Genomic DNA, 50,402 nt, shown 5'->3' with positions numbered 1-50,402 from the left:
CATCGGGGTTGGCCTCCAGGCGGCAGACCCACGGCTGGCTGGTTTTAAGCAGAGTGGCCATGTCCCTTTGGGTCAGCCCGCCTGTGTCCGTAGGTGAGCGAGCTGGGTCGACTTGTTCATCGGAAATGTCCCTTCCATCGCCTAGAGCGTGGTGATGTCCCGGAAATGGGGCCCAGCCTCTCGATCGAGGATGAATTGGGGAGATCCGATGCTGCCGATATCGAGTTCGTCGGTGATATTGCTCACGATCGTTTCCATCCACGCCTCGGAAGCATCTTTGTCCCGGTGGAGGATGAGGAAGAGGTTCGAGGCGGTTAGCGCGGCCGAACTGTCACGGCTCCGGCCATTATCGCTGAGTTGGCTGGTCATAAAGATCGGAATATCGGCATCGACACTGGTAGCCTGGAGTCGCTGGGCGACCCTGGTCAGGTGGGCATCGAGGGACTCGCCCTTCTCCTTCCCTTGGATCAGTTGCCAGAAGTCGATGAGGGCCGCCGCAATGCCGTGGCGGCGTCTGTGATACAGGATTTCGTGTCGGAGGTCGTCGACAGTCATGGCTGTATCGTGGACATAGTGGCAGCAGCGCTTGGCTGGCGCGAGAGCTGCGATCTTGTCCTTGTACTTACCGAGGTCGAAACCCTTGCAGCCGAGCCGCCTGGCCGTTTTGAGCTCCTCGACTTCGGTTCCGCCCCGCTCCAGACACGCCATCAGGTGAGGGATATTGGCGGCCTCCATGTTGTAGCTGATGGTGGCGCAAAGTGTGGTTTTCCCGGTCTTGCCAAAGGCGCCAAGCATCGTGAGGGTACCTGGGTGGAGACCGCCCCCCAGCCGCGCATCCAACGCTCGAAGACCCGTCGGGATTCGGGTGGAGACTTGCCGGTCTAGGCGCCGGAGAAGCTGCTTCTGAACTTCGTTGGCACTCATAGAGCGCCCGGTTGGTGTTTCGCTCACCAGGTTGTCAGAAAGGCTTTTCGTTACATCGCGCCATTGTGGATTTGATCTGTCCTCAAGCTTTTTCAGGGCCTCACGGGTTAAGGTGATGGCTCGACCTCTACTCCGCTCCTCGGAGATCAGATGGGCCTGACGGATCAGGGCATCGACGTTGGCCGATGCTCGGTGGATCAGCCGGCGGGGAAGATCCTGGTCATCTAGGAAAGTGGAAGCGGCAATGCGTTCTGGCGTCGGATCGTACCCTTCGGAGACGCTTTCACGAATCGCACCCCAGATCTGGATATGGTCGTCTTGGACAAAGTCACCCGGACTGAGAAATCGCACCTTCTCGTATAGGCTGGGCTCGCGCAGCACTGCGCCGATAATTTCGTCATACGCGTTCATGTTTGGACTGCCGTCTGGAACTGTGGCTGGATGAGGTCAGCGGACGAGGAAGCCGATATCTTCTTGAATCGAAGGGATCGGCATATCAGGGGGAGGGAGCTCCAACCGGATATGGCCCGTCCGCTGCCGGTAGATGCGTCTACGGGCTCCCTGTGGCCATTTGAATTCGGGGTTCGATGGATCCACTCCATCTGGCGGAGCCTCCCACCCAATGAATTCGGTTTTCGCGGCTTCGGGATTGGACGGCTTGACGAATTTGAACACGACGTTGGGCTTCGGTACCCGCAGGGTAGATGCGGGCGTTCCGGCGGTGCGCCGCAGCCAGTTAAGCAACATCCCGACTGGCTCCGCCGGATTGAGTGGCTTGCAGTAATCGATTGCCTGTACCAACCGATCATGGCCGTGGGCTTGGGCGAGCCAGTGATAGGTCTTCGGTGCCTGTTGCTCCGCAATTCCGAGAGCGATGAGATAACGGATCGCACGAGCCTTCGGGGTATCGGCGTTGAGTTGTTCGTGACGCTTCACCAAGCTTTCGAGATGTTTAGCGACCCTCTGGTCAGCCTTACTGTCATCGATCTCCCACGGCGCTGGCTGGCTGTCTTTATCCTTGAACGTGATCCGACCTGCGTGAATCGTGAAGAATTCCTCGAGGTCTTTACGAACCTCTTCAAAAACGAGCTCCGATACTCGACAAAGGGCTGCCGCCTCGTGGCGGCTGATAGAGCGCCCCTTCTCAGCCAAGGCCGCAGCAAGCCGGATCGCCACGACGATCTGCTTTTGACCCTTCTTGGAGAGATCCACCAGCGATTGCGCGTCGAACATGCGCGTCGATTCCTGAATCGGGGAGGTTGATACCTGTTAAAGTATCAAACCTCCTCCGAATTACAAGAACAAAACAGGAATTGAACTGCAATCTATCGGCCTTCGCCACGTGTGCGCCGTCTTTGGGCGAGGATTGCGCGGCGACGGGTTTCCGTGTCTGCGGCAGCAGGCTTCTGCTCCTGGGTCTCTTCAACGCCGGTCTTCCGCGGCTTCCGCTTCTTCCGCGGGAGTTCTTCGGCCACTGGCGCCGGGATGGGAGCAACCTCTGGGATCGTGCGCTTGGGTTCAACGATCGCGGAAGCCGGGGCTTTGGCTGGCGGTTTCTGATCAACCTGGCCCGGCAATGCACGCTCGACCACATCGGCTTGCGCGTGACTTGGGGTTGGTGTTGGTCGCTGCGGTGGAGCGAGCGGAGCCTTTTGTGTCGGTGGAGGCTTCACTTCTACGGTAGGCGCCTGCGGGTTCCCGGTTTTCTCGACAGATGTAGCGGGAGCCTGAGGCTTACTGGTTGCCTCCGTCACCTGGGCCGACTTGGGAGCTGAGGCCGGCTTGGCTCCGCGCTCGGGCATTTTGCCCGCGTTCTTCGGATTGAAGAAGTTCTTGCCGAGGTAACGATCGACGGCCGACCCCTGAGGAGGCTGCGGTGCAGGTTTGGATGGGGAATCCGACAAGCTGGTGTGCTTCGGAAACCATCCTGCGGTCATTTCCCTGATCTCCTGGAGCGACATCCCGCGGCGGCGCGGCTTCGGGCCAGGCGCCGGGTTGCTGGGAGCCAACATATCGAGGAACTGACCGAAAAGTTGCTTTTGAAAAGATCTGGCGAAGTCGGCCCGGATATGGGCAATCTGCGAGGCCTTCTCCCGGTATTCAGCCGCGAAGCGATCGGCAAGTGCGCCAAACTGTTTACCTTCGGTGGCTCTGATTTCCGCGGCCACCTCTATCAGAATCCTATCGATCTTGGTCCTCTGCGCGGGTTTCTTGAGACGCGCTCGGGACACCATCTTGTCAGCCACAAAGTTTGCTGCCGTTTGGGAGGCCACGGCCGACATCACAAGGCCGTAAAGATCGGCCGACCTACGGATCAATCCTTGGAAGCGCTCGGAATCCGGGTGACCGGCTGAGTGGAGGGCCGTGAAGAAGGCTCGGTTCTTATAGCTCGCATTGACCGCCGTGGTCGCGGCCTGCCTGGACTGCTGGTCAAGTTCGTCCGCTGCAGCTGCCCACTGCTGCCGGGCGGCCTCGATACCCTGTTCCGTGATCTGGCCTTTGCGTTCCTTTGCATAGATTTTCGGATCGATGCGCTTCTTAGCTTTCTGGGTGACTCCCATGGCTTTGTAGGAGCGATGGTCGTAGCGCTTGGAACTCCCTGCAGATTCTAAGGCCTTGTTCAGGATGTTCTTGTAACGGCGGCGCTCGACACCTACCCACGCGAGACTATTCATCTCTCGAATGCGCTCCTGGGCAAACGGATATCGCGTGCGTACATGCCGCCACTTGTTCTGGTACGTCTCGATTACCTCAAAATCCCATACCTCCTTCCCCGTTGTCGGGTGTATCATCCTCTTGGCAGGGCGCTCGCTGAGAGCGATGTGGATATGAAAGTTCCGCCGGTCGTTGTGCTTGTCGGGAGCGTGAATCACAGCCCAATAAGGTAGACCGAGCCGATCGAACTCTGCGCAATACTCCTTTGCGAGCTTAAGCCGCTGAGCCGGAGTGATTTCATGGGGGAGTTCGGCGATAATTCTAGTCTGAACACGGCCGCCCCGACCGAGGGATACTTTGATCGCGGCATCAGTTTCGAAATCTCCCATTGTACGGGCGAACTTGAGCAGCTCGATCGCCTGCTCGTCTTTGAGGGTGATTTCGAGCGGGGTCACATCACTCAGGCAATGCTTCATGGCACGGGTGAGCGGATCCGGAACTTCATTCCCTGAATCCGCATGCTTCTTAACTGCGTCCCAAAAGTCAGCCCCCCGAAAGGGATTGATAATGAACTTGTGCCCCCTGGGGCTCTGCTCGATGGCTTCGAGTTTCTTCCAAAACTCGAGACGCTCCTCCTTCGTATCAGCGATATTCCCGAAGGAAGAGATGATGATGCCGTCGTCCTCATGAAGTTCCTCAGAGGCGCCTGGCCTTTCAATGTAGTCCTGACCCTCGGCCGCTTGTTCCTGGTCAAACCGCTTCGACTCCGGGTCGATGAAGGTCTCCGCAGCACCGTCCCGCTCAATGTAGCTTTCGTGCTGCTCCGCACTCCCGGATGGCGAGCGGCCAGCGTAGGCGGCGACTGTGCGGTTGGTTTTAGAGACCGAAGTCACAGAAAAGTGAAACGTGACCCCACCTGTATCGGGGGCCTGGGGCCTCGGTGCGGTCTTGAAGGCCATAGAGCGATTGAAGTCTCTGGCGGATCTAAGCCCAGGTGACTTCATCGCATCAAGCATAGCTTTCAAATTCTTTGGCGACGTGCTGTGGCGCCTTACCCGCTCCTGCGCTCTACGCTCCGCGTCTGCAATTCGGCCGGAGATCGCGAGTGCGCGAGCGGTATCGCGGCGAACCATTTCTTCAGCTTCTTGCTCAGTCATCGTTTGATTTGCAAATTGAACTTCCTACCTGATGTACCACAAAACGGCGAGTTAAAGCACGTTATGACCACTTCATACCTCGGAATTAACCTGCTCTGAGACGCTTTGGGTCAGGCGGAAACTGAGCCGAAATGGTGCAGTTTTCTGATCGAAGCGTGAGCGAACGAATGTTGTGCTAATCCTGCGAAAACATTGCGTTTTTTACATTTCCGAAAGTCCTGTCCACAATTGCTAAAATTGATGGTTCAGATGTTTACCATCCTAGGGATTCAGCTTTGTTTATGTCCGAGTTACCGAGTATAAGAATCCTGTCCAAAAAGGACTTTAACAAACACCCAAAAGGGGCAACCAGGAAATGGATGGATCAACTGATGGAAGTATAAGGGAATCGATTTTCCACCCAATTGCGATTAGTGGAAATCTCTCCCGGCTTACTGAAGCCGTCGCGGCCGCAACAAACGTTGTGTGCCGGGACAAGCGCTTTGTGGACCGAATGGGCGAAGTTTTCGCTGATCTGCCAAAGTTCAGAGCAGGCTTCAATGTCTCGGGCCGTGTTCTGGGGATGCGCCAGAGGAAATATCTGGAGATCGCCCTTGCAACATCCGAGAGTTTGAACGAGATCCCGGAAGACGGCGCGTGTGAGCTGACGATTGTCGTGCGCAAGCCGGCAAAGTGTGAGGATATGAGGTCCTCACTGAACATAGGTGATTTGATCGAGGTGCGTGGAATGATTGTTCCGTTCGCGTACTCGGAAGATGACGGCGAGCGGGTTGTTTCGCTGACTCTTGTCGCAAGCAATGTCAACGTCATCGATAATGCGTAGAGATGAACTCTGACGCACCAAGCCCTTCGACGATTTCGTAAGGGTGTTCGCAGGGGGCCGCCATTTGGCGGCCTTTTTGCGTTATATCACTGAAGAAACTGGACGGATGAGAACTGAAGCGATGCAAGTTTCAGTGGCGTGAAGGTCGGAATTGATTCATCCGTCGTCGCGCCCCTGGTGTAGAAGGCGTTGCCGCCGGCCACTACCAAATATTGAGCATCCTTGTACGGGATCCGGAATCCAGCAGTGTGGAAATACATCGATCGCCCGACGGCTTTGTGCCTGGCGCCGGTGAGAACCTCAGACGCGACCACCTTTGCGCGCGAGTATCCTGGATCGGGCGTTGGCTTAGTCAGAACGCCTTTGGCAAACTGCCCTTTTTGACCGACAACTTCGCAGATCGTGTCTGGGTACTTGGGGGACTCGACCCGGTTCATAACGACAGTTCCAACGGCAAGCATTCCGTCATCACTGTTTCGATTGCTCTCGAAGTACATAGCGCGAGCTAGACACTCATGAGCGCTGCTGCTCACCAGCGTTGTCTGCTTTGGCGTCTCCTTCCGCAGGGGTGCGTGGAATTGGGCATTTGTCTGGAAGGAGGGTACTGGCTGCGCCGATTTGAATAGAGCGCTCTGGCATCCACCAAGCGCTAGGCAGATAATGCTGGCAGTCCAGATCGGCGACGTTGATTTATGATTTGCGTTTCGGGTCATGCTCCTTTTTAGCGCAGAGCTGGTCTGGAACGCAAATTCGGGAAACCTCTTTCTATTTCGCCCCATTGAAGAGGGCCGTCTGGCAATTGGCTTTGTGGGGTCTTTAAGTTCCTGGCACGGACTGTTGGTCGTGTCGGTCGCTAACCTGGGGTGGTGGGTTTCTGTGACTTTCGACCTTGGTTGCCAAGGCCCCGGCAGTAACGAACCAGAAAGGGACCTTTGCTAAGCAGTTTCTCGATGTGCTGAACGTTCCGGCTGGATGATTTGGCTCGGATGGTTCAGTTGGTGGGAATGAGTAGGACCGGCGATATTTGACGTTTGGGATGTTTAAGCGCCGATGGGGCTTAGGCACTCGTCGATAATTGTCGGAATGATCACAGCCGAAGGTACGGTTTGCGGTTGGGGGAAGTGAGCGTGTTGGAAGCAGGCATGATCTGCAGTTGCCGGCCGCTCGCGGAGTCTGCAGGGGATACGGCGAATTGGCTGCCTGTGTCTTCGAAGGGCAAATTTGAATTTGAAACGACCCTGCACATGGGCGTCTCCTGTTACGCAACTAAACTTCGTCACCTTGTATACGAAGGACCGCCGGAGTCCAGACACATTTATGCCACAACCGCCAAGAAGTGGCGGGATCGTCCTTTATCTGACGTTATAAAGTGAGAATGGCTACAATGGCTACGCTTCTATGAGCGACATCCTCTCTCTTCGCAGCATTGTCGCGGAAAAGATCGCTGCCTCAATCCTCAGTGGTGAGTTCGAGCCTGGGGCACAGCTTAAGGAGGCTGCGCTGGCCGAGCGCCTTGGGGTGAGCCGGGCACCAGTGCGTGAGGCGCTACGCTTGCTTGAGGAGAGGCGTCTTGTTGAGAGCCACCCTTATTCAGGCGCTAGGGTTACGGTATTCACACCCGAGGATGTGGCCGATCTGTATGAATTGCGAGAGGTCTTGGAGGCTAGAGCCGCTTACAAAGCGGCAATGAGAGCGACAGAGGAAGATATTGCGGAGCTGAAGGCAATCATCGATCAGGAGGCCACCCAGATTTCAGGAGAGGCTGTCGAAGCAACTGGTGATGAGCCTAACATCGACTTCCACCAGAAGATCATTCAGATCTCAGGGAACCGAGAATTCGCACGCCTGATGAATAATGACTTTTGGCGGTACAACCGGATCCTCTACCGGATGCACTGGGGACGGAAGGAGGGGAGGGATGAGGAGCGTCACATCGAGCACGTCCGGATATTTGAGGCAATTCAGTCCGGAGACGGGCCGTTGGCCGAGCTTCTGATGCGCCGCCATGTGCAGAGCACTCGAGTAGTGATTGGGGAGGCCCGACAGGTCAGATACGGACGTAGGGCCTCCGATAAGGTTTGAAGTAAACCATGGATAGGCAGGAAGGAGGGCCGTAAGACCCTCCAGCTCACCGCTCGGTCTTTTGAGGGTCCAGATTCCCAGTGTAATCCTTTACCTCCGTCCAGACCTTTTCTCCCTTTTTGCGTTCCCAAGCACGATCGACTTTCTGAATGGTATCAGTGCCGTGAGGGTCGGAACTTGCGGCAGTGTCCGAGCCAATGCTCTGGCCATTAGCGTGCTTATTCCAGATGTCATTGAGTTGCTTTTGATCCATGAGGAGCTCCTTGTCAGGCGGCAAACGCGAATGGGTCGAAACGGATCCACGCGGGCAAACCGCTTTGCTCTGAGCTACACCGACATCCTCACGATCTGCGAGCCGCCGGCCGGCTCTCTAGGAAGGCCGGCTGGGATCCTGGCCCGGTTGTAAAAGGGCAAGCAGAGCGTCGGGAACTGGTTCCTTGATCACAGAGGCATACTCGCTCCGTAGCACCTGCCCGAGCCGGGTCATGGTGGACCGCTTGAGTTTCGGGTCAGGAGGTCTGCGGCCGCCACCGGTGCCGCCTGGTGCCGATGCCAAGGCAAGCGCGCCTTGGGTCTCTGGTGCGTCCTCACCCATGGGCGTCTCATTCCTTTGTTGGCAATACGACTTGGGCTTGGCCTAGTAAGGGAGCCGCAATCAGCCGAAAATTGGGCGGGTTCCGGTGTGCCCCACCTGCAATTTTGCACGCAGCAGCGCTCTCCCTCGCCGTGGCCACGTTCGTCCAGACATACCTCCGGGCCCAGGTCGGAGGCTTCGGCGGAGCAGTCGGTGGTGCGCCGCAACTGTGAGCGCGCTCCTAACGAGGCTCAACCGATGTGCTTCTGTGAGGGACCGAAGATCAGTCTTGAGAGGAGCCGCATGGCTCCGTGAACCAGCGGGAAATCGTGCCGGCGGCTCTCGCCGGGACGATCAGGAAACCTGCGGCGGCTGCCTGTCAGCCGGGCCGAGCCGCTCTTGAGAGCGGCAGAGGCCGAGAGAGCATGCGGACGCTTGTCGTCCGCCCGCAGCCGGAGCGTTCTGCGGCGGCAAGTATTCACATAGTATTCACGATAGACGCGCTTTTCGCGTCCGGATTGCGAGGCAGGGATGCGTTCAGCAGCCTGAAGCCTCGCTCCTACCCGGCCACGATCCACCTGGATCGTGCGCTTTGGCCTCAGCCAAAGCGCGCCGGGGCAGCCTCGCAGAGCCCAATGTAAGAGACATCAGTTTTAGGCGAAACGATAGTTGCGCCAAAACTGAGGTATTGGGCCTAAAAAATATCCTGCCCCTAAACCTCCCTCTGGACCCCTCCTGTTGGGGGTCTGTGAGCCTCAGAGGTGTTCCGACAGCCGCAGGCTATGCCCGTCGGCGGGGTAGGGTCATGCGGGACGTGAAACGGGGCCTGTGGCCCCTCCCGAGCCGATCGAGGGCCTTTGAGCCTGCCCTGCCTCGACCGGCCTCCAGGCCGCTCCTGGCGGGTTTGGGGACGCGCACACAGTGAGAGCGCGTCTCAGTCTGCCGTGAAAACGTATTCCGGCAGTACAAACTGTTGTGAATACGCTCTAGTTGGATCGCGGGGGTACACCCGCTGTTATGCGTTACGCTGAAGCGTCAAGCTAAGGTTATGTATTCAGGCCAAGCAAAAGACCCATGGCGTTCTGTGAACGCTCCGAACAGGGGTTTTACTTTGCACGAATGGAGTCTGGCGGGCGAGATGGCGAGTCCGGCCGGTGCACGTGGGAGATCCGGGAGCTGCAGCGACCAGGATCGACTGCGATCTAACGGGAGAAAGGGTGACAGGTCCGTTGTGACATGACCTGTCACTGTTCTGACAGGCCGAAGGTTTCTTGACCTGCCATGTCGTCTGGTTCGCTGGTGTGCCTCGACCAGGCGGGGAGGGTGCCCTCGGCCTCGATGGCACTGGCGGGGCGGGGCGGGCGGCCGCTCGGCGTGCCAGGCCGCTTTGCTCCAGACCTGTCACTTGCTCTGGCAGACCTGTGGTCGATCCGGCCCGTCTGATGGAGCGTGTCGAGCGGAGGCTCCTGGCAGGAGGCGAGCTTGGTTTCCTCCCGCATCTGTAGTCGCAAGGGAGTGTCAGAGAAGCCAAGCCTTTGCGTCGTAAGGGTTTGGCTGAGGTTATGACAGGTGCTCGCATGTATGACCTGTCGCCCAAATGAAAGGTGTCTCGAAACTGGACCTGACGGATTGGGCCGGAACTGATGACAGGTGGTGTCGAAACCGACCTTTCACATTTGAGCTGAAGTGACAGGCGGCTCCATTGAGCAGGGATCCCGTCGGAGCGCGATCGGACCAAGCGGCGGGTGTCGCATGGGTATATGGAGCAAGCGAGGACTGAGTGCTGTCGACCATCGCTCGATCGCGGACGGACTGCCTCTCAGAGAGCAGAAAGAGTAGACGGAGGGCTGCTGGGGTGTCCGCCAGGCCGGAGAAGATGTGGCAGGCCTCCAATCTTCGCACCTGTCGCTCGCCCGAAGTGTGAAAGGTGAGCCGGAAGTTGACCTGTCAGGCCGTTTTACTTTGGGCTGTCAGGTAAGAATTTTCGGACCTGCCGTTGCTGCGACAGGTCAGTTTTCCGGCCATCTGCCTTTCCGGCGGCCCGGACTGGCAGGAGGTTTCTGGTGATAACTGCCATTTGAGTGTCAGTTGAATTCGGCCTTCCGGGTTTCACTTCGTTGAATCTTGGCCGTAAGGCTGCTACCTTCCGGTTTAATTCGGAGGTGTGAGTCCAGCTGCACGCCTCCTGTTTTTGACGAAGTGAGAGGCTTTGTGATGGGCGCTGCTGCGACCGGATCAGTATCAGTCAACACGGCCCGCAAGGACGGGAAGCGCTACTCCTGGGGCGCTGAGCGTCCCGGTGTGATCGAGAAGCGTGTGCAATCGCGCAAAGAACAGATCGATGCTGAGATGGCCAAGATCCGTGAGGAAGGCGAGCAGTGGATCGCGCGTCGGCTCGCGGCCAAAGAGGCTGAGAAGAAAAAACTGGACGATCAGGAGGTGCTTGTAGCGGAGCACCGGAAGGCTCTGAGGGAGCGCAGGCGCGCCTTCCGGGTGACCAATAGCTACATCGTGCCCAAGGGCACTTTCACCGATGAGCAGGTTGCGGCCATCAAGGCGCAGTATCCTGGCATTGATGATGAAGAGGCCCATCTGCTGCTGTCCAAGAGAGCAAGACAGACAATGGAGCCGGATGTGTCCGGTCCCGAGCCTGTCTCTCCTCAGGAGACGGATGCTGCTGTACCGTCAGCGTCAACAAGGCCTGGCCCTGTCGTCGAGCAGAGGGCGAAGCCTGTCGAGGCGCCGAAGGTTGTTGCTTCTGAGAAGCCGAAACCTGCAGCTGTTCATAATGAAGCGTCAGTGACGTTCTCTCCTGGGGCTGGTGAGGCCGAGCGCGATTGGTCGGATTTCGACCCCGAGGCGTGGGAAGAAGGTCAGCTTTATCCAGAGCATCTATATCGCGCCGTCCAAAATCAGGACCGCGACTATTATCTCGTGCCGAATACGGAAATGGATGAAGTCGTTGAGCCAGTTGCTACGTCCGAGATCCAGGCATTGCGAGATCGGCAGCGCAAACTCGAAAAGGCTCAGGACGACATTTTCGAGAGGTTCGGGCGCAATTCGATGCTATGGACACCTGAGGTGAATGCTGAGGTAGGACGCCTTGATCAGGAGGCGACTGACGTTTCCATTCAGCTTCGTAAGACACTGGCCGCCCAATAGCTGGGGTTTGAAGACGCGAGCATGAAAAAAGGCCCCTCTGTTTTGGGGCCTTCTTGCGTCCTGTTCGGATCAGGCTTTCTTACGGCGGTAGAAGCTCTCGCCCCACCAGGTGCTCAGGTCACGGTAGCAGTCCCGTTTGAGCAGCATGCCTTTCCAAGGGAAGCGTTTTCTCGGACGTTTCACGGTGATCGACATCGAGGCCATCCTTTCTGTTTGTCGTGAGCGAATCGAGAGGGAAAGTTCTCAGGCGGCGATGGCCAATTGGCTGTCCTTCCAGATGTCGCAGTGAGGACCGCAGGCCCGGCAGGGCTGTTTCGGCTGGGCGGTGACTCGGGCGACTTCCGCCTCGGCGGCTTCGACTGCGGCCCAGAGGGTCGGATGGTACCGGTTCTCCGGAAGTCGACGCGGATAGCAACCGGTGTTCCAAGAGACTTCCCAGCGCTCCTGCGTGCCCTTGTCCAGGATGAGATCGCTCCGCAGGACGTAGACGAGCTGCTCACCTGGCGCCCGGCCGCCGAAGTAGGTGTAGTGACTCATGCCAGTGGACATCCGGTCGGTCCAAATAAGTGGGGCCGGTTTGTTCAGCGATGCGGCGGTCATGCTGTTTCTCCGAAGCTGTGAGATCGTCGCGATGGGAAGCGAAACCCTTAGGCCGCGATCTGCTCGTCGCAGGGGATGAAAACGTAGTTGGCGGTGACGAGGACGCCGTATTGGGCGAGTTCCTCAATGAACCGACCCAGCCCTTCGATCTGCTCGGCAGTCGAGGGCGAGGCGATCGGCTCGCCGTCGCCATCGAGGGAGTACCAGTTCTCGCCGTTGATCTGGTACTCGCGGGTCCCGTGATCGATGTAGAGGCTGTCGATCAGGTGGATCTCGTCCGGACCTACCCAACCGAAGGCGCCCTCGTCTTCGTCCCCGAAGCGGGCCGCGACTGCGATTTCCAGTCGAAGCTTTTTGCAGATGTAGGCGAGCTGCTGCGCTAGGCGCTCATGGAGGTCACGGGCGAAGGCTGTCTTGCAGGCGGTAGCCTGGGCGAGAACCTGGATGCGAATGCCGGACAGAACCGTGAATTGCTCGAGGGTGTCCATCGCCTTGCTCCTTTTTGGGGATTTTTCGATCATCTCTTCACAATCCCAATCGGGAATTGAGATGAGCGGGGATTAGGGCGATGGGGTTTGGAAGCAGGAGCAAAAGAAAACCCGCCCCTTGTGAGGGCGGGTTGGCGGGTCAGGCGACCTCCCCAACCGGGAAGGCGGGGCGCTGAACCACCCCGCTGGCGTAAGCCGTCTCCAGGTCAGCGAGAAACTTGTCGCCATACTGGAGGCAACCGACCGCATGGATGTAGCGGGCGTAACGCTGACGGCCGAGCTCGTTGGAGAACTCGTGGTCAGTGGCAGTGCTGACGTCGAGGAACTCGCTGACCAGCGTGTCGCGGTCGGACCCGATGGTTTTGTCGAAGCTGCTGAAGCGCCGGATCCGCATGTCCGATCTCCTTTTCGGGGTTTTGCCCAATCATTGGTTCATGGATATGTCCCGAAAAGAATGATGCTGCGATCAGTGCGTCGGAGCCGAGGAAAGCCCAGGTAACTCGACGTGGTAGGGAGCCGGGTCGACAAAGGCGAAGCTGCCGTCGGGTTGGAGTTCGTCCTTCAGCATCTTTCGGTGCCGCGCCTTGCATCGGTTTCTCAAGGTGCCGACATAGCCCACCGCCTCGAAAAATACTTTGGGCGAGTCATGATCGACGACAGTCCCGTTCGCATCCAGAAAGGCGTTCTGGACTTCGTGCTTGATCGTGCCGCCCGGGAAGATCTGCTCGTGAATCTTCTTTTCCAGGGCATCGGCGACCTCGGCCTCGCCTTTGGCGGTGTAGCCGTGGACTAGACAATGACGGCGGAAGCTGTCGAGAGCCCGTAGGTCTCCTATGGTCTCGGTTCTGATCCGATGCACGACCCCTTTGGGGTCGAGCACGTAGTAGGTCGTCTTGAAGTGATCGGCCATAAAATGTCCTCTCACTGTAAAATGACGGAAAACCCCTGAGTTTCCAGTGCCTCAATGACGCGGATCACCCCATCAAGGATGGCCGATTGGTCGCTGGTCCAGAATTCGAACATCAGCCAGTCGGAGCTTTCGCCCTGCAGGAACCAGCGGGTGTCGATGAAGCGTTTGCCGTCGTCGTGGCGGGTGAACCCATGAGGTGCTGCGCCAAGGTAGCGGAAGGCGGTGGCGCGGAATGTCTCGACAAAGGCGACATCCTCTTCGTCGCTATCCTTCATGTGGAGCTCGAGGAGCCAGCCCTTGCCGGGGAAGTCCTTGTGGAGCTTCAGGGTGTAGCGGCTCGCGTCCATTGCAGGATCCTTTCGGGGATTTGTCCGATCATTTCTTCATGGTTATGATCGAGAAACGAATCCGAAAGAGGAGGCTATTGCCCGCGACCCTGACTGGCGGAGCGGGCCCAATAAGCTTCGGTCCCGACCATCGGATGAAGAATCCATCGGTCTCCACCAATGATGGGGACGAGAATGCTAAGCCGGGACAGTATGGCAGCCCATGAGCGAATTGCCTCCTCAGGAAGCCCGAACTTCGGGTTTGTGCTGCGGAGTTGTGTCGCTTCTGCTTCAGAGATGTTGCTGAAACGACGGTTGATCCACCGGCGTTCCCGGAGCTTCCAGAGCGCACCCTTTACGGTAATCGGAGATTGGCGGCCTGACACAACCATGTCGACGACATCGGCGAGGATCGTGGCCAGCCAGTCGCGCGGGGGTACCGTGAAACATCCGGAGCCCGGAACGTCATGGCCGATGGCTCTCTCCAGACTATCAGCCTGTATTCGTCGTACGGCGAGACATTCATTGTGGACCAGGCGAAGATCATTGAGTGCGGCATCGTACGAGCGCGACATAGCGGCGATCTTCCGAGAGAACGCATTGGCCCTTTTCCTTCTCCTCGCCTCGAGCTCAGCTTCGCCTTCCCGAAGCCGTGGATTGTGGAGCCATTTCCTGGGAGCCTCATAGAGGATTGCGGTTTCCAGGCGCCCGAGTGAATGGGCCTCATGAGTGAGCATCGATAGGTCGATCTCGATCGCGCTCAGATCGAGTTCTTTGATGTGGGCGATCTTCTCGGGCCCACATTCGTGGTTGACAGCGAATTCGATGATCAGATCTCGGTGCGCCTTGCGTGCGATGACATCGGGGACGATACCACCCATCCGGTTTTCAAGGACGGCGGAATCGAAGCTGTACTTCCTGCCTTCGAAGCCAATCCATCGATCGTCGGCGTCAGTGAGTTCGAGAGTGGGGAGGAAGATCTGCAAATTGCGAGCGAGGACCTCCTTGGCGAACTTGTGTAACGCGGTTTCAGGCCCGGTCGCGCATGGTCGCCCATCAGCAGACCCGTGATGACCGAAGTGGTGTTCGGTCTGGTCACCTTTCCTGGCGACTAGGGGGGTACCGCATTCCGGACAATTGCATGCGCAGACCAGCCCGCTTGGGACTTCCGAGATATGGGCGATGGAGCCGTCTGCCCGTTCTCCGAAGACGAGGCTCCTCCGGCCGTCGCGACATATAAAGCCGCTGAGGGGGGACCGAGAGGTCATTGAGACAAGCGATTTCGGTTCAGGCAAGCCATAGTCTGGAGCCTGAAACCGATCGGCTCGACTTGCAATACCGCTTTATGCCGCTTTCAGAACCTTACCCTCTGCTTCGGCGATCCGGGCCCAGAGATCGATATCGGGCTTCGGAGCCTCGGTCGCTGTGATGGCGGCGGTACCGTCCTGCAGGGCCTCGAAGGTAGTGCCGAGCTTTTCGAGCAGGGGAGGGGTTCTCCAGATGACGGAGATCTCATCGACGGTCATGTCGCACATGCCGCCGCGGCCGCAGTTGTCGTAGAGCATCGTGATCTTCGGCGTCATCAGGATCGAGTAGTAGAAGCACGACCTGATGATCACATCCGGCTGCTCCGTGCGGCTCGGGTGTCCTATGACCATGAAGGGATCGAACTGGTCGCCATTGTAGGCGCGGATCAGGAGGTGGCCGACATCCGTCATCGGATCGTTTTCGAGGCCCTGGGGCTGGGATGCGGGAACGTCGGTCATTTCGAACCTTTCGGGGTTTCTCAAATCATCGGATCGCAGAGATGATTTTAGCGGAATAGGAGAAACCCTGGGCCGTGCTCGGCCAGGCGGGTTTTCGATTTCCAGAGGCTTGGCAAACGCCCATAGAAAAAGAGGCCCCGGAAAGGAGCCTCTTTGCGTCTGTTCGGAAACGGGCCGATCAGTAGGTGCAGACGTAGCGATAGCCGTTGCTTGCCATAAACGTACCCGTGACCGGATCGTATGAACGATACTTGCGGGCGCAGTATGCGGCGAGCTGCGGATCCTGCGTGCCGGGAGGCGGCGGGGGCGCGGTCTGTGCCTGGCTAGCAATCGCCCCTGCAATCAGGGCGCCGGCGGCAAGACCGGCCACACCGGCTGCGACGGCAGCGCCGTTTCCGCCGCGGCGATAGTACCGAGGTCCGTGATAGTAGCGCGGACCTCCATAGTACCTGCGGTACTGGGTGTAGCCCTCACCCGGGTATTCCTTCGTGATGTCGGGAGTCTGGGGGCGGGGAGCAGCGACAGCCTGAGACATCGGAGCCGCCAGCATCGAAGCGGCGATAACCAGAGAAGCGAACTTACGCATCGTCTTTCCTTGTGGCCTTTCCGTAGACCATTAACCGAGGGGAGTGGCCCGAGGGCCTGTCGGACCTCAGCCAGAACTTGTCCCCTATCATAGCTTTGGCCAATTGGCTTGAATATGTGGACTTAGGTCCATGAATGCAGACTTAACGTTCGCCTCGGTACCGCCGGCAATCGCGAATAGCTTCGTCCGTCGTCAGAACAGATACAGGACCGGCCTTCATAGCCTGTAGAAGTTCGGGAAGTGCTTTCGTGAACTCCGGCATGACCTTGAAGATAACCCTAACCTCCTGGTGCCCGAAACGAGCTTGAAACTCGCTCGCTCTGATGACCTCGTCGAAATCTTCTGCCGTATCAGGCGTACGGTCAAAGAAGAGCTCCGTCTTGATGAACTCTCCAGGGAGCGTGAAGCTATGTCGGCCGTCGACTAGGAAACGGGCATTAAAGTTTTCAAACTCGGAATTGAACACCTTATCGATTGGTCCGACACGCCGCATTTCGAGACTGAAATGGACGTGCTTCCCTGGGTCTTTCGGACATTGGAGAAGCATCACATTCGGCATCTCTATATCCTTTGTGAAGGAATAGCGCCGATAGATCCGTTTGTTGGGATAGGTATCCGCTTTGCGGACCACCCAAGATCCATTGATGTAGACAGGTTGCGGTCCTTCGCTTGCTGCTTTTGTCTCCTCAGGCATGGAAACAATGACGGACAGAGCGGAAATTGCGAGGGCCAGATTTCTAAAGTGGCGGAGTTTGAGTGCTGAGGCGTGTTTAAGCATGATTGTTGATTATTGTGAGGAGTACGCTGGACCGCGTAGACCGAACATTGCACCAGATAGGGATTGGAAAGAAAGAGATTCCGAGCTTTCTTCGAGGCAAGAATAATGGTTCGGTTAAAACTGGTGGTTCTAGGCGTTATGGTTTCGACTGCGGCAACTGCCGCAGAGATCTCCCAGGCCGAGAAAGGTGTTGTCTGTCGCGCGGCGGTCGGGTCTGTGACGGGACGTGACCCGAGCATCATGATGGCGCGGCCGGACGGTGACGTGACGCACGTGAGTTACAGCCGGCCGTCTGACGGCTCGGTTTGGAGCTATCGCTGCCGGCTGGAAGGCAATCGCGTCATCTGGGCAAGTGCGGAAGGTCGCTGGCGTACCCATCCGGACAATGGTGTCCTGACCTATGAAATGGTGGAAGGCGGCAAGATCAGGATCGTTGAGGCACACTCCAATGGATCCAAGAGCGAGGACACCTACGATCGGAAGGATCTTCGCTAGGGGTTTGAAACGTCCGACACAAAAAAAGAGGCTCGGTCGAGCCTCTTTCGTGCCGTCCGGGAGAGCGGCTTAGTAGGTGCATACCATGCGTTCGCCTGCTCCCGTCAGGTACGTCCCGGTCATGGGATCGTAGGAACGGAACCGGCGCGCGCAGTAGGCCGCCAACTGGGGGTCGGTCGTGGCAGGAGGAGGCGGAGCCGCCTGGGCTTGGTTGGCGAGTGCGCCCACCACGGCAGCGCCGAGGGCCAAGGCGAGGATCCCTGCTCCGATGGCGCCGCTATTGTCGCGACGGTAGTGTCGCGGACGGCCGTAATGGCGTGGCTCGTCGTACCGAGGCCGATACCCACGCCCGTAGTCGGCGTATCGATCCCGGCTGTACCGGCTCTCGCCATAGGCTCCGGGATACCGAGACTGTGCTGCGGCCTCTGCGAATGAGAAGCCGAGGGTCAGCAGGGCGAGAAACAGGGTGGCGAACTTGCGCATCGAGGCTGCTTTCGATTTCGAGGAGGGAGGGCGAAGGATGCGGCCGGCTCAGTAGTCGTCGCGGCGCTTGGCTGCAGCGCGGTTGTAGGGGACGCCCTTGCCCTTCCGGCGGGTGTCGACGACCTTGTGGGTGCTGCGACCCTGGCTGCGTGCGTTGGCGAGAGCTGCCTGAACCGGGTTGAAGCGAGCCATTGTCCTGATCCTTTCTGGGGATTTTTCCGAATTCATCTTCACGCTCATGATCCGAAATAAGCTTCCGAACGATGCAAGAGCCGTGGCTTGGACGAGTTCATTCCCCAGAATGCCGTCGCTGGTGTCCCTATTGTCCGGGCCTCATTTCTCCGTCCTGCGCGATCCAACAGTGCGATGCCTGATCGATCCCGAGATGAGCCGCATATTCCACAACCGAGAATGTCAGGGCGGAAAACTCGCCGGAGAGGTTCAGGAGAGTAGGACGCGGGTCCAGGTCACCGCCTGATAAGGTGACGATGATTTCTTCCGAGCTGTCTTTCCTGATGACGGGAAAGGAATCCAAAAACTGGGTTCTGAATTCGCCGAGGGTCGCCTGCGGCCCTGTGATCGTCGCCTCAATGATGAATCCGGACACGATCGGTCCTCCTCTTCCTTTGACGGCCTAGTGTCTCCTCGGGGTTTTTACCAAGGCAGCACCCGTTACGGGTTAGTCGAAGGTGCGAGACGTTGTGCTGCCGGCGGCGGCTGTTTTCTTGGCCGGCGCTCCTTGAAGGTTGGGGTATTTCGCCTCTGAGTATCCGCTGGCGTAGACGCCGCCTGTCGCGATGGCTACCCCGACAAGAACCACGAGGCCGAGCCCAGTGGCCCATCCCTGCCTGTGAGCCTTCCAGAGAGCCAGCACTGCCGGAGCCAGGCACATGCAGAGCAGAATGAGGCCGAACATGAAAAAGGCATGGAGGTTCGGGGAGTGGTAGATCGCCCCGATGTCGAAGTCCCGCGGCTGCGGCGGCTCTCCCAGGAAGAATTGCGACAGGAACGAGAACATCGTTTTCCCCCAATGATTTCGGGGAGCGTTGTCCTCCCCTTTCCCTGTTTTAAACCAAATCAGACGAACTTCGACCGAACTGGTCAACTTTCCCCAGGCTTGGCGGCCGACCGGGGGCCATTCTCATTACCCCTGGCGTAATCGACCCGATGCCGTGGGTCGGCCATTGTTCACATGCCGGTGAGGAGCCGGCGCAATAACGAATTCGTAATCAGGGCCTCAATAGAAACCGCCGAATGCCATTCCTACTTTGGTGTGGCGGTTGGGCTGGGGCTATTCCGCCGCATCGTCGGCATACGTGGAGATCACGCATGACACTGGAACAGGGGCCCAGAAATAGTCAGGGGGCGATGGTTTCTTCCTTAGACCTCAATCAGGTCAGGGATGCAGTCAGAGAGGTCCGGGCCTCTCATCCGAGCAGCGTCTTGGCTGACTTGGTGGAAGAGAAGATCCGGGCGCTGGAAAGCGCCTCACACCATTTTGTGAGCGGCTTCTTCGAGGACTTTCGTATCAGCCGCCCACTCAATTCTTAGTGACCGGACGCATTCTCCAGGCACCGGCCTGAGCAGGCTCCGTCACCCCGACAGTCGCGGCACGGATCATCGTCCTTGGCGATGCCCGTGCCTTCGCACTCGTAACAGCGGGCTCCGCTGAGCCAATCCCGCTCCCCTGTTCCCTCGCAGTGGGGACAATCGTCGATTGTGCCCCTCCCGGTCAGTGGAGGGGACCAAGGCGTTCGGTGATTTTCCCGATGCGCCCCGAAATGGAAAGGCAGGCATTCAATTCGGCGATCACCGGCGGCGTGAGGGAAGCGACCGGAATCTCGACGAACCTCATCTGGTTGGCGCGCTCGTACCAGCCGGCCGCCCGGAAGGCGTCGCGATGTTTGACGAATTGTTCCTCGACCAGATCGGCCGGGCCATGCTTGTGGAGTGTTCCGCCCAGGGCGGTGTCGGTGTCGTAGAAGAGACCGAGTTTCCCACCTGGGGGAAGGTTGTAGACGATGTCCGGCCCACTCATCAGATAGAGGTTGCCGTCGGTGCCCATTCCATACTGGGGTGTGTGCCAGATCTTCTGCAGGACCTCGAGGGCGTTGCCGACGTCGTAGAAGGCGTTCCCGATCTTCTGCTTTACCAGGATTTCGGGACCGAGATTGCCGGTGTCGTCGAGCAGGGACACGAAGGCATCACCGAAGGGCTCACTAACCAGGATCGTCTTGGTCGGCGGGTCGATGTAGAGACCCATGTAGTCGGTTTCGCTGCGGAGCATGAGCTCGGTGTAGACCGCTCCGGCAGTCTCGGCGTCCGGGAACACGAAGCAGCGGTGAGTGGCGATCAGGTCGGTGGCAGCCGTCATCGGCGCTATCCTTCTCTTGATGTGGGGGAGGGTGTCGGCTTAGGAGCGGAGGAAAGCCACGTCCTTCTGGAACTTGAGGCGGCGACCCTGCTCCTCGGTCAGACCGACGAATTCGGACGAGGAGAAGCTGATTTCGTCCGGATAGTAGTCGAACAGCTTTACTTCATTGCCGTCCTCAAGGGTGGCGTGGACCTCCGGCAGCGGGCCGAACGGCGAGCGTGAAATCGGAGTGATGCGAGCGGACACGATCTTCTGGTCGGACATAACGGCGTCTCCTGCTGTTCGGATAGGACGGATCGGTGGCTTCAGCCCTGCTTGGGCTCGACGAATTGGATCTGGAATTCCCAGGACTCGACCTCCTGGTTCTGCTGGTTGCGCCAGGTGCGCTTCTTCCAGTAGCCGCGGACCACGACGTTGGTGCCCTGATCCATGGGGGCGAGCATCGCGTCGATCTCGGAGCGGTCCCGGAAGTAGGGGACGAAGTAGGTCCCGGAGAAGCGGCGGCCCCGTTCATCGGCTCCGTGGAAGGCGACGATCTTGTCTCCCGATGTCGTGAACCGGTGCATTGGGAACTCACTCAGGGTCACGGTGATCGTGTGCTTGGACAACTCCTCACGCTTCTTGGCGTCCTCGGCGATCTGGGCCTGAAAGTCGGCCGCCTCCCGCGCTGCCCGCTCCTCCGGGGTGAGAACCTTGATCTTCGAGAAGTCGAACGCCATGGCCATTCCTTTCGGGGATTTTCATCTCGGTTTGTCTGCCCATCTCAGAAGGACAGAAAATCCCGATGGTTTAGCGGCGCTTCCGGCCCGGATGCCGGATAGCCAGACGGGCTTCCTCGGCTCGAAGGCGTAGGAAGGTTTCTCGAGGGCCGGATGGCTTATCCCGCAGAGTCACGAATGCTGCGGCCATTCGCGATGCGAGGGTCTCCCTGTGAATCCGGATGACGAGGGCCCGACGGGGCCGATTGAGGCGAGGGTGCATTGTGAGCCCTCCCTCAGGCGGCTTCGAGCATGTAGCGCTTGTGCGCCGGCATGACCCGAAGAAGGGCTTGCCGCGCCAACTTCTGCATCGCAGTAGCGATGACGATTGGCTTTTCCTCGCCGGCCAGAACACGATTGAGGGTGTCGATCGTCTCATGGTCGAGATGCTCGACGGTCACAAAGGCCTTGCTCGCCCGAGGCGCCTCCGCACCGAGCTCGGTATAGAATGCATTGAATGAGGCTTCCCGCTCGAGGATCATCTCGACCCGCCCGTGGCGGAGGATCTCGACCTGGGTGTCGTCAATGTGCTCCCAAAGGATGCCGAAGGACGCCTTGCGGTCAGACCAGTAGGTCGGCTCGCCATTGACCGACATCATCAAGCCCTGCGGAACGATGTGGTAGCGAAGATCGGGCACGGCGGATTTCCTTTCTGGGGATTTCATCTCGGATGTTTCATTGATCCCGAGCTGGCAGAAACGATTTGTCTGGTGGTGGGCCGCACTTAGGCCGCACAGCGGAAGAGGCCGTGTTCCTCGTCGACATAATCCTCAAAGGCGTAGTCGAGAGTGTCGAACGCTCCAGCGACCCAAACATCCTGAAGGGGAAGGCTGACTGTCTCACCCTCGACGTTGATACCGGCGGCCCGGAGCATCTCCTGAACCGTGTTCCCGTCCACTTCGGAGACCTGAACAAGGTTGTTGATCACGTCATGGCTGACCGGGATGATCCCGGCAGGATCAGCATTCGTGACCGCTGTGAAGGCGTCCATCGCCGTATGGAAGCTCAGAAATGAGAATTGCCGGAACATGCCCATTTCGGTTGCGGGAGCCACTGCTGCCATCGTTTTTCTCCGGGGATTTTGATCTTGATGAACTCACGATCTTGGATCGGAGAATGATGCGAGGTCCCCGGGCAGAACCAGGGTTTGTGTGACCGAGCATGAAAAAAGCCCGCGATAGCGGGCTTGATCTCAGGCGTACCACCAACCCTTCGGCTGCCCCTGTTCGTCGGTCCAGATCCGATAGTGTGGCCAGGACCGGGCAAGCTCGATGAAGGCCTCTTTGGGCTTCATGTTGAACTTCTCGGCGTACTGTGCGGTCGAGAAGACTTCAGAGAATGCGAAGGCTCGGCGCTTCTCATAGGAGAGGTGGAGGTTCTGGCCCCCGTGCTCCTCGGCAAGTGCGCGGATTTCAGCATTGGCCTTTTCGGCAAGCGCACGGACCTGTTTTGCGCGCTTGGCAGCTTCGATGTTCTTTACCTGGGTTTCCCGCTTGCCATCGCCGTCACAGGCGAAGCAGAGGCCAGGGACGGCGTAGTGGACACGGATGTGGGTGGTCATTCCCGTGCCGCCGCAACGGGTGCATTCGTGGGGAGCCGCCTTTGCCATCGCTCAATCCTTTTCGGGGATTTGAATCAAATCGAATTCGATCCCTCAGGCAGGAAAGCGACAGGACATCCGTCCACAATTTCGAAGGAACTGAGTAGCTTGAAAACTATTGAATCAGTAGGACGGGCGCTTATGTAGGTGCTTGTCAGGCACGCTGAATGAGCGTGAGACGCACCTCAGGAACGAACGAGAGACGTTCCTGAGAGCCCGTACCGGCCGGATGGGAAGCTGTTAGAGCTTCAAAGCCGCGACGTTCTCAAACCAGAGCTAGCTCTGCCTTAGGTTTAGCGACCTGTGGCCATGGGTCATTTCATGGATAATTCCGATGGAAGTGACCATAGTGATTGACGTCGCGCAGATTATTTCGGCTATCGCCGCATTGATCCTTGCGCTCAAGAAGTGAACCTTGCTCTCGGCCTCAGGGCCGGGAGCAATCCTCGTTGGCAATACCGGCCTTCCGCAGCATGGAGTCGTACGAGCAATCCCCTGCAAGGGACGCTTCACCCTGGGGCGGAACATCCTCAGCGATGGGCCTGATATCGCGAGAGCGGACATACATCCAGGCGGGCAGGCACTTGCCTGGCAGTTCCGGCTCAAAAACCCAAAGGGTTTGCTCGGTCTCAGTGTATTTGGACTGGAACACGTGCTCTCGAGTGATCCGCCCCGTGACGCCGATGCAGGGCTTGTTCCAAGTGGTCATCTCTGGATGACCAACATAGCGAGCCCGCTTGCCGACGGCGATGGCGCCGTCGGCTCCCTCAGAAAGATCGGACATGGGGCGATCTTAGGCCGCCTGCTGACGCTTGCGGGCAAAATAGCCACCAATCGCCCGAAGCTCGGCCTCAGAACGAACCCGCTTGGTGGGCTTCTCAGCGGGCTTCTTGGTGCGAGGGACATATTGGCCGGTCTCGCGCAGCATCTTGAAATACTCCTTCGGCAGCAGATACGGCCGATCGTACTTCTTCTTCTCGGGAGCACCTGCCGCAACCGCCGGCTCTGTCGGCGCCTCAGCGGGAGCCGGGAGTTCCGAACCGGGGACCTCCGTGTCCTCGACGAGTTCCTCTTCGACACCGTTGTCGTTGGCCGAGACGTTCAGCATCTCGAGATGCGCCGGCGGAGCCTTGTAGCCCTCAACCTGCATCCAGCAGTCACCGGCCACGTCGAGATACTCGAGTTCGGAAGCCGGGATGGTGAACGGCTCGGTCGAGTAGGCCATCTCCCGGATGCCGTGGTGCTCGACGCCGCCGGTAAGCGGCATGATGTCGACGATCTCGGAAATCGAGTCGGCGTTGAAGCCAATGATCGTGAAGGGGGCACTCTCGGCGTTGACGAGGTCCGAGACGCGGATTGCGTTGAGATCGCGGCCGAACAGGAAGCCGTCGATCAGTTCCTCATTGTCCATGCGGAAGAGCTGGCTCTTCAGACCGGCCTCAGCGATCGAAGCCAGGCGCTGGGTCTCGACGACGGTGTAAATGATGCCAACTGCGTCCATGATCTTCTTCCTTTCGGGGATTTAAAATCATCTTCCTTCGCGAACGGCCCTCGAAAGAGGTTACCGTTGGGCCTTGTTCTCAGTAGCCGAGCGCCTTGGCGGTCTCGGCAATATCCGTGAGCCGTGCGGTGCTCACGTACTGGTACACGGCTTCAAGCTGCTCGGCCGTTGCGTCCGGGTGGGAGGTGACGGCGCCAATCCAGCGGGCGATGGACTCAAGTTGAGCGCGGGAAAGCTTTTCCATGGGAAGGCCCTCATCATTCCGAAGCGGTGGGATCGTTTGATCTGTCATGGGCCGAATTCCTTCTGGGGATTTCAGCAATCCGATGATCGCTTGTCCCGATTGAGGCAAGACGACAAAACCGCCCCGATGGCCGAGCCTTAGGAGAGAGGATTGGTCCTCTCCCCAGAGCAAAAGGGTTAGGAAGCGGCTTCCCTTCAGCTTTGGTAGAGCGCCTCGATCAGTTCCGAGGGCATGCGGAAGATCTCCCGTAGCTTCCTGAGGTCGCCATTGGCACGCTCCCACTCGGTTTTCAGGCGATCAAGCGGGGCCAAGAGCCCGAAGGCGAACTGCACGGCCTCGCGTTGGCACTGCTCCTCTGGTTTGGACTTCGGATAGTGCCGGACGATCAATCCGGCGTCGGCGCCGTGCCTCTCCCGGACCTTCGGAGTGTGGAGCACGTAGTGGCCGATGGCCTTGGCGACCTCGAGGTTGGCGCGGGGGAGGTCTGGGTTATCGGACGGCTTGAGCAGAACCAGGAAATCCCGATCCCCGTAGACAACCAGGCTGTCGCTGTCTTCGCTGGGCATCGCACCGATGACCACGTCGGCAAGACCATTCATGATTCCGGTTTTGCCGCCCATCGGGCCGAGCAGGGTCACGGTCGGCGTACCGATCGTAAAGCCGACCTCCTTTGCGAATTTGGCTGCCTCGACGAAGATCTGATCCCTTGAGAGACCGCAGGGTATGGGATCGTGTGCGTTGCGGGGAAGGCGCATTCTTACTGCCTCATGCCAGTGTGGCACTCTTGGTTGCGAAAGTAGCTCCCAAGAGGCCGATTATGTTTTCTGCAGGCATCCCGAGTACCGCCCGCAATTTGACCAAGCTGCCCTTGGCCCTATTCCATTCGAAGGCCAATCGGTCTGGCGGAGCTAGCAGCCGAGTGGCAAACAACTGGGCCTCTGTCTGGCAAAGGGCCTCATTGTCGGTAGTGGGCCGTGATCGAACCAATATTCTGGCGGCGTGCCCGTACCTTTCCTTGACTGTAGGGACATGAAGAATGAAGTGCCCCACACACTGCGCCACAATAAAGCTGGCTCGCGGTGTACCGGCCATGTGCGACTGAGATAGACGTACGGTGAAATGGTCTTCCCCAATGACAAGTTCGCAGTTGTCGGAATCAGACAAAGGGCCGCCCATGGTCATGCCGGCGCGTTGATCAATCTGCTCGACTTTTCCGCCGAGGCTTCCAGCAATAAGAGCCCCAGACATCGTTCCCTTGAACCTTTCTTCCACTGAGAAGGCATCAGCTTTGGCGAATATCTCCGCCGGGGAAAGGCCGCATGGAACGGTTTCGTATGTGTCGCGAGAGAGGGGCATTACTTGGCCTCCGGGAGTTTTAACGCGAAATCGAGCATGCCGATGAAGGACATCCTTAAGCGATCGGTATTGTAAGGGCGGGGTGTAGGGATGGCGTAGAACCCAGCCTCGAGCATCCCTTCGGTCGGATCCTTCAGGGTTTCTAAGACGACGCGGACGGTTCGAACCGACTTTGCTCGGCGTTCGGCGAATTCCCGAGAGAGCCGCGGATCGGTCAGCTTCAGGGTCTCTGGTGTCCAGGCTGCCGGGTCGAGCCGCTTGGCGGCAGTGAGAACGATGCTTTTGTCGGTCATGCTGGCCCTCTCAGTTCCCGACTCAAAGGGGATTTGCCAATATCGATGTGCGCCATGGAACGTGCCGGGCAGTTATTCCTCCATGTCTCCGCAGGTCTAGAAGTCGGCGTAGGCAGCGTTCCAAGCTGCGCTTTCGGTCGGCCAAGGGCCATTGTCGGCATCGTTGCCGTCAGGGTCGTTGAATACAAAGGCCCCTGGCGCACGTTCACGGACGGTATAGCCGGCAGTGTGGGCCCGTAGCATCTTGGTTTCAGAGGAAAGATTTTCCTCTTCATGGCGAGCCACATCGTTGAGATGCTGCAGGAGGGCAGAAGCCTGTCCGGTCCTTTCAGCCCACTGGCCGATCAGAACAAGCGTCGTACTGTCTTTCCATCCGGCTTCTTGTGACAGGGCCTGGATGCTGGATGCGGTGGCGTTCATTGGCGGTTTCCCATGCTTGTGTTCCGCATAGAAAAAGCGCCGAAGGTTTCCCTCCGGCGCTGCTCCGACTGTCTATTTTGCGACGCCCAGCTTGATCACTCTGGGACAGATCCCAACGAGCGAATTCCAGTCGTGCCGTCCCTGGCTAATGATGTCCTTGGGATCAAAGAACTTGTCACCCGCATAGCTCACCCACACGTCGAGCGCCCGCGCGATTGGGGCAGAGGCCGATTTCTCGTCCACTGGGAACCCGGGGAAGAGGTCTTGCACGACCAACAACTCCGTAGCCCACCTCGAACTGTATAATTGCTGGCGCAGGGCACAGCAGTTTACGTCCAGAGTGGAGGCCTCAGGTGCTGAGGTGCCCTGTTCGAATTGGTCGTACCAACGGTCGAAGTGATACTCGTATTTGCCCAGTGGCTTGCTAAAGAGCCGATCGCAACCGGCAGAAATAGCATGATAGGTGTGCCGGGCCTTCCATACGAGAGGTGCTGCCTTTGCGACCTCGAGAGCCTTCTTGCCCTTGTCGAACAGGCCGTACTGTTTGTGAAGGCGCTCGGTCCCATCGACGCTCTGGGCATGGAGGCCGCTGCTCATGAGCAGCAGAACGGTGAGGCTGATGAGCATGTGCAAGAACTTCATGGGGATTTTCCCTTCCTTTCTCTCGAAGCTGGCACGTCGAAACATGCTTGTTAGTCAGCTTCCAGAACCCTAGGAAACCCACAAGTCCCGTTTGATCTCGTTAGCTGAGGGAGGTGAGCTTTTCGATCTCGTCGGGCCGCACCCACATCAGGATTTGCGTCTCCTGATGAATGAGGTCGACGGTGTTGTCATAGACTTGCTCGATCTCCATCTGGGCCCCGGATTGGAAGGTTGTTCCCTCGGCGCTCACCGCCTTTGTGAGTCTGACGGTTTCACCAGGACGAAACCCATGGGAGAAGATGTCTCCTGTTAGCGTCATCTGCATGATCGCGTGCTCAATGTTTTTGAGCACGATGGCCCGGGCGATATGGGGGAGTACACCAGCCCTGTCGGGATGCGCCGGCTTTTCCAGATCACGGGCCGCTCCCCGCAGGATCGACGCTGCGTCTGGGTCTTCGAAGGTGGAGAGGGCGGCATCGACTGAGCTCGTGAAGTGTTTAATGCCCTTGAAGTCATCACGGCCCGCAATCTGCTGATCGATCCATATAGGCTAGGGAAGCACTCGTGCCTCGGGATCGAAAGACTGGAAGATCCTGGCATCAAGAGCGCGATCGGGGCCGCGGCTGGCCTTCAGATCCCCATGGAGAGCTTTGAGAGCAGAAAGCTTATCGGCCACGGGATTTCCTTTCCGGTCAGGCGGTTTGGGGCAGATCGGACCAGGTGCTGGTCGCATGGGCTGGTTTGTAGAGGACGGCAGATGCCTGACCGACGTTGTCGCGGATCCAGACCTGCCAGAGCTTCTGGGCTGCCTTGGCGATGAAATTTGAAAGTGCGGCCTCGGTCGGCGCTTTCACCTCCATGATGTCCCAACCCGGGCGCCGATCCCACGGGTGTCCGGCGTTCCGGTGGACAATGAATCCATTAACCATCGTTATTGGCCGACCCCCTGGAGGCGGGGGCCGTCGAAGCCCCAATCGTCGAGGTTCTCGGCGAGGCGGGTTCGACCGTGGAGCAGGTAGAGTTCTTGCATGGGTGTTCTCCCTTAAGGATGCGCCCATGCAAAAAGCCGACCCTGAGTAGGGCCGGCTTTGAATTTCTATCGGGGTCTGCGGAGCTTAGTCGGTGAACCTCGCCCCATAGAAATAACCGTCGGTCCAGACGAGGCGCACCTGCGCGATGGCGGCGTGGCTCGGGATCTTGAGCTCGAATGTGACTGGAACATCGGCAGGTTCAGGGAAAACCAGCCGAACACCTTTCTCTGAAAGGTCCCATACGGTGCACCGCTGCGGCTCGTGGGGCGGATCGGCTGTGATCCACCCTTCAAGGTCAGTACGATAGCGCTCACAGGATCGGCGTTCAGGTAGGCCAACGCGCATGCAGGCATCCTAGGATTGTGGAAGGCACCACATAGAATGGCTGGCTTGTGCGAGGGTTCCGCCAGTTTCCAGGCTCAATCGGCTATGGGCAGCCTCGGGCAAGCCCGGAATTCCTTGAGGTCCCCTTGGATTTGCATGACAGTCTCCTCCCACATAAGCCGACGGACCCGAGTGTAAAACTCCTTCATCATGTCGGCTTCAGGATCCTTGGGCGCATCCTTGACCTCAGAAGGTTCCGTCGGCGCCGCCGCGAGGTCCTTGAAATCGGCTCCAAGGACGGTACCGCCGTCGCTGTAGCCATAACCCTGATTTGCGACCCTCCGGAGGTCGTCGTAGGAGAAGAACGTCATCGTGAAGTCCGGCGCCAGGTGTTCCGGCCGGTCATTCTCGTGGAAGATTGCGATGCCGTGGTCGCCGATATGGAGATGACGGGCGTCCCAGAAGCCGGAGACGCAGCGACCGATGGTGTGAAACAGGCTCTCGCCCGGACCGCTGACCTCGAGGGCGAAAGCCTCGAAGACCATGGGATCGAAGGGAAAGGTCTCTTCGGTCACGAAGAGATGGGCGGGAAGGTCTCGGACAGTGATGGTATCTTCGCCCATCCGGACGAGCGCTAGGTCGGCGCCATCCTTCTGGACAACCACGCCGCGATCGTTGCCGAGGAACGGCAGGACCGTTTTCAGGAGGTTCGGATAGAGGGTGGCGGAGAGGCTCGATGCGAATTTCACCGTCAGCATATGCGAAGCTCCTTTTGGGGAATTTTGGATATCCAGATCTCCGAGCTCATCTTGAATAGCCAGGAAGGAGCCTGCGCGACGTTGGATTGTAGATCCAGAATAACGAAAGCCCGTCATCAGGACGGGCTTTCGCGGCTGGCTTAGAGCCCGTTATGCTTCTTTGCTCGGCGGTCCTATCGACAGAAGAGCAATAACGTCCTCATCATCCGGAAATTGAGCATCCTCGGGGATGGATGGCCCATATTGGCTCCATGTATGGTGCTCGTCAGACCAGAGCTCGACGTCAGTGATATACGGCCCCGAACCTTCCCAATCCGCCTTAATCCTCGCAAGCTGTTGGGAGAAGCAGTGCTCAATCTCCCAGTATCGTCCCTTTCGGTGATCCTCATCTGGAGGAAGGCTGTCGCTGTCCAAGCAGACGATTACTGCATCAATCTCCCGCCTAATGTGTTTGGCTAACTTGGACATCAAGGGAGCGTCGGGATCGGTTATTGATGCGGCCCTCATTGTCTTGATCTTGGATCATGCGGCGTAGCGGACTGGTTTATGGCGGAAGTAGCTTCTGACGCGCGCGGGCAATTTGGACAGCCTGCGCATGTGGCTGACGGTCGCCCGCTTGAGCTGCTGTTTGCTGCGCACGGGCGCCTTGCGGGTGACGGCCTGCTTCAGGTCGGCGTTCAGGCTCTCATCCGGGTTCAGTTCCGGACTGTAGGCAGGCAGGTAGAAGACCTCGATCTTGGTTCTATGCGCGGCCAACCAGTCGCGGATCTGGCCGGCCCGGTGCACCTGCAGCCGATCCAGAATCAAGAACACCTTGCGCCGGACGTCCCGGATCAGGCGCTGGAGGAAGCGGATCAAGGCCGCGGCATTCACCGCCCCATCGAGAACCATCCACCGCAGAGCGCCGCGGTTGCTCACCGCAGAGATCAGGCTCAGCCCGGCCCGCCGGTGGCAGACCCGGACCACCGGCGTCCGGCCCCGCGGCGCGTAGCCGCGACCGCGCACGTCATCCGAGCGCAGACCGGTTTCGTCGCCCCAGAAGATGGTGCCGCGCACCCGGCGGGCCGCCGCCACGAGCGCCGGGTAATCCCGTCGCAACCAGCGCCGCACCGCGGCCGGGTTCTGTTCGTAAGCGCGCCGCAACGGCTTCTGTGCGGTGAAACCCCAGCGCGCCAGGTATTTGCCCACAGTCCGTACGGCCAGCACGACCCTGCAGCGCTGCCGGATCACCTCGCGCACCGCCGCCCGGCTCCACAAGGCAAACGGCAGTTCCAGCTCGTCCGGCGTATGCCGGCAGATCAGCCACCGCACCTCAGCCTCTTGGGCCGCATCCAGCAGCCGCTGCTCATCCGGCTTGCGCCCGCGCGGCTTGTTCACCAGTCCCTTCGCGCCCTCCGCCGCGAACCGCTTGCAGATGTCGAACACTCCGGTCGGCGAGAGCCCGACCTGCGTCGCGATCGCTCCGTAGGTCAGCCCGCGCTGCCGCAGCCCAATCACTTGCCGCCGGCGCTCCTCTTGGGCCGCCGCAGGCAGCTTGCGCATGTCCACGTGCTTCATACCAATCAAGCTGGAGCTACCTGAGGCTCCTTCAAGACAATGAGGGCCGGATCAATAGTATGTAGACATCCGGTGTACGAGCCGAACTGCCTGGCTTTCCAAGCCTAGTATCAAGGAGATCTAGACTGAGATCTGCGGGCAGTTCGGTGGCATCACGTGAAAGGGACATCAGGGCCAAAACTCCATTTACAATTGAATGGTGCGCCTGTTTAGGTCCTTCGACGATGATTACCTGTCCTTGTCTCGCGAGCCATACGATCTGATGATGAATTGATCCCACATCAGCGATTCCCCAAGCCGCGAGATAAGATGTATGTAAAGGGATCTCAGCGAGCGAACCATTGTAAAAGAATGCCTCAGTGTTCGATGGAAGAAAGCTGTCAGGCGTACCAGACCTCCACATTTCCATCTCAGCAGCAAAGACCTCTTCGGTCATAGGTTGATCTAGCGTGATCTCCTTGCTTTCACACTCATTCTTCGAGCGGGAGTAAGCTGCGATGTGGTGAGCAACCTTCGTGAAAGCATCCAACAGAACATAGTCTGGGAGAATGAGCATCCTTCGGATTGTGAACGAGTCGACTGTAGTTAACTTCCAGCTACGCATCATGTGCAGAAGAAGTGCTCGTGGGTCCTTCAGAGGTGGAGTGGTAGGGGTGCCTGTAATCAGGTCGAAGATCACCCGCCCTGGCTTCACGTCCTTACGCTTAACCGTGACCGGCTCTGGATTATTGAACGACAGAAGATGAATAGGGTCGCAATAGAGTATTGATAGTAAGACACCTGCTATCGTGTCCTCAGCAGCGATGTCAGGGGGCACAACATTGCGGGCACCATCTAGCCTCCAGGCATACGAGTACACATCTTCAATACTCTTGTTTGTGCCGGGAGGTGCTGAACCCTCTGTAGGCCATTCAAGCGAGCCAGCTTTTTCTCTCGCGAATAACACATTGGTATCCGGAAGGCTAAATCCGGCCGTTATGGCATCGTATAGATGAGATCTCTTGATGTTATAGCCATGTGCCTTGAGTTTGTCGGCGGCTCTGTCGGCAAAGCCATGAAGTCTGGTTTTCATTTCCGTTTCTCCGGGAGGGCGCGGTATGGAGAATGGCTGGCTGCATTGTCCGGACCGCACCCTTAGAAGAAAAGGGTTCTGAGATTTGCCACATAGACTGGGCACCTGGGTCAGACGATCAAACAATTCGGGTTCAGCGTCACGGTTGTCCGTGGCAGCCGCCGGGCTTTCCGATGGCCCAGCACCGATTTAGCCCAACCTCCCTGTCCCATTCAATATTTATTTCTGCCTTCCGAGTTAAAATGTGAACGAGCCCTCATTTATGGCTCGGCAGGCGAGGAGAATACCTCGCAAATGGCTCTTGCTTTGCTCGGCCCGATCCCTTCGACGGCTCGGAGTTGCGCTTCGGTGGCGGTGGCGACCGCCTGTACCGATCCAAAATGCTGGAGCAGCCTATAGGCTAGGTTAGCGGAGACGCCTGGTAGTCCCTCGAGAACAAAGGCTGCGGCCTTTGCGGTGTGCTTCGGTGCCGTGCCCCGTAGAGGAATATCGTAGCCAAGCCCGTAGACCCGATGTCGGACTAACTTGGCGATCATGTAAACCGAATGGGGAAGGGAGAGCGTCGGGAGGACAGAGACGCCCTGGATGACGGCCAGGTACGAGAGCGTGCCTGCGATGTTCGGCAGGGTCAGCCGCTGCTGGCCGTAGACATCTCCCTCCAAGAGGAGAACCGAGGATCCAGGGACCATTGTCATGGCGTCCGTCTGATGGAACAGCCGGCGAGCATCCTCGGTGATCGATACCACCAGATCGTTGATGGTCTTTCGTTCGATCGTGAGGAGGCCTGGAATGACGTAGTCGCCGACTTCGAGCTGCTCTTCCTGGACGATCAGGTTATGGATTACCCGAAGCCGATCCTTCAGCTCGGCTGGCTCGCGGTGATCGACCAAGAGTGTGGTCGGCTCGGGGATTGGGTGAGCCATCGTGTCGGCATCAAGCGCTTCGGCATCCTCCGAGGTCCAGTGCCCGGCATTCATTCCAAAGGGGACGGTTGCCACGATAGGAGCACCAGTTTGTGGCTTGCCTCTGGGAACAGGTGTCCTGGCGATTTCAATGAGTTCGTCCCAGTCGAGACGCTGAAGGCCATAAGCGTCGAGCAGGGCACGTTCCACGACGGCAGATGGTAAACCGCCGGACGTAATCTTGATCTGCTCTCTTGCTCCCTTCTGGAGCCACACCTTATCCGTCGTATTGAGCCCACTGATGTAAATTCGCTCGAACCCGTTGGGCGCCGTCCAGAGGTTTAATCGAATGGGCATAGAAAAAGGCTCCGATTCCTAAGGATCGGAACCTTACTTTCGCTCTCCGTCAACAGAGAATACGCGTCAAATGTGCGGGACGGGGAAGGCCCGGTCCAGCGCCGGGTTCTCAATTCGCCACTGGGTAGAGCGATGGCGAGCCCCTTCCTCATCGTTGACAGCGGCCAACGCCATCAGGACATCGCCGGCAAACCGGGGTTCATTGGACTGGGACAGAGCCGTAACGGCATCTTTCAGGGTGCATTTCGCCAGGGAGCGAAGCTCACGAACCCTAGCAAACAGGGACGATCCCTGGACGCCTTCAGAGAAGTTCGGGAACTTCCCTGTCAGCTCGTAACACATCAGGGCCGATTGAGCCTTGTTGCGGGCTTCATGCTCGCTTGTGTAGGCCGGAGGCACCTCGATCTCGGCCAGGACGGTCTCTGAGCCTTCGTGCGGGAGCATCTGGATGTTGAACCCGAACAGCTCTGCGGACTGGGTGATACCGGACATGCGGGCAGAGAGGCTCGCCATTTCAATCATCCTTTCTTCTGGGGATTTCCAGAATTGTTGCTCACATCCTGCTCGCAACGAATTAGGCGACAGCCAAACCGCATTATAATTCGGTTTTCAGCAAATCTCCACCGCACCTGCCGGTTGGTTAACAACGACACCGCGGATGAACGCGGGGCGCGCCTGACGCACGCCGCGATCAGGGATCGAAGGCTGAACGGCCACAGGCCGGTTGGGAGGGCACTCCGGATGAGGCATCATTGCAAGGGGCGCTGCAGTCAGGACCGGCATCCCATCGGGACCAGGCTTCACGGTCTTCTGCAGAACGACGAAACCTCCGGGGACCCGCCCCTGAAGGATGATACGAGCATCCATTCGAACCGGAGCGACGCAAGGCGTTGGCTTCACGCCGGTCTCGAATTCATCATAGGTGAGATTGTCGTTTTCGGCGCGCAGCATCATTCGTCCGATCCTTGGATGGGCGGTGAAACGGAATGGCGGAAGAGAGGGGAGGCCGTTTAGGCGGCCAGGACCTGTGCGTCTGGGCCAGCCTGGCTGATCGCGTATTCGGCGATCTCAAGGAGACGGGCGGAGTCCATATCAGACACCTTGTCGAGCCGCTGCTCGCAGGCCGCTACGAGTTCCTTCGCGGAGAGCGGGTGCGGCTTGTCGGTGTCATAGTCAATCCCGAGGTCCCGGAGCGCCTCAACGGCGTGACTTCCTGTCCACTGGACCTGCGGATCATCGAACCGATCGGATTCGAGCCGCAAGAGCGGTTTCGCGTCGACATGGGACCGGTCATCTCTGGTCTCAACCGAGATGCCGAGATTGTTTTTCTGGGCGAAAGCCAGGTGAGCGCTGATCTTAGCGTGAAGGGCAGGGGGAAGAAGAAGTCCCTTCACAAAGCGCTGGGGCTCGACACGGATGGCATAGTAGCCGAATTGGAAGTCATTGAGACCGATGTAGCGTGCAGCGTCGGGAGCCCGACGGTGAACCGAGGTCACCAGCTCGATGGCTTCCTCACGCGTGAGCTCTACCTCTTGGGTCGGAGCGCCCTCGACGTCGAAAACATTCGGGAGCAGCGCGGACACGATCACGGACATTGCTCAATCCTTTTCGGGGATTTCTTCAACAGCGGGTTCGTCCCCAAAGGGCGAAACTTGCCCATTCGGTCAGAGCCCAGCACCTTCCGCAGGATCAAATTGATGGACCAGCTGCCGGTAGCTGACCGCTTCCCCCTCCCGGCACACCTCCTCAACGGACGGCAAGCCGTGGTTTGTATGGGAGTAGGTCTGCCGTACGACGCTGTTTCCCTCTTTGTAGACGTGGATCGAGTCTGCAAAGAACCGCGTCTGACCCTTCAGTGCGGCGTGCTGCTGGGCGATGGTGTTGTACTGGTCGGCCGTAATGACGATGCGGATTGTACGTCCCAAGGCAATGCCCTTTCCGAATTGGCGATTGAGGAAGAGTGGGCGGGCCGATCAGACTCAGTAACGGGCGCGGTGGGGGTAGCGGCCTTCCTGAATCATTACGTCGGGGGACTCGGGCTCAGCGCCGACCTCGGCGATGAATTCGTGACCATAGAGGAAGCTGCCCATCGTATAGACCGCCCTCGCGTAGCGATCCCGGTCCAGGTTCGACGGGAACTCATGGTCGTCGGCAATCCGGACATTTCGGTATTCAGCGACCAGATCCGCCTGGGTGGCCTTGGCGGCGTCTTGCAAGGAGTTGAAGCGCATGACTCTCATGGGACAAGCCTTTCGGGGATTTAAGCTTTCATCTGTTCGCGGGCATGAGCCGAGGGAATGAAAGGGGTTTGCGCGCAAACCCAAACAAAAAGGCTCCCCTATAGGGAGCCTCTTTGGGGTCGGTGCGAGAACCGGCTTAGTTCAGTTCGAGGAAGACAGTGGCTCTCTCGCTGGCGCGAAGATCCTCCTGGACCTTGAGGAGTCCGGAGAGTTCCCATTCAAGGTTCGAGTCAAACCCGAGCTGCTGGCCGTTGATCCTCTGCTTCTTGGGATCGATGGAAGCACTAAGGAGCTTCTGGGCGTCCACCTGGACACAGGTGATGTCTTCGTCGGCGTTGATAAACTCGAGATCGTCTGCGAGGCCGAGGCTTGAAAGGATCTCGATCGCCGTCCCCTGCGTGACAGCAAATCCGTAGCTTACACCTGCAAAGGCCTTGCGAGTGCCGACGGTGCGCTTGCCGATAACGTTGAGAGCGTAGGTGAAGGCCATCTCGATTTTCCTTCCGGGGTTTTCTCAAATCATTGGATCGCAACTCTGTTCGGATCAAAATCGATTGGGTTTGCCAGCAATCGAAAAGAAAAGGAGGCCCGAAAGGCCTCCTGATGTCGCCTAGTGGGCGGTGCGGGTCGCAAACAGGTGGAAAGCGGCCGTTTCCCGAATCGCCTGGTCGACGGCGGTCGCTCCGTCCGTTGGCGCCATATCCATGAGCTCGGTCTGGCGGGTGTCGGGAACGAAGATTTCCGGATTGATGAAATCCTCGTCGGCTTGGCGGCCCAGAAGTGAAGCGGCGGTGGCCCGGATCGCTTGTCGGATCGCATTCGCCGGGAAGGATGTGGACAGACCGATCAGATCGCTCCGGCGGTCAGCCGGTAGGAACTGCTGCGGGTCGAGGGAACTGGCAATGCCTTGGATGGTCGAATGGCCATTCTGGTTCATGTCTTTTCCTTCCGGGGATTTCAAATCGATCTTGAACGCATCTTCGCCAAGCAATCAATCGTCGATGACCTCGACATAGGTCTGAGTGACACCATGCTCATGCGGGTCGCCTAATCCGGCGAGGGTCACCCGATGGCCTTCAAAGGCCCCATCGGAATGGTACCGGCTGGTAGCGTAAACTTCATGACGACGGCCGGCGATGTTGCCTCTCTCGTCGTGATAATTGTGCTCATGATCCGCTCGGATGGTCACACCGCCGTAGGGATCGAAATTGGAGATGAGGGCTCCCGTGTCCGAAAACGTGTTGATGTAGTATGACGGCAGGACGAACTTAACCCGGCATCCGGGGGTGAACGGCCTTCCGTTACAATCCACGATCGGGGCATTTCCCGGATTAAACGGGGTTCGGGTCTGAAGGCTGTTGACCTCGTCGCTCGTATCATCCTGACGCGGTTTCTGATCGCCCATCGTCCTCATCTCCTGGGGTTTGCAGTCGGTGTGAGCTGCTCACGGCTTGAACAGCTTCAGGAGAGCGGCATGGGTCCGAACTCCGTCTCGCTTGATCAGATCGACGATTTCAGGCGCACAGGTCGCAAAGGGGCTCCAGCCGTCATAGCCCTCAGCACGCTGATAGAGGATGCAGTAGTCGGCATTGACCCCGAGCTGACGACAGTGCCGCCATACGGTGGTGTCGGTGAGCGGCCTGTACTCGACATCAGTCTCTGGGCCGTTCAGAACCGATCCAGTCGCGCCTTCATACGCCAGGCGCGCTTTGACAATCGGATGTTCCGGGTCGGTAATCCAGTGGGAGGAGGTCATTGTCCTTCCGCAGCGGGATGGTCGCCTTGCTCCACATGTTGCCGGGATTGTGGCGGTCCGAGGGATCGACCTCTGGATCGTTTTCGTAGCCTTCGCACTCAGGTCCATAGAACTGGACGCAGTTCCCCCATTCCTGAAGATTTCCACCTGTCATTTTGGCTGCGTCCAAGGGTGTCAGCCGAATGTCGAGAATGCAGCTTTCGTTATCGAGATCGTTCCCTACGACGACGAACCGGGCTCCCGGCTCGATGAAGTGAGTGGGATATGTTTCCAGAATCTTCGTGTTTGTGACGACGTCACCGACCTTCAGATCGGTTGCGGCCGCGAGATAGGTCATTCCATCGCCGGCCAGGAGGACTATGGAGCCGTCGTTTGCTGCCGTCCGGAATGAGTCCTCCAAGGCGAGCCATGCCCGAAGCTGTCTCTCTCGGTCCGAAGGCGAGATCAGGGGCCAAGCATGTTCCCAGTCGAGCGGGTCGCCTGTCTCCGGATGTTCCGGGTTGGGGCATCTCCCACTGAAGTGGTGAGCGGCAACTCCGCCGTCTGTAATCCCAACCGCTTTCTGCAGCAGGGCGCAAGACGCATCAAGGTCGCAAAGGTTTGCGGCCTGGCGGATGAGGTTGTCGCCCAACTGGGCGGCATAGGACAGAGCATCGGTCATGGTAGATCCAGGTGGGGAGGGGCGAAGCGCAAAACAGAAAAGCCCGCCGGGGAGGGCGGGCTGGGATCTGCGTCGGGCGCGAGGAACGGGTTAGGCTGCGTCAGGTATGTATGCGGGGATATCCATCCCGATATCTAACGGATGGAAATTCAGCGGGGTGTCGTGGCCGAGCAGGGCGACCCGGACATGGTTAGCTGAGCGACCCGCGTAGAGGACATTTCCGACTTTGCCGTAATGCGAGCTATTTGGATCCTTGACCCAGCAACCCCGATGAACTCGAACTTCGACGCCATACTGGCTCCGAATGTACCCATAGCCGTCATCGGCTAACGGCTCCTTGAGCATGTAGGCCGTTACGATCTGACGGAACTGTGCGAAGGACATCGAGCCAAAGGCTTCGCAGTTCTTGGCCTCGCGCAGGGCGGCCTGCTTCGAGAGTGCGTGAATGATCTCACGTCCAAAGCCCGGAACTGAGACGGAGTAGAGCTTCCATATCCTTGCGGGCGGACGGCGCTTTGAAGAGGTTGCGGTGTTCTGTCTCATGCGCAGACTACCTTCCCTTTTGCCGCCTTACATTCGAGACAGGTACAGGGTTTAACGCGTGCTTTCACTGCGGCCAGACACTCTTCCGGAGTATCCTCGCCGAACACATGTTCGCCGTCGTCATTGAAGCGCCACCCGCGGTTTAAGGTAACGATCACGGAGTTCCCCATCTCGCGTTCGTCATCGACGATCTCAACTCGGGGGTGGGCCTGTAGTTCTGCCAGCGCATCGGTTTTTATTTTTTCGTATCGCCGTCCGCCGGCGGGGCTTGATCTTCTGTGCGGTGACCGACCGTTTATTTCCCATCGTATCTCCGGCGGGGTGTCATAGAAGAAAAATTTCGAATTGCAATGGGGTTATTGCCCAATGAAGGCAGCAAATCCCTTTTCGAAGGCGGCATAGCTTTCGGCGGTTGGCATGACGAAGTTTCCTTCATCGTCCTGGCTTGCCATCATGCATTGCCCTTTTACCGACGTATCCTGATTGGCCTTGCACCGCTTGTCGGCCTGGGCCGCGGTCTTAGCCCCGCAGACAGGGCAATCGACTGGTGCCATGACAAGAGAAGGAAGTTCTGAGTTGGAAGCCATTGTCTTCACCTTTGATCGTTGAGCAGGGCTGCCATAGCCTCTGCGGGAGCGTTCGCACGCATCTGAATGGTGACGGGGCCGTTTCTCATGTCGCCCGTCAGTTCTCCGTGAAGTGCCTCGCGCTCGCGAGGGCGGAGGTTGCGCCACTTTTGAATGTCGAAGGCGCCAAATAGAATGCCTCGAGGCGCATGAGCTTGGTTCCGTCCTACTGAAAAGCCGCGACTTTCCAGAAAGCTGACTGCCTTACGGGAGGCGCCAAACTCCTCGTCGTCCTGAAAGACGATCGGATCAATCATCGTAACATCCCGTTCTGCGAACTCGAATCGTCGCAAAAGTTGAAGCGCATTAGATCGATATAATACCGCTTTTTAATTCGGCGGCCTACGGGCTATCGGGCCGAGAATGTGGAAGGTTGTGAACCCGATAGCCTTGAAACGGCTGGTGGGAGCCTACTTGTGAGGGCCTATTTCGCTTCGCCTGGGAGGCGGGAATGGACGGACCGATCATCGATCTTGGGAAGGCCGCCAATTGGAAGGTGATCCGGAAGGCGAAGAAGCGGGGCTATATCACGTCGGAGGAGTTGGATCGTCTCCTCCCGCCCGAGACGGCCACGCCTCAGCAGGTTGACGATGTGGTCAACCAATTAACGGAGGCCGGGATTGCCCTTGTTGAGGTAGAAGAACACCTAGGAAGCCACATAGATCCTCCGGCGAATTCCAATGAGCCACCCGATTGACCTCAGTGATTTCGAGGCGTCAGCAGCGGGTCAGGACCTCCATTCCCCGCTGTGAACCTTCAAGGCGCGCTCCTGGGCGGCTTCAAGGGTGTCGAAGGACCTGCAGTGCTCCGAGTAGAAGTCGAGTTCCTTCAGCGGCGAGTCCGACCGCTCTTGGCCGTAGCGGTTAACGCCGTAGCCGCCGCCATACGAACTGGCATCCTGGATGCTGATCCCGGTCCATTGGTCACCGTTCATCAGCATGAACTCGTCATCTTCGGCCTCGTCGAATTCGGCGGGGCTGTGCTTGAAATGTAATTGCATGAGAAACTCTGAGTTTGGAAGGGGAGGGCAGGCACACGCGGCCAAGCGGGCGGCGTGCTGGCGTCTAGCACCTGGCCATGAGCGAGGAGTTCCAAGGCAGCGAAAGGTGCGGCTGATGCCAACCCATGGCCTCAAGATACCGCCAATTGTTCCCGACCCACTCGGGAAGGGGCATTCCGGCGCGGATCAGGACCCGGATGGCGTCCTGCCCTGTGCTGGCCGTGCGCTCGGAGCGAAGGTACGCGTTGGCGCGTCCCTTGCCCTCCTGGGCCCGAAGCTCCTCCATGTTCTCCCGAATCCGATCGATCCTCTTCTGAGCTTCGCGGATAATGGACTGAGGGATGCGTTTTCTGCGCATAGGGGCAATCCTTTCAAGCCAGAGGGAGTTGATCGTCAGAAGCGGGGCGTGCCGAGGGCCTGGCGCTGGACGCTCATGTCCGCACCATTAGCCTCCAGGTAGTCGAGGGCGCGCTTAATGCTTTCAAACTCGGATCTGGCCTCGTTTCTGGCGAGGCCATCGCGCCGGTCGACAGAGAGGTCGATGGTTTCGGTGAGGATCCAGGCGAAGTCCCTCTTCTCCTCGTCGGACAGTGCGCCCTTGCGAGGCGTGTCTGAGCCTGGGAAGAGGAGGGTTGCGGTCCGTTTGCCGCTGAGGTGCTTCTTGATCGCTTCCAGCAGGGCCTCGCCGTCGTCCCCAGCATCTTCAAGGGCGAACCGGGCTAAGGGCTCGTTATTGACGACAGTCGACAGGCCGAGTGCGATGCCGTTCCGGCTCACAAGGTTCCAGTAGCCGCCTGTCGTGCGGGAGAGATAGCTGATATTACCCAGATCATCGCTGATCTGGATCCGGACTGCGCTCATGAACGGATATCCCTTCGGATTGTTGGAGAGGATGATGGCGGCCGATCACGCGAACCGAACGGCAATTTGCTCAGGGCGTTCGATGCCCCAAGGCGCCTTTTCCCATCCTGGCAGCTTCTTGATCAGGCGCCGGGCCAAGCGCGAAGCGAAGTCATAGGCGACGGTTTCCGGATAATCCGGGCATTCGCAGGCTTGGTGCTCATAGGAGACGAGGGCTTTTGAGACCACTGTCGGGCACAAGTTCGGCCGATATTCGAACCCATAGAAGCCGACGATCTCGTCGAGGGCCGGGTTGGAGCCGTGACCAAGCAGGGCGTCGAGATAGTTCACCGAACGGGCGTTTTCCGCCCAGAGTATCTTGCCGAGCTGCTCACCGTTTTCTGGAAGGATGTCGAGGAGAGCGCCGCCCTTAACCAGGCGTGCCGTACAGGCGAGGTCTATCGCGCCTGAGACGAGAACATCAATGTGCAGCTTGTCGATAAAGTTGGCGGACACGTTTTTCTCCGGCACGGCGAACAGCTTTTTGGGGATTTGGAATGCCCCGGTCGCTCGGATCCAATGGGGCGATTTACTCTGCGCGTGGGGGAGCGGAAATGCTTAACTATCATCCGCAATGGGCCTCGCCACAGGCGGCCGAATGGCTAAAGTGCCCACGGAATAAGCAAGAAGCACAAGAAGGCTCATGCTATGAGGAATTTTATCCCGAATTAAAATCATAAAGCGTGACATTTTAACTCGGAAGTGGTAACACCTTTTTAAGACATCAATTTCGCCTTTTACCGGGTGCCTTGTGCTGCAGCAGGATCTGGCCGACACAGAGACTGATTTTAGCCGCCTCGAGAGCAAGCTCTCCGAGGTTTACTCCTATTTGGGCGGCATTCCAGCACGGGAACTCTATAAGACCCTTCAGTCCGGCCAGGGCATGTCGGTGGTTTATCAGCCCCAGGTCAATGTGGCCGATGACCAAGTTTCGACCGTAGAAGCGCTGGTGCGCTGGCATCATCCGACAGTCGGGTCTGTTTCGCCGCGCGTCTTCATCCCTATCGCGGAAGAGACTGGCTTGATCCTTCAGGTCACGGAATTCGTAATCCGCGAGGCCTGCAGTGTGGCAAAGCGTCGACCTGATCTGACTGTCGCGGTCAATCTGTCTCCGCTGCTCTTCGCTCATTCGGCTTTGATTGAGCGATTTGTAAAGACCGTCGAGGAGTGCGGGGTGACCCCGCATCAGATCGAGTTCGAAATCACCGAAAATCAGCCGCTCGCTGGCGACGGCTCGGCCAGGGAGTCCATCGCATTCCTGCGTGATTGTGGGTTTCGGATTGCGCTCGACGACTTCGGGATTGGGTACTCGGGCGTGCAACGCCTAAATCATATCGGCGTCGACAAGCTCAAGATCGACCAGTCGTTTGTGCGGAGACTGGACTGCTTGAAGTCAGAGCCGTCGCACGAGACGATCCAGCAAATGATCGAGGTCGGCCGGACGATGGACCTCGTCGTCACTGCCGAGGGCGTCGAGACCGACGAGCAGCGACGGTTCCTGGCGTCAGCCGGCTGCGATGCCCTTCAGGGCTATCTCTTCGCCCGGCCGATGGCCGCAAGGGATCTAGACGCTTTCCTTGGAAACCGTGCCCGCGTGCCCGTCGCGGCTTGAAGCCTTCGTTCAACGGAACATTGATCGCCGGGGGAGCTGCGTGCGCTGCTCTGGCTTCTTGTCTGCCTGCGTGACGGGATCTGGCTTAGGCGCTAGGTGCCCTGCTGCAGACAGAATTGCGTCGGGCGGTATTCCCAGATCCTTATGGATCAGTTTTAGCAACTCATCGTCCTTCGACACGTAGTCGAGAACACCAAGGAGGAAGTGAGGGGTGTTGGCTGATTCACGAAGGGTCTCCGGCTGAAGGCCGGTGACGTTCAGGAATTGGATAATTCTGTCAACGTCCGCGACAATAAACTCGAAGATCCGGATGGCGAGGCCTTCAGAATCGCCCCGTCCTGGTGTTCCCAGACCAGAAATCGCTTCGCTCATGGTTACCTTCCTTGGTCGCGTACCGTGCTGGGCCGGATATCACATCACGATGGAGGGTGAGATTCGGCACTCTCGGCCCAGATATGGGAATAACGCTGACAGGCGGCTTTGATCGCCTCCTCGTCGCCGCGGTTCATCGCCTGGATCAACTCTGCGACCTCCTCGGGGGGTCTCCAGCCCTTCTTGACCTTGGCAGCGGCATAGGAGGTCCGGCAGAGGTGTTCGTTGATCTTGCCGGCGCGTGCGTAGCAGACATCGGCTCCAGGCCAAACAGGGAGGTTGGACATAAGAGGTCTCCGATTTGGATGTTAGATGCCGTGTTCGGCATTTCGCAGCATAATAACGCCCATCGCCCAGAAGCCTTTCTGGAGTACGGCTGTGGAGGCGCTGACCACGAACCACCGCCCCTGGGTGCCTGAAGCCAGCATGGCTTTTTTGATGCTCTCCTTGCTCTTCGGAGCGCATTGGGAACTGCCACTGCGATCGGTCCAGAAGAGCCAGTCCCGATGGCCGTAGCGGGCCTTACGCTGGGCATACTGAAGCGTGTATGTGCCTTCTCCAGGCGAGGTCATTCAGCGATCCTTGTGTTGCTGAAGAGAAAGTGGGCTCAGCCGGAGGCCTTTAGTTCGCTCAGATACTGGTATCGGAGTTCAATGGTGCGCCTCGGGACATTGAACCGGTATTCGAGGGAATGCGGCCTATCTGTCCCACAATAGGCGTTCATGAAGGCTTTGGCCGGGGTGAGGAACCCGAAGGCGAACCGTAGAGCCTCGCGGCGGGCCTGCCGGGCAATCGGATCGGAATCGTCGGGGTACCGCTTTACAGCCATGGCGACATCGCCATGCTGCTGGACAACCAGCGGATAGTGAAGCAGGCGGTGGCCGAGTTCCTGTGCCAGCATCCAGTTCTGGTCTTTCTCCTCCATGCGGTATCGCCCCAGGAGGGCAATCTCAAACCGCTCCTCATTGAAAACGATGAGGCTTTGGGAGGTATGAAGCTCGGAAGGCGGCACATACTCGAACTCGATTTGGCCGCCGATCTTCTTGATCAGGTCCTGGATACGTTCAACCCGGACCTTGCCCCGCATCTGCAGGGATTCCGCTGCGTCCCGATCCGGGATGAACCCGAGATGCTCGGCGACACTTTCGGCAAAGGTCTCGATGGCATGACGGGCGCAATTGGCCGGGACAGGCTGGTACACCTGGCTGGGGAAGTGCATCGGGTTGGCCTCAGCGGTGCCCGAGGGAGCGGGACGGATAGAATGCTCCCTTGGGCAGGTGCTGGGGGCGGGTCTCGATCCGAAATACGAGGAACAGGAGCGCCACCACAAGGAATGCCACGATTATGTGGGGTTCGAACACTGAGCAGATGACGATGGCGACCATGGCGGCGATGCCGATCAGAACGAGGCCGAGAAGGATGACCTGAGCAGTCCGTTCCGCAGCATTGGGCCGGCGACGGACGAGCGGGCGGGTATAGGCGTGCATGTGACCACTCCTTCTGGGGACTAAATCCCTGATTTTCCGCTGTTTGGATGTGCTGAAGCGAACAGAGATGTCGCTACGACACCTCGTAGAAGGTCAGCTCAGAGCCGATGATCCGAGCCATCCGGGCACGGCCTGTGGCGTACGAGCCGGCATCAAGGTTGAGCCGGTCTAGGCACAGCTGCTCCGCGACGGGGAACCATTCATAGTTGGGAGCGGTGTGGCCGTGCACCACGAAGTACCCGTGATGGCCTCGTCTTTCGTGCTCGGCGGGGTTGAAAGCCAGGAACGGATCCCGGACCCAAGCCCAATGGTCCTGCTCCTCGAGTTCCCTGAAATCGACGTCGATCGGCTCGGCAAGAAACTGGTCCAGGTTGGCATACGGGTTGAGCCCTGCATGAACGAACATGAACTCGCCCGAGGTCCGGTGCTTCGACAGCCCTTCGAGGAACTCCACCCGCCTCGGCCCAAGAGCATCCCTTAGGTCGCTGGGGGTCTTGGCGCTATGCCCCTCGTCCAGAAGGTCGTTCACAACCTTCATGCCGCCGTTCTTGAGCCAGTTCCCAAAGGCGGTTTTCCGACGATGAATTTGACCGTCCAGGACGATGGTCGCGAGAAGCATCTGCTCGTGGTTGCCAGCAAGGGCGTCCACGATGTCGGCGCCGGTCCGGTCCTTGGCCTCGATGGCAAGGTCGAGGCAGCCGAGGGAGTCCGGACCACGGTCGATGAGATCCCCCAGGAGAACCACGATCCGCCGGCAGCCAGGGGCGCGAGGGGTCTTGGCGATGACCTCGAAGAGGGCCTTCATGAGATCACTGCAGCCATGTATGTCGCCAATCGCGAAGATCTCCTCATCGGGCCGAGCGGCAAACGGGAGGACGTGTTGGGAGATCGTCATGGTCATCTCGATCCTTTGGGGTTTTCCCGGAAACGGGTTCGCCCATCCTCGATCAGGCCAAGTCCGGCCTCAGCTCACTCACCGCCAGTGAACTCAAGAGCAGATTTCCACGTTACCAGGAGGAGAATAAAAGGACTGACGGATGATAGAACCCGTCATCGTTGAAGGTGAATGGCGGCCTGAGAGCCGCTACGGGTCACATTTCAAGCTATTCATTGATGGCAACTGCCGGATCGATTACCAGGTCGGCAACCTGTTCCAAGAGGGGCGCGTCACAATGGATGGCCAGGCGCATCGTATGCGCTACAGGTACATCAGGAATACGCTCATTGGTGAAAGGTCCGGTGCGAAGCTGGGGCTGGCTTCACTGAACTTCTTCGGATGGCATATTGAGGTCCCGAAACGATCCCGGCTGCAAGTGAACGCGTTCCGAGTCTGGGACGAGGGCACTGGGGTATCTGAGATCCTCTACGAGGTGTCTCATGGTCGTTTCCCATTGGAAACGGTGAGGTTCCGGGCCTTGGACGGCCCGGATTTCTCAATCATCTCTGTCCTTGCCTTCGAGACCGTTCGCCGGATCACTTACGTGGATGTCCCTCGTGACTAAGGCAGCCGCCTCAAGGGGCGGCTGCGCCAGGTTTGGCAAGCGGTTGAGTGGCCACTTTCGTAGCGGCAGTGGCTGTTGAAGGCTGTGGCGGCGAGGCAATAAGGAGCATGCCCGTAGATGCAACGGCGAGGATGAGGCACCAGCGCCAGACCGACGCCTCATTCCAAAGCCTCCGGATGGGTCGGGGAACCAGCCGATCGAACATGGTGCTCCTCCTATCCGGTGATCGTCCCCTGGACCTTATCAAGGTCCGATTCATCCATCGTGAGCTTGACGCGGCGAGCGCCCTTCTGCCTGGCCTCGATCAGGACATCGGCAATGCGTTTTTCGAGAGCTCTGATCACGGCGCGTACACCGCCGGCAGTCTGCAGAACCTCAGCGCGCTGCATGGCCTCGAACAGGATCATGTCGTCGATGCCGCCCTGGTCGAGATCGAGGCCGTAACTCTCTACGATATTAACGATTTGGATGATCGCTACCCGGGCAGGGTCGAGCCCCTGGAGTGGGTTGAAAACGAATACCTCGTCAATTCTGCTCAGGACCTCAGGAGGGAATCCGGCCTCCTTGAGCACATTGTGAACGGCAGTCAGGAGCTTATCGCGATCTGTGATCTCGCGAGCCAGTTCGCCAATCCGGTCAGCAGCTGCGTTCGTCGTTGCGGCGAAAATGGCCCGGTTGGTCGACACTTTCTGTCCAGTCGAGGCTTCGGTCACGAAGCCATCATTCCAAGCAGTCAGAAACCGCTTCTGGACGTCGACATGCGCTTTCTCGATTTCATCAAGGAGCACGAATGAGTTGGGCTGATCCCGCAGGCCGCCCGTGAGGGTCCCATACTTATCGGAGCCTGAGTATCCCGGAGGAACGCCAAAAAGGCGTTCGGCACCAGCGGGATTGCTGCAGGTCGACATATCCTCGAAGAGGAACCCGCGCTTCAGGGTGCGAGCAAATTGCTTGCCCATCTCGGTTTTACCCACGCCGGGAGGGCCAACGAACAGGAAGACGCCGGCGGGCTTGTCACGTGCGACCTGTGCAAGGCGGCGACGCAGAGTTGCTGCAACCTCATCGGCTACGAGGTCCTGGCCGACAACCTTCTGCTTTACCGCGGCAGCGAGCGCGGTCGCATCGAGGTATTCGGAACGCTGCACAGCGGCGAGACGTGCGAGGAGGCCATCCTTGTTGGTGTAGCGATCGAGAAGGTCCAGGATGATCCGCAGCCACCTGGGTGGCAGTCCTTTGACGAAGATTCCGATGAAGCGGGTGGTGAGCCGGGTTTCGTGGGCGAGGCCGATCAAGACCAGAGCCCACGTCCCGATAGCAATGGCGGCGAACCAATCGAAGTACGAGCGCCCGTAGATGGGCAGATTGGTCATGAGAAAGATTGCCGTGATGTAGAGCGCGAGGAGGGTGAACCCGACCTTCACGATGAAGTATGGGAACGAAAATGACTTCCTCATCGACTCCTCACGGTGTGGTGACGGGCCGGGACCGGATCTGAATACCCGGTCCATATTTGCGCCCGTAGCGACGTCCTGCGGCCTCGCTCCAGCCCTCAGCTTCTGACCAGGCGGCGAGATCCGCCTCGCTGCATCTTGCGAGGTCGATGACGCGAGGAACCTCCGTCACCGTGACATCGACATAGCGCCCTTTCATGTCCCGATCGGCGTAGAAGAGAACCTGATCGCCAACCTTTAGGCCTGTCCAGCGCTCATATCCTGGCCATGCTGTAAAGCGTGTCGTCGAGCTGCGCTCGCCTGCCAGAATGGCGTCGAATGTCGTCTTTGATTTCAGACCCGACCGTGCGTCGCTTCCGTAAGAGAAATACATCGTCGCCTTGAGCATGCTCATCATCCTTTTTTCGGGATTTCTGATTTGAGTTTTTGCTGCCCCATCCTGACAAATGATCTTGTAATTCGTCCCCCGGAAATAGATGTGACATTGAATCAGCAGTCCGTAAAAAATGAGGCCAGTACAGGGATTGCACTCGATACCCTCCTGGTGTTGCTCTCGACGTGACACGCTGTCTCGTTGACCATCGCCGTAAGTTCCTATTTTGTTCTAACCCCTGTCAGAACAGAGAAAAGGAGCCGTTGGGGCCATGATGAATGCGGGGCTACAGGCCAAATCCCTCAAAACCGGGGTGGCGCAGCCGGAGAAGACTCCGGAGAAGCTGCTTGCTGAGGCGGAGCGTAGGATCAAGAAGCTGGAGTCGAAGATTGCCGATCAGCAGGCGACGATCCGTGACCTTCGAGCAGAGGCTAGGGATTTTGCTGCCCTCCAGGCGAAGATCGTGGACCTCAAGGAGGACATCACTGAACTCAAGGGCGAGATCAAGGAAGTGACCCGCGCTAACCACGAGCATGTAGCCCGTAACGAGGCTCTCAGAGACGAGAATGCTCGGCTACGATCTGGAGCGAAATCCCCCAAAGGACTCGCTGTCACTTTGGAAGTGGCCAACCGTAAGGGATCTGATGCGGCTGCAGCGTGATTCACACGCTTGCCGGGGATTGCAGCGACGATCATGAAAAAAGCCGCCCGAGGGCGGCTTCTTCATGGGGCCGATTAGGCGGCCTGCTGCATCTCTTCGGCAGCCTGTTCACGCGGCACGCTCAGACCCACGATACGGAAAACCTGCTTGCTTTTGCGCTCGGCGTCCGCCGGCATCTCGTCGAACACGCCGAAGACACGGATGGGCTGACCTTCCTTCAGCTGCTCGCGAATCGAACTCAGGGCTGCACCGCTCGCGGTGTGGAACATGGTGTAGACCTTGTCCTTGCCCTGACGGCGATACTCGCCGATGAAGCTCACGAACTCCGTGCCGTTCTTGTTCTTGCCTTCCTTGATGGTCTTGGGCGTGACCGTGCGCGGGTAGGAACGGGCGCGGGTCTCGGTGGAAACGGCGGCGGAGGTGGCGGTGTTGTCGTTCATCGAACTCTTCCTTTTCGGGGATTGAACCGAGCTTTTGCTCACTTTTCTGCAGGAACCTGAATTCTCGTCTTTCTGTCGGAGACCTTCAGATCATCTTTCGGATGGTGCGTGACGACGCCCTCCGCGCCCATGAGAAAAGCCGCCCGAAGGCGGCTCTCTTTAGCGTCCCAGGTTATGGGGCCTAAGTAGGTCGCCATAAGACTTGCAACGCGAGAGCTGCGGGTGTTCCCTGGGGAACATGCAACGACATGATCACTCTCCCGAGACGTGGCTCGACGAGGCGGATCGCAAGCGGCTTGCCGTAGCGCTTGCTGGCGCCCGTGAGGCCCGTGTTTATCGCCGTCTCGAGGCGCTGCTGTTGGTGGCCGAGGGGCATTCCGTCGCCGAGGCGGCCCAGCGCTGCCGCGTCAACCGCTCCAGCGTGCACCGATGGCTGGTGCAGTACCGGGCCGAGCATGAGACCACGGCCCTGATCGACCGGCCGCGCAGCGGGCGTCCGCGCCTGCATCACACCCTCACGCCGCGGCGGCTGGCGGCGGCCCTGGCGCGTGACCCGCGCCGCTGCGGCTACCAGGCCACGAGCTGGACGGTGCCGCTGCTGGCGCACGACCTGGCCGCGAAGGGCCTCGCCGTCAGCCCGCGGACCCTGCGGCGCCGGCTGCACGAGGCAGGCTATCGCTGGAAACGCCCGCGCTACGTCTATGTCGCGCGCGCGCCTCATCTGGCGCAGAAAAAGATCTCATGGGCCAGCGACCGCCGAACTGGTGAAGTAAGGCGGTCACCTCACCTCACCCTGGAGGCCGCTCATGTTCTCCTCTCCCTCAGCCGACGCTTCAGTCTCGGACAGCACCCACACGATCTTTCTGGCGCTTGAACTCAGCCGCCGCTCCTGGCTGGTGGCGCTGCACGCCCCCGATGCCGCGAAGATCGAGCTGCATCGGCTTCCCGCCGGTGATGGACAGGCGGTGCTCGACCTGCTTGCCCGCATCCGGACCCGCGTGGAACGACGCACCGGCGTGAGCCCACATGTATCGTGCTGCTACGAGGCCGGCCGCGACGGGTTCTGGCTGCACCGCCTTCTCGAGGCGCACGGCGTCAGCAGCCATGTCATGGACCCGAGTTCGCTGCAGGTCGACCGCCGGGCCCGGCGGGCCAAGACGGACCGCCTGGATGCCCAGGCTCTGCTGCGGGCGCTGATGGCCTGGTCTCGCGGCGAGCCGAAGGTCTGCTCCATGGTCCGCCCACCGTCACCGGACGAGGAGGATGCGCGTCGCCCGAGTCGCGAGCGCGCCACGCTGCTGCAGGAGCGCATTCGCCTGGTCAACCGGATCAAGGGGCTGTGTGCGACGCAAGGAATCGACGACTACGAGCCGCTGCGGCCGGATCGCCGCCTGCGCCTGGCGCAGCTGATCACGGGAGATGGCCGGCTCTTGCCGCCGCGGCTGTCGGCGGAGATCGCGCGTCAGCTCGATTGGCTTGAACTCGTGCTGCGGCACTTGGCCGAGGTCGAGACGAGGCGCGATGCCGAAGCGGCGGCGGCACGAGCCGCGTCCTCGTCCAAGCTTGGGACCTTGCTGCATCTGAGGGGGATCGGCTCTGAGATTGCAACTGTCCTCGACAAGGAGGTGTTCTACCGATGCTTTGCCAGCCGGCGCCACGTGGCTGCCTATGCCGGGCTGACGCCCAGCCCGTTTGCGAGCGGCCGCCGCTCGCGCGAGCAAGGCATCACCAAGGCGGGCAACGCCCGCGCCCGCAAGGCGCTGATCGAACTCGCCTGGCT

The 50,402-nt window shown here is 58.8% G+C and carries 82 protein-coding genes (1 of these 82 cut by a window edge); 15 read left to right on the top strand and 67 right to left on the bottom strand.

Annotation, left to right across the window (positions count from 1 at the left end):
- Positions 1-141: 141 nt before the first annotated feature.
- The 3 genes from JO965_RS42640 to JO965_RS42630 form a co-directional block, all read right to left on the bottom strand.
- Positions 142-1,335 (bottom strand): DnaB-like helicase C-terminal domain-containing protein, encoded by a 1,194-nt coding sequence (locus JO965_RS42640; RefSeq protein WP_203447088.1) that lies wholly within the window; start codon positions 1,333-1,335, stop codon positions 142-144.
- A gap of 36 nt (positions 1,336-1,371) precedes the next feature.
- A complete protein-coding gene (locus JO965_RS42635) occupies positions 1,372-2,157 on the bottom strand; it encodes a hypothetical protein (protein WP_203447087.1) in 786 nt (261 codons plus the stop codon).
- Between the two features lie 92 nt (positions 2,158-2,249).
- A complete protein-coding gene (locus tag JO965_RS42630; protein WP_203447086.1) occupies positions 2,250-4,538 on the bottom strand; it encodes a MobA/MobL family protein in 2,289 nt (762 codons plus the stop codon).
- Between the two features lie 553 nt (positions 4,539-5,091).
- On the opposite strand from JO965_RS42630, the gene JO965_RS42625 reads away from it, so the two are divergent.
- Positions 5,092-5,559, top strand: coding sequence for a hypothetical protein (locus tag JO965_RS42625; RefSeq protein ID WP_203447085.1), 468 nt, complete (start codon positions 5,092-5,094; stop codon positions 5,557-5,559).
- An 86-nt stretch (positions 5,560-5,645) separates the two neighbouring features.
- Here JO965_RS42625 and JO965_RS48725 read toward each other — a convergent pair whose 3' ends face one another.
- The gene (locus JO965_RS48725; RefSeq protein WP_371827019.1) at positions 5,646-6,020 is read right to left on the bottom strand and encodes a cell wall hydrolase; all 375 of its coding nucleotides are present in this window, start codon (positions 6,018-6,020) and stop codon (positions 5,646-5,648) included.
- Positions 6,021-6,957: 937 nt separating this feature from the next.
- Between JO965_RS48725 and JO965_RS42615 the strand changes: the two genes are divergently transcribed.
- Positions 6,958-7,641: a GntR family transcriptional regulator gene (locus tag JO965_RS42615; protein WP_203447083.1), complete on the top strand. Its 684-nt coding sequence runs from the start codon at positions 6,958-6,960 to the stop codon at positions 7,639-7,641.
- 46 nt (positions 7,642-7,687) lie between these two features.
- On the opposite strand, the gene JO965_RS42610 is transcribed toward JO965_RS42615, so the two are convergent.
- From JO965_RS42610 to JO965_RS42600, 3 genes are all read right to left on the bottom strand, one after another.
- Positions 7,688-7,894 carry a hypothetical protein gene (locus tag JO965_RS42610; RefSeq protein ID WP_203447082.1) on the bottom strand — a complete coding sequence of 69 codons (207 nt, stop codon included), beginning with the start codon at positions 7,892-7,894 and terminating at the stop codon, positions 7,688-7,690.
- A 117-nt stretch (positions 7,895-8,011) separates the two neighbouring features.
- Positions 8,012-8,128 carry a NepR family anti-sigma factor gene (locus JO965_RS49900; protein ID WP_371827018.1) on the bottom strand — a complete coding sequence of 39 codons (117 nt, stop codon included), beginning with the start codon at positions 8,126-8,128 and terminating at the stop codon, positions 8,012-8,014.
- Between the two features lie 338 nt (positions 8,129-8,466).
- On the bottom strand, positions 8,467-8,697 hold the full coding sequence (locus JO965_RS42600) for a hypothetical protein (protein ID WP_203447080.1): 231 nt from the start codon (positions 8,695-8,697) through the stop codon (positions 8,467-8,469).
- Between the two features lie 799 nt (positions 8,698-9,496).
- Here JO965_RS42600 and JO965_RS42595 point away from each other — a divergent pair.
- A complete protein-coding gene (locus tag JO965_RS42595; RefSeq protein WP_203447079.1) occupies positions 9,497-9,658 on the top strand; it encodes a hypothetical protein in 162 nt (53 codons plus the stop codon).
- Between the two features lie 771 nt (positions 9,659-10,429).
- Positions 10,430-11,377 (top strand): hypothetical protein, encoded by a 948-nt coding sequence (locus JO965_RS42590; RefSeq protein ID WP_203447078.1) that lies wholly within the window; start codon positions 10,430-10,432, stop codon positions 11,375-11,377.
- Positions 11,378-11,446: 69 nt separating this feature from the next.
- Here the strand turns inward: JO965_RS42590 and JO965_RS49110 are convergent, their stop codons facing one another.
- The 6 genes from JO965_RS49110 to JO965_RS42565 all read right to left on the bottom strand — a co-directional run bounded on the left by JO965_RS49110 (position 11,447) and on the right by JO965_RS42565 (position 13,722).
- Positions 11,447-11,572 carry a hypothetical protein gene (locus JO965_RS49110; RefSeq protein WP_256451954.1) on the bottom strand — a complete coding sequence of 42 codons (126 nt, stop codon included), beginning with the start codon at positions 11,570-11,572 and terminating at the stop codon, positions 11,447-11,449.
- A 48-nt stretch (positions 11,573-11,620) separates the two neighbouring features.
- Positions 11,621-11,977: a hypothetical protein gene (locus tag JO965_RS42585; RefSeq protein ID WP_203447077.1), complete on the bottom strand. Its 357-nt coding sequence runs from the start codon at positions 11,975-11,977 to the stop codon at positions 11,621-11,623.
- 47 nt (positions 11,978-12,024) lie between these two features.
- Positions 12,025-12,465, bottom strand: coding sequence for a hypothetical protein (locus tag JO965_RS42580; protein WP_203447076.1), 441 nt, complete (start codon positions 12,463-12,465; stop codon positions 12,025-12,027).
- A 139-nt stretch (positions 12,466-12,604) separates the two neighbouring features.
- A complete protein-coding gene (locus JO965_RS42575) occupies positions 12,605-12,859 on the bottom strand; it encodes a hypothetical protein (RefSeq protein ID WP_203447075.1) in 255 nt (84 codons plus the stop codon).
- Between the two features lie 72 nt (positions 12,860-12,931).
- Positions 12,932-13,375, bottom strand: a complete 444-nt coding sequence (locus tag JO965_RS42570; RefSeq protein WP_203447074.1) for a hypothetical protein — start codon at positions 13,373-13,375, stop codon at positions 12,932-12,934.
- An 11-nt stretch (positions 13,376-13,386) separates the two neighbouring features.
- Positions 13,387-13,722, bottom strand: a complete 336-nt coding sequence (locus tag JO965_RS42565) for a hypothetical protein (protein ID WP_203447073.1) — start codon at positions 13,720-13,722, stop codon at positions 13,387-13,389.
- Between the two features lie 758 nt (positions 13,723-14,480).
- Between JO965_RS42565 and JO965_RS42560 the strand changes: the two genes are divergently transcribed.
- Positions 14,481-14,723, top strand: coding sequence for a hypothetical protein (locus tag JO965_RS42560; RefSeq protein ID WP_203447072.1), 243 nt, complete (start codon positions 14,481-14,483; stop codon positions 14,721-14,723).
- Positions 14,724-15,044: 321 nt separating this feature from the next.
- Here the strand turns inward: JO965_RS42560 and JO965_RS42555 are convergent, their stop codons facing one another.
- The 3 genes from JO965_RS42555 to JO965_RS42545 form a co-directional block, all read right to left on the bottom strand.
- The gene (locus JO965_RS42555) at positions 15,045-15,467 is read right to left on the bottom strand and encodes a hypothetical protein (protein WP_203447071.1); all 423 of its coding nucleotides are present in this window, start codon (positions 15,465-15,467) and stop codon (positions 15,045-15,047) included.
- A 178-nt stretch (positions 15,468-15,645) separates the two neighbouring features.
- Positions 15,646-16,053: a BA14K family protein gene (locus tag JO965_RS42550; RefSeq protein WP_246777233.1), complete on the bottom strand. Its 408-nt coding sequence runs from the start codon at positions 16,051-16,053 to the stop codon at positions 15,646-15,648.
- Positions 16,054-16,195: 142 nt separating this feature from the next.
- Positions 16,196-16,831, bottom strand: coding sequence for a hypothetical protein (locus JO965_RS42545; RefSeq protein ID WP_203447070.1), 636 nt, complete (start codon positions 16,829-16,831; stop codon positions 16,196-16,198).
- A gap of 105 nt (positions 16,832-16,936) precedes the next feature.
- Here JO965_RS42545 and JO965_RS42540 point away from each other — a divergent pair, with 105 nt between their 5' ends.
- Positions 16,937-17,326, top strand: coding sequence for a hypothetical protein (locus JO965_RS42540; RefSeq protein WP_203447069.1), 390 nt, complete (start codon positions 16,937-16,939; stop codon positions 17,324-17,326).
- A 69-nt stretch (positions 17,327-17,395) separates the two neighbouring features.
- Here the strand turns inward: JO965_RS42540 and JO965_RS42535 are convergent, their stop codons facing one another.
- From JO965_RS42535 to JO965_RS42520, 4 genes are all read right to left on the bottom strand, one after another.
- Complete coding sequence (locus JO965_RS42535) at positions 17,396-17,809, bottom strand: BA14K family protein (protein WP_203447068.1); 414 nt, start codon at positions 17,807-17,809, stop codon at positions 17,396-17,398.
- A gap of 48 nt (positions 17,810-17,857) precedes the next feature.
- The gene (locus tag JO965_RS42530) at positions 17,858-18,001 is read right to left on the bottom strand and encodes a hypothetical protein (protein ID WP_203447067.1); all 144 of its coding nucleotides are present in this window, start codon (positions 17,999-18,001) and stop codon (positions 17,858-17,860) included.
- A 127-nt stretch (positions 18,002-18,128) separates the two neighbouring features.
- Positions 18,129-18,416 (bottom strand): hypothetical protein, encoded by a 288-nt coding sequence (locus JO965_RS42525; protein WP_203447066.1) that lies wholly within the window; start codon positions 18,414-18,416, stop codon positions 18,129-18,131.
- A 72-nt stretch (positions 18,417-18,488) separates the two neighbouring features.
- On the bottom strand, positions 18,489-18,827 hold the full coding sequence (locus JO965_RS42520; protein WP_203447065.1) for a hypothetical protein: 339 nt from the start codon (positions 18,825-18,827) through the stop codon (positions 18,489-18,491).
- A gap of 311 nt (positions 18,828-19,138) precedes the next feature.
- Between JO965_RS42520 and JO965_RS42515 the strand changes: the two genes are divergently transcribed.
- Positions 19,139-19,360, top strand: coding sequence for a hypothetical protein (locus JO965_RS42515; RefSeq protein ID WP_203447064.1), 222 nt, complete (start codon positions 19,139-19,141; stop codon positions 19,358-19,360).
- 181 nt (positions 19,361-19,541) lie between these two features.
- On the opposite strand, the gene JO965_RS42510 is transcribed toward JO965_RS42515, so the two are convergent.
- From JO965_RS42510 to JO965_RS42500, 3 genes are read right to left on the bottom strand one after another with little or no spacing between them, the layout of a single operon-like run.
- The gene (locus tag JO965_RS42510; RefSeq protein ID WP_203447063.1) at positions 19,542-20,183 is read right to left on the bottom strand and encodes a hypothetical protein; all 642 of its coding nucleotides are present in this window, start codon (positions 20,181-20,183) and stop codon (positions 19,542-19,544) included.
- A 39-nt stretch (positions 20,184-20,222) separates the two neighbouring features.
- Entirely contained in the window at positions 20,223-20,447 is a 225-nt protein-coding gene (locus JO965_RS42505; protein WP_203447062.1) for a hypothetical protein, read from the bottom strand.
- A gap of 41 nt (positions 20,448-20,488) precedes the next feature.
- A complete protein-coding gene (locus JO965_RS42500; protein ID WP_203447061.1) occupies positions 20,489-20,902 on the bottom strand; it encodes a hypothetical protein in 414 nt (137 codons plus the stop codon).
- Between JO965_RS42500 and JO965_RS49105 the strand changes: the two genes are divergently transcribed.
- Positions 20,901-21,035, top strand: coding sequence for a hypothetical protein (locus JO965_RS49105; protein WP_256451953.1), 135 nt, complete (start codon positions 20,901-20,903; stop codon positions 21,033-21,035). The two genes, JO965_RS42500 and JO965_RS49105, sit on opposite strands and share 2 nt — an antisense overlap.
- A gap of 142 nt (positions 21,036-21,177) precedes the next feature.
- Here JO965_RS49105 and JO965_RS42495 read toward each other — a convergent pair whose 3' ends face one another.
- From JO965_RS42495 to JO965_RS42440, 12 genes are all read right to left on the bottom strand, one after another.
- The gene (locus JO965_RS42495; protein ID WP_203447060.1) at positions 21,178-21,579 is read right to left on the bottom strand and encodes a hypothetical protein; all 402 of its coding nucleotides are present in this window, start codon (positions 21,577-21,579) and stop codon (positions 21,178-21,180) included.
- Positions 21,580-21,665: 86 nt separating this feature from the next.
- A complete protein-coding gene (locus JO965_RS42490; protein WP_203447059.1) occupies positions 21,666-22,004 on the bottom strand; it encodes a hypothetical protein in 339 nt (112 codons plus the stop codon).
- A gap of 129 nt (positions 22,005-22,133) precedes the next feature.
- A complete protein-coding gene (locus JO965_RS42485; protein ID WP_203447058.1) occupies positions 22,134-22,550 on the bottom strand; it encodes a hypothetical protein in 417 nt (138 codons plus the stop codon).
- Positions 22,551-22,968: 418 nt separating this feature from the next.
- A complete protein-coding gene (locus JO965_RS42480; RefSeq protein WP_203447057.1) occupies positions 22,969-23,325 on the bottom strand; it encodes a hypothetical protein in 357 nt (118 codons plus the stop codon).
- Positions 23,326-23,334: 9 nt separating this feature from the next.
- A complete protein-coding gene (locus JO965_RS42475) occupies positions 23,335-24,042 on the bottom strand; it encodes a hypothetical protein (protein WP_203447056.1) in 708 nt (235 codons plus the stop codon).
- A gap of 79 nt (positions 24,043-24,121) precedes the next feature.
- Complete coding sequence (locus tag JO965_RS42470; protein WP_203447055.1) at positions 24,122-24,334, bottom strand: hypothetical protein; 213 nt, start codon at positions 24,332-24,334, stop codon at positions 24,122-24,124.
- A gap of 146 nt (positions 24,335-24,480) precedes the next feature.
- Positions 24,481-25,041, bottom strand: a complete 561-nt coding sequence (locus tag JO965_RS42465; protein ID WP_203447054.1) for an ImmA/IrrE family metallo-endopeptidase — start codon at positions 25,039-25,041, stop codon at positions 24,481-24,483.
- 10 nt (positions 25,042-25,051) lie between these two features.
- Positions 25,052-25,642, bottom strand: coding sequence for a hypothetical protein (locus JO965_RS42460; protein WP_203447053.1), 591 nt, complete (start codon positions 25,640-25,642; stop codon positions 25,052-25,054).
- Complete coding sequence (locus JO965_RS42455; RefSeq protein WP_203447052.1) at positions 25,642-25,935, bottom strand: hypothetical protein; 294 nt, start codon at positions 25,933-25,935, stop codon at positions 25,642-25,644. Before JO965_RS42455 ends, JO965_RS42460 begins: the two co-directional genes overlap by 1 nt.
- 96 nt (positions 25,936-26,031) lie before the next feature.
- Positions 26,032-26,355: a hypothetical protein gene (locus tag JO965_RS42450; RefSeq protein WP_203447051.1), complete on the bottom strand. Its 324-nt coding sequence runs from the start codon at positions 26,353-26,355 to the stop codon at positions 26,032-26,034.
- 72 nt (positions 26,356-26,427) lie between these two features.
- Positions 26,428-26,997, bottom strand: coding sequence for a hypothetical protein (locus JO965_RS42445; RefSeq protein ID WP_203447050.1), 570 nt, complete (start codon positions 26,995-26,997; stop codon positions 26,428-26,430).
- Positions 26,998-27,097: 100 nt separating this feature from the next.
- Positions 27,098-27,322, bottom strand: coding sequence for a hypothetical protein (locus JO965_RS42440; protein ID WP_203447049.1), 225 nt, complete (start codon positions 27,320-27,322; stop codon positions 27,098-27,100).
- Between the two features lie 6 nt (positions 27,323-27,328).
- On the opposite strand from JO965_RS42440, the gene JO965_RS42435 reads away from it, so the two are divergent.
- On the top strand, positions 27,329-27,481 hold the full coding sequence (locus JO965_RS42435; RefSeq protein ID WP_203447048.1) for a hypothetical protein: 153 nt from the start codon (positions 27,329-27,331) through the stop codon (positions 27,479-27,481).
- A gap of 208 nt (positions 27,482-27,689) precedes the next feature.
- Here JO965_RS42435 and JO965_RS42430 read toward each other — a convergent pair whose 3' ends face one another.
- The 19 genes from JO965_RS42430 to JO965_RS42340 form a co-directional block, all read right to left on the bottom strand.
- Positions 27,690-27,926, bottom strand: a complete 237-nt coding sequence (locus JO965_RS42430; protein WP_203447047.1) for a hypothetical protein — start codon at positions 27,924-27,926, stop codon at positions 27,690-27,692.
- Between the two features lie 186 nt (positions 27,927-28,112).
- Complete coding sequence (locus JO965_RS42425; RefSeq protein WP_203447046.1) at positions 28,113-28,373, bottom strand: PilZ domain-containing protein; 261 nt, start codon at positions 28,371-28,373, stop codon at positions 28,113-28,115.
- 74 nt (positions 28,374-28,447) lie between these two features.
- Positions 28,448-29,110 (bottom strand): hypothetical protein, encoded by a 663-nt coding sequence (locus JO965_RS42420; protein WP_203447045.1) that lies wholly within the window; start codon positions 29,108-29,110, stop codon positions 28,448-28,450.
- 522 nt (positions 29,111-29,632) lie between these two features.
- Positions 29,633-30,667, bottom strand: coding sequence for an IS630 family transposase (locus JO965_RS42415; protein ID WP_203447044.1), 1,035 nt, complete (start codon positions 30,665-30,667; stop codon positions 29,633-29,635).
- A gap of 31 nt (positions 30,668-30,698) precedes the next feature.
- Positions 30,699-31,739 carry a hypothetical protein gene (locus tag JO965_RS42410; RefSeq protein ID WP_203447043.1) on the bottom strand — a complete coding sequence of 347 codons (1,041 nt, stop codon included), beginning with the start codon at positions 31,737-31,739 and terminating at the stop codon, positions 30,699-30,701.
- A gap of 260 nt (positions 31,740-31,999) precedes the next feature.
- The gene (locus tag JO965_RS42405) at positions 32,000-32,998 is read right to left on the bottom strand and encodes an ERCC4 domain-containing protein (protein WP_203447042.1); all 999 of its coding nucleotides are present in this window, start codon (positions 32,996-32,998) and stop codon (positions 32,000-32,002) included.
- Between the two features lie 66 nt (positions 32,999-33,064).
- A complete protein-coding gene (locus JO965_RS42400; protein ID WP_203447041.1) occupies positions 33,065-33,511 on the bottom strand; it encodes a hypothetical protein in 447 nt (148 codons plus the stop codon).
- 96 nt (positions 33,512-33,607) lie between these two features.
- Positions 33,608-33,952: a hypothetical protein gene (locus JO965_RS42395; RefSeq protein ID WP_203447040.1), complete on the bottom strand. Its 345-nt coding sequence runs from the start codon at positions 33,950-33,952 to the stop codon at positions 33,608-33,610.
- Between the two features lie 56 nt (positions 33,953-34,008).
- On the bottom strand, positions 34,009-34,593 hold the full coding sequence (locus JO965_RS42390; RefSeq protein WP_203447039.1) for a hypothetical protein: 585 nt from the start codon (positions 34,591-34,593) through the stop codon (positions 34,009-34,011).
- A gap of 69 nt (positions 34,594-34,662) precedes the next feature.
- A complete protein-coding gene (locus JO965_RS42385) occupies positions 34,663-34,923 on the bottom strand; it encodes a hypothetical protein (RefSeq protein WP_203447038.1) in 261 nt (86 codons plus the stop codon).
- A gap of 54 nt (positions 34,924-34,977) precedes the next feature.
- Entirely contained in the window at positions 34,978-35,229 is a 252-nt protein-coding gene (locus JO965_RS42380; protein ID WP_203447037.1) for a hypothetical protein, read from the bottom strand.
- 145 nt (positions 35,230-35,374) lie between these two features.
- Positions 35,375-35,728, bottom strand: a complete 354-nt coding sequence (locus JO965_RS42375; protein ID WP_203447036.1) for a hypothetical protein — start codon at positions 35,726-35,728, stop codon at positions 35,375-35,377.
- A gap of 120 nt (positions 35,729-35,848) precedes the next feature.
- Complete coding sequence (locus JO965_RS42370) at positions 35,849-36,175, bottom strand: hypothetical protein (protein ID WP_203447035.1); 327 nt, start codon at positions 36,173-36,175, stop codon at positions 35,849-35,851.
- 54 nt (positions 36,176-36,229) lie between these two features.
- Positions 36,230-36,643: a hypothetical protein gene (locus JO965_RS42365; RefSeq protein WP_203447034.1), complete on the bottom strand. Its 414-nt coding sequence runs from the start codon at positions 36,641-36,643 to the stop codon at positions 36,230-36,232.
- Between the two features lie 39 nt (positions 36,644-36,682).
- The gene (locus tag JO965_RS42360) at positions 36,683-36,994 is read right to left on the bottom strand and encodes a hypothetical protein (RefSeq protein WP_203447033.1); all 312 of its coding nucleotides are present in this window, start codon (positions 36,992-36,994) and stop codon (positions 36,683-36,685) included.
- Positions 36,930-37,655 (bottom strand): hypothetical protein, encoded by a 726-nt coding sequence (locus tag JO965_RS42355; protein ID WP_203447032.1) that lies wholly within the window; start codon positions 37,653-37,655, stop codon positions 36,930-36,932. Before JO965_RS42355 ends, JO965_RS42360 begins: the two co-directional genes overlap by 65 nt.
- 90 nt (positions 37,656-37,745) lie before the next feature.
- Positions 37,746-38,198 (bottom strand): hypothetical protein, encoded by a 453-nt coding sequence (locus tag JO965_RS42350; protein WP_203447031.1) that lies wholly within the window; start codon positions 38,196-38,198, stop codon positions 37,746-37,748.
- A gap of 356 nt (positions 38,199-38,554) precedes the next feature.
- Positions 38,555-38,794, bottom strand: coding sequence for a hypothetical protein (locus tag JO965_RS42345; protein WP_203447030.1), 240 nt, complete (start codon positions 38,792-38,794; stop codon positions 38,555-38,557).
- The gene (locus JO965_RS42340) at positions 38,791-39,081 is read right to left on the bottom strand and encodes a hypothetical protein (protein ID WP_203447029.1); all 291 of its coding nucleotides are present in this window, start codon (positions 39,079-39,081) and stop codon (positions 38,791-38,793) included. The genes JO965_RS42345 and JO965_RS42340 overlap by 4 nt, the downstream gene beginning before the upstream one ends.
- Before the next feature lie 194 nt (positions 39,082-39,275).
- On the opposite strand from JO965_RS42340, the gene JO965_RS42335 reads away from it, so the two are divergent.
- Positions 39,276-39,521, top strand: a complete 246-nt coding sequence (locus tag JO965_RS42335; protein WP_203447028.1) for an RNA polymerase sigma factor region1.1 domain-containing protein — start codon at positions 39,276-39,278, stop codon at positions 39,519-39,521.
- 30 nt (positions 39,522-39,551) lie between these two features.
- Here JO965_RS42335 and JO965_RS42330 read toward each other — a convergent pair whose 3' ends face one another.
- The 4 genes from JO965_RS42330 to JO965_RS42315 all read right to left on the bottom strand — a co-directional run bounded on the left by JO965_RS42330 (position 39,552) and on the right by JO965_RS42315 (position 41,180).
- Positions 39,552-39,824, bottom strand: a complete 273-nt coding sequence (locus JO965_RS42330) for a hypothetical protein (protein WP_203447027.1) — start codon at positions 39,822-39,824, stop codon at positions 39,552-39,554.
- 64 nt (positions 39,825-39,888) lie between these two features.
- Positions 39,889-40,182, bottom strand: coding sequence for a hypothetical protein (locus JO965_RS42325; RefSeq protein ID WP_203447026.1), 294 nt, complete (start codon positions 40,180-40,182; stop codon positions 39,889-39,891).
- Between the two features lie 35 nt (positions 40,183-40,217).
- Positions 40,218-40,685 (bottom strand): hypothetical protein, encoded by a 468-nt coding sequence (locus JO965_RS42320; protein WP_203447025.1) that lies wholly within the window; start codon positions 40,683-40,685, stop codon positions 40,218-40,220.
- A 45-nt stretch (positions 40,686-40,730) separates the two neighbouring features.
- The gene (locus JO965_RS42315) at positions 40,731-41,180 is read right to left on the bottom strand and encodes a hypothetical protein (RefSeq protein WP_203447024.1); all 450 of its coding nucleotides are present in this window, start codon (positions 41,178-41,180) and stop codon (positions 40,731-40,733) included.
- A 295-nt stretch (positions 41,181-41,475) separates the two neighbouring features.
- Between JO965_RS42315 and JO965_RS42310 the strand changes: the two genes are divergently transcribed.
- Entirely contained in the window at positions 41,476-42,336 is an 861-nt protein-coding gene (locus JO965_RS42310) for an EAL domain-containing protein (RefSeq protein WP_203447023.1), read from the top strand.
- A 9-nt stretch (positions 42,337-42,345) separates the two neighbouring features.
- Here JO965_RS42310 and JO965_RS42305 read toward each other — a convergent pair whose 3' ends face one another.
- The 6 genes from JO965_RS42305 to JO965_RS42280 form a co-directional block, all read right to left on the bottom strand.
- The gene (locus tag JO965_RS42305) at positions 42,346-42,708 is read right to left on the bottom strand and encodes a DUF3572 domain-containing protein (protein WP_203447022.1); all 363 of its coding nucleotides are present in this window, start codon (positions 42,706-42,708) and stop codon (positions 42,346-42,348) included.
- Between the two features lie 44 nt (positions 42,709-42,752).
- Complete coding sequence (locus tag JO965_RS42300; RefSeq protein WP_203447021.1) at positions 42,753-42,995, bottom strand: hypothetical protein; 243 nt, start codon at positions 42,993-42,995, stop codon at positions 42,753-42,755.
- A gap of 21 nt (positions 42,996-43,016) precedes the next feature.
- Positions 43,017-43,280 carry a hypothetical protein gene (locus JO965_RS42295; RefSeq protein ID WP_203447020.1) on the bottom strand — a complete coding sequence of 88 codons (264 nt, stop codon included), beginning with the start codon at positions 43,278-43,280 and terminating at the stop codon, positions 43,017-43,019.
- 35 nt (positions 43,281-43,315) lie between these two features.
- Positions 43,316-43,927, bottom strand: a complete 612-nt coding sequence (locus JO965_RS42290) for an ImmA/IrrE family metallo-endopeptidase (RefSeq protein WP_203447019.1) — start codon at positions 43,925-43,927, stop codon at positions 43,316-43,318.
- Positions 43,928-43,937: 10 nt separating this feature from the next.
- The gene (locus JO965_RS42285; protein ID WP_203447018.1) at positions 43,938-44,195 is read right to left on the bottom strand and encodes a hypothetical protein; all 258 of its coding nucleotides are present in this window, start codon (positions 44,193-44,195) and stop codon (positions 43,938-43,940) included.
- A gap of 73 nt (positions 44,196-44,268) precedes the next feature.
- Positions 44,269-45,090 (bottom strand): metallophosphoesterase, encoded by an 822-nt coding sequence (locus tag JO965_RS42280; RefSeq protein WP_203447017.1) that lies wholly within the window; start codon positions 45,088-45,090, stop codon positions 44,269-44,271.
- 142 nt (positions 45,091-45,232) lie between these two features.
- Here JO965_RS42280 and JO965_RS42275 point away from each other — a divergent pair, with 142 nt between their 5' ends.
- A complete protein-coding gene (locus JO965_RS42275) occupies positions 45,233-45,697 on the top strand; it encodes a hypothetical protein (protein ID WP_203447016.1) in 465 nt (154 codons plus the stop codon).
- A gap of 215 nt (positions 45,698-45,912) precedes the next feature.
- Here the strand turns inward: JO965_RS42275 and JO965_RS42270 are convergent, their stop codons facing one another.
- Positions 45,913-47,151, bottom strand: a complete 1,239-nt coding sequence (locus JO965_RS42270; protein WP_203447015.1) for an AAA family ATPase — start codon at positions 47,149-47,151, stop codon at positions 45,913-45,915.
- Positions 47,152-47,158: 7 nt separating this feature from the next.
- Positions 47,159-47,536 carry a hypothetical protein gene (locus tag JO965_RS42265; protein WP_203447014.1) on the bottom strand — a complete coding sequence of 126 codons (378 nt, stop codon included), beginning with the start codon at positions 47,534-47,536 and terminating at the stop codon, positions 47,159-47,161.
- 256 nt (positions 47,537-47,792) lie between these two features.
- On the opposite strand from JO965_RS42265, the gene JO965_RS42260 reads away from it, so the two are divergent.
- Positions 47,793-48,182, top strand: coding sequence for a hypothetical protein (locus JO965_RS42260; RefSeq protein WP_203447013.1), 390 nt, complete (start codon positions 47,793-47,795; stop codon positions 48,180-48,182).
- Positions 48,183-48,256: 74 nt separating this feature from the next.
- Here the strand turns inward: JO965_RS42260 and JO965_RS42255 are convergent, their stop codons facing one another.
- Positions 48,257-48,622, bottom strand: coding sequence for a hypothetical protein (locus JO965_RS42255; protein WP_203447012.1), 366 nt, complete (start codon positions 48,620-48,622; stop codon positions 48,257-48,259).
- A gap of 238 nt (positions 48,623-48,860) precedes the next feature.
- Here JO965_RS42255 and JO965_RS42250 point away from each other — a divergent pair, with 238 nt between their 5' ends.
- Positions 48,861-49,496, top strand: a complete 636-nt coding sequence (locus tag JO965_RS42250) for a helix-turn-helix domain-containing protein (RefSeq protein WP_246777232.1) — start codon at positions 48,861-48,863, stop codon at positions 49,494-49,496.
- On the top strand, positions 49,429-50,402 hold the 5' portion of the coding sequence (locus JO965_RS42245; RefSeq protein WP_203445034.1) for an IS110 family transposase. The gene runs 178 nt beyond the window's last position; only the first 974 of its 1,152 coding nucleotides appear in the window; its start codon is at positions 49,429-49,431; its stop codon lies off the right edge, out of view. The genes JO965_RS42250 and JO965_RS42245 overlap by 68 nt, the downstream gene beginning before the upstream one ends.

It is taken from the genome of Microvirga sp. VF16 (genome assembly GCF_016864375.1).
Taxonomy (GTDB): domain Bacteria; phylum Pseudomonadota; class Alphaproteobacteria; order Rhizobiales; family Beijerinckiaceae; genus Microvirga.
Note: the sequence above shows the minus strand (reverse complement) of the source record. Positions and strands in the feature narration are given on the sequence as shown.

Coding starts and splice junctions, on each gene's coding strand:
- JO965_RS42640 (WP_203447088.1), bottom strand. CDS start 1,335: ATGAACGCGTATGACGAAATTATCGGCGCAGTGCTGCGCGAGCCCAGC.
- JO965_RS42635 (WP_203447087.1), bottom strand. CDS start 2,157: ATGTTCGACGCGCAATCGCTGGTGGATCTCTCCAAGAAGGGTCAAAAG.
- JO965_RS42630 (WP_203447086.1), bottom strand. CDS start 4,538: ATGGCCTTCAAGACCGCACCGAGGCCCCAGGCCCCCGATACAGGTGGG.
- JO965_RS42625 (WP_203447085.1), top strand. CDS start 5,092: ATGGATGGATCAACTGATGGAAGTATAAGGGAATCGATTTTCCACCCA.
- JO965_RS48725 (WP_371827019.1), bottom strand. CDS start 6,020: ATGCTTGCCGTTGGAACTGTCGTTATGAACCGGGTCGAGTCCCCCAAG.
- JO965_RS42615 (WP_203447083.1), top strand. CDS start 6,958: ATGAGCGACATCCTCTCTCTTCGCAGCATTGTCGCGGAAAAGATCGCT.
- JO965_RS42610 (WP_203447082.1), bottom strand. CDS start 7,894: ATGGATCAAAAGCAACTCAATGACATCTGGAATAAGCACGCTAATGGC.
- JO965_RS49900 (WP_371827018.1), bottom strand. CDS start 8,128: ATGACCCGGCTCGGGCAGGTGCTACGGAGCGAGTATGCCTCTGTGATC.
- JO965_RS42595 (WP_203447079.1), top strand. CDS start 9,497: ATGTCGTCTGGTTCGCTGGTGTGCCTCGACCAGGCGGGGAGGGTGCCC.
- JO965_RS42590 (WP_203447078.1), top strand. CDS start 10,430: ATGGGCGCTGCTGCGACCGGATCAGTATCAGTCAACACGGCCCGCAAG.
- JO965_RS49110 (WP_256451954.1), bottom strand. CDS start 11,572: ATGTCGATCACCGTGAAACGTCCGAGAAAACGCTTCCCTTGGAAAGGC.
- JO965_RS42585 (WP_203447077.1), bottom strand. CDS start 11,977: ATGACCGCCGCATCGCTGAACAAACCGGCCCCACTTATTTGGACCGAC.
- JO965_RS42580 (WP_203447076.1), bottom strand. CDS start 12,465: ATGGACACCCTCGAGCAATTCACGGTTCTGTCCGGCATTCGCATCCAG.
- JO965_RS42575 (WP_203447075.1), bottom strand. CDS start 12,859: ATGCGGATCCGGCGCTTCAGCAGCTTCGACAAAACCATCGGGTCCGAC.
- JO965_RS42570 (WP_203447074.1), bottom strand. CDS start 13,375: ATGGCCGATCACTTCAAGACGACCTACTACGTGCTCGACCCCAAAGGG.
- JO965_RS42565 (WP_203447073.1), bottom strand. CDS start 13,722: ATGGACGCGAGCCGCTACACCCTGAAGCTCCACAAGGACTTCCCCGGC.
- JO965_RS42555 (WP_203447071.1), bottom strand. CDS start 15,467: ATGACCGACGTTCCCGCATCCCAGCCCCAGGGCCTCGAAAACGATCCG.
- JO965_RS42550 (WP_246777233.1), bottom strand. CDS start 16,053: ATGCGTAAGTTCGCTTCTCTGGTTATCGCCGCTTCGATGCTGGCGGCT.
- JO965_RS42545 (WP_203447070.1), bottom strand. CDS start 16,831: ATGCTTAAACACGCCTCAGCACTCAAACTCCGCCACTTTAGAAATCTG.
- JO965_RS42540 (WP_203447069.1), top strand. CDS start 16,937: ATGGTTCGGTTAAAACTGGTGGTTCTAGGCGTTATGGTTTCGACTGCG.
- JO965_RS42535 (WP_203447068.1), bottom strand. CDS start 17,809: ATGCGCAAGTTCGCCACCCTGTTTCTCGCCCTGCTGACCCTCGGCTTC.
- JO965_RS42530 (WP_203447067.1), bottom strand. CDS start 18,001: ATGGCTCGCTTCAACCCGGTTCAGGCAGCTCTCGCCAACGCACGCAGC.
- JO965_RS42520 (WP_203447065.1), bottom strand. CDS start 18,827: ATGTTCTCGTTCCTGTCGCAATTCTTCCTGGGAGAGCCGCCGCAGCCG.
- JO965_RS42515 (WP_203447064.1), top strand. CDS start 19,139: ATGACACTGGAACAGGGGCCCAGAAATAGTCAGGGGGCGATGGTTTCT.
- JO965_RS42510 (WP_203447063.1), bottom strand. CDS start 20,183: ATGACGGCTGCCACCGACCTGATCGCCACTCACCGCTGCTTCGTGTTC.
- JO965_RS42505 (WP_203447062.1), bottom strand. CDS start 20,447: ATGTCCGACCAGAAGATCGTGTCCGCTCGCATCACTCCGATTTCACGC.
- JO965_RS49105 (WP_256451953.1), top strand. CDS start 20,901: ATGGCCATTCCTTTCGGGGATTTTCATCTCGGTTTGTCTGCCCATCTC.
- JO965_RS42500 (WP_203447061.1), bottom strand. CDS start 20,902: ATGGCGTTCGACTTCTCGAAGATCAAGGTTCTCACCCCGGAGGAGCGG.
- JO965_RS42490 (WP_203447059.1), bottom strand. CDS start 22,004: ATGGCAGCAGTGGCTCCCGCAACCGAAATGGGCATGTTCCGGCAATTC.
- JO965_RS42485 (WP_203447058.1), bottom strand. CDS start 22,550: ATGGCAAAGGCGGCTCCCCACGAATGCACCCGTTGCGGCGGCACGGGA.
- JO965_RS42480 (WP_203447057.1), bottom strand. CDS start 23,325: ATGTCCGATCTTTCTGAGGGAGCCGACGGCGCCATCGCCGTCGGCAAG.
- JO965_RS42475 (WP_203447056.1), bottom strand. CDS start 24,042: ATGGACGCAGTTGGCATCATTTACACCGTCGTCGAGACCCAGCGCCTG.
- JO965_RS42470 (WP_203447055.1), bottom strand. CDS start 24,334: ATGACAGATCAAACGATCCCACCGCTTCGGAATGATGAGGGCCTTCCC.
- JO965_RS42465 (WP_203447054.1), bottom strand. CDS start 25,041: ATGCGCCTTCCCCGCAACGCACACGATCCCATACCCTGCGGTCTCTCA.
- JO965_RS42460 (WP_203447053.1), bottom strand. CDS start 25,642: ATGCCCCTCTCTCGCGACACATACGAAACCGTTCCATGCGGCCTTTCC.
- JO965_RS42455 (WP_203447052.1), bottom strand. CDS start 25,935: ATGACCGACAAAAGCATCGTTCTCACTGCCGCCAAGCGGCTCGACCCG.
- JO965_RS42450 (WP_203447051.1), bottom strand. CDS start 26,355: ATGAACGCCACCGCATCCAGCATCCAGGCCCTGTCACAAGAAGCCGGA.
- JO965_RS42445 (WP_203447050.1), bottom strand. CDS start 26,997: ATGAAGTTCTTGCACATGCTCATCAGCCTCACCGTTCTGCTGCTCATG.
- JO965_RS42440 (WP_203447049.1), bottom strand. CDS start 27,322: ATGCAGATGACGCTAACAGGAGACATCTTCTCCCATGGGTTTCGTCCT.
- JO965_RS42430 (WP_203447047.1), bottom strand. CDS start 27,926: ATGGTTAATGGATTCATTGTCCACCGGAACGCCGGACACCCGTGGGAT.
- JO965_RS42425 (WP_203447046.1), bottom strand. CDS start 28,373: ATGCGCGTTGGCCTACCTGAACGCCGATCCTGTGAGCGCTATCGTACT.
- JO965_RS42420 (WP_203447045.1), bottom strand. CDS start 29,110: ATGCTGACGGTGAAATTCGCATCGAGCCTCTCCGCCACCCTCTATCCG.
- JO965_RS42415 (WP_203447044.1), bottom strand. CDS start 30,667: ATGAAGCACGTGGACATGCGCAAGCTGCCTGCGGCGGCCCAAGAGGAG.
- JO965_RS42410 (WP_203447043.1), bottom strand. CDS start 31,739: ATGAAAACCAGACTTCATGGCTTTGCCGACAGAGCCGCCGACAAACTC.
- JO965_RS42405 (WP_203447042.1), bottom strand. CDS start 32,998: ATGCCCATTCGATTAAACCTCTGGACGGCGCCCAACGGGTTCGAGCGA.
- JO965_RS42400 (WP_203447041.1), bottom strand. CDS start 33,511: ATGGCGAGCCTCTCTGCCCGCATGTCCGGTATCACCCAGTCCGCAGAG.
- JO965_RS42395 (WP_203447040.1), bottom strand. CDS start 33,952: ATGATGCTGCGCGCCGAAAACGACAATCTCACCTATGATGAATTCGAG.
- JO965_RS42390 (WP_203447039.1), bottom strand. CDS start 34,593: ATGTCCGTGATCGTGTCCGCGCTGCTCCCGAATGTTTTCGACGTCGAG.
- JO965_RS42380 (WP_203447037.1), bottom strand. CDS start 35,229: ATGCGCTTCAACTCCTTGCAAGACGCCGCCAAGGCCACCCAGGCGGAT.
- JO965_RS42375 (WP_203447036.1), bottom strand. CDS start 35,728: ATGGCCTTCACCTACGCTCTCAACGTTATCGGCAAGCGCACCGTCGGC.
- JO965_RS42370 (WP_203447035.1), bottom strand. CDS start 36,175: ATGAACCAGAATGGCCATTCGACCATCCAAGGCATTGCCAGTTCCCTC.
- JO965_RS42365 (WP_203447034.1), bottom strand. CDS start 36,643: ATGGGCGATCAGAAACCGCGTCAGGATGATACGAGCGACGAGGTCAAC.
- JO965_RS42360 (WP_203447033.1), bottom strand. CDS start 36,994: ATGACCTCCTCCCACTGGATTACCGACCCGGAACATCCGATTGTCAAA.
- JO965_RS42355 (WP_203447032.1), bottom strand. CDS start 37,655: ATGACCGATGCTCTGTCCTATGCCGCCCAGTTGGGCGACAACCTCATC.
- JO965_RS42350 (WP_203447031.1), bottom strand. CDS start 38,198: ATGAGACAGAACACCGCAACCTCTTCAAAGCGCCGTCCGCCCGCAAGG.
- JO965_RS42340 (WP_203447029.1), bottom strand. CDS start 39,081: ATGATTGATCCGATCGTCTTTCAGGACGACGAGGAGTTTGGCGCCTCC.
- JO965_RS42335 (WP_203447028.1), top strand. CDS start 39,276: ATGGACGGACCGATCATCGATCTTGGGAAGGCCGCCAATTGGAAGGTG.
- JO965_RS42330 (WP_203447027.1), bottom strand. CDS start 39,824: ATGCAATTACATTTCAAGCACAGCCCCGCCGAATTCGACGAGGCCGAA.
- JO965_RS42325 (WP_203447026.1), bottom strand. CDS start 40,182: ATGCGCAGAAAACGCATCCCTCAGTCCATTATCCGCGAAGCTCAGAAG.
- JO965_RS42320 (WP_203447025.1), bottom strand. CDS start 40,685: ATGAGCGCAGTCCGGATCCAGATCAGCGATGATCTGGGTAATATCAGC.
- JO965_RS42305 (WP_203447022.1), bottom strand. CDS start 42,708: ATGAGCGAAGCGATTTCTGGTCTGGGAACACCAGGACGGGGCGATTCT.
- JO965_RS42300 (WP_203447021.1), bottom strand. CDS start 42,995: ATGTCCAACCTCCCTGTTTGGCCTGGAGCCGATGTCTGCTACGCACGC.
- JO965_RS42295 (WP_203447020.1), bottom strand. CDS start 43,280: ATGACCTCGCCTGGAGAAGGCACATACACGCTTCAGTATGCCCAGCGT.
- JO965_RS42290 (WP_203447019.1), bottom strand. CDS start 43,927: ATGCACTTCCCCAGCCAGGTGTACCAGCCTGTCCCGGCCAATTGCGCC.
- JO965_RS42285 (WP_203447018.1), bottom strand. CDS start 44,195: ATGCACGCCTATACCCGCCCGCTCGTCCGTCGCCGGCCCAATGCTGCG.
- JO965_RS42280 (WP_203447017.1), bottom strand. CDS start 45,090: ATGACGATCTCCCAACACGTCCTCCCGTTTGCCGCTCGGCCCGATGAG.
- JO965_RS42275 (WP_203447016.1), top strand. CDS start 45,233: ATGATAGAACCCGTCATCGTTGAAGGTGAATGGCGGCCTGAGAGCCGC.
- JO965_RS42270 (WP_203447015.1), bottom strand. CDS start 47,151: ATGAGGAAGTCATTTTCGTTCCCATACTTCATCGTGAAGGTCGGGTTC.
- JO965_RS42265 (WP_203447014.1), bottom strand. CDS start 47,536: ATGCTCAAGGCGACGATGTATTTCTCTTACGGAAGCGACGCACGGTCG.
- JO965_RS42260 (WP_203447013.1), top strand. CDS start 47,793: ATGATGAATGCGGGGCTACAGGCCAAATCCCTCAAAACCGGGGTGGCG.
- JO965_RS42255 (WP_203447012.1), bottom strand. CDS start 48,622: ATGAACGACAACACCGCCACCTCCGCCGCCGTTTCCACCGAGACCCGC.
- JO965_RS42250 (WP_246777232.1), top strand. CDS start 48,861: ATGCAACGACATGATCACTCTCCCGAGACGTGGCTCGACGAGGCGGAT.